Raw genomic sequence first — 57,671 nt, 5'->3', positions numbered from 1 at the left:
TTGTGTCATGGTGGTCTCCTTAGATTTCGCCTGCTGACGCGCTGTGCGCACCGGTTGCCAGCGTCATAATATTTTCCTGACTGATGTGGCTGCCCTCCAGCTCACCGACGATGGTGCCTTCGTGCATCACGTATACGCGGTCGCTCATCCCGACCACTTCCGGCAGTTCGCTGGAGATCATCAGAATCGCCACACCCTGCCGCGCCATCTCCTGCATCATCCGATAGATCTCACTTTTCGCCCCGACATCGACGCCGCGCGTCGGCTCATCGAGGATCAGGATGCGCGGGCCAATCGCCACCCAGCGTGAAATCAGCAGCTTCTGCTGGTTACCGCCCGACAGACCGCCCGCCCGGACCTGAGCGTGAGGAACGCGAATATTGAGTGAAGCGATCGCCTCACTGGCGATGGTCTGCCCTTTGCGGCGGTTCAGCATCCCGTAACTGGCGTCACGTTCCAGCGTCGCCATCACGATGTTCTCCTGCGCCGCCATCTCCAGAAACAGTCCCTGCTCTTTGCGGTTTTCGGTGAGGAAACCGATGCCGCGTGCAATCGCATCGCGCGGTGAATGGATGGTGACCTTCTCGCCATCGATCCAGATCTCGCCCTCTTTCGGCTTGTGCACGCCAAAAATCAGCTGTGCCAGTTCGCTGCGGCCTGCGCCCACCAGCCCGGCCAGGCCGACAATCTCTCCGGCCCGCACTTCAAGACTGCTGGGATGCACTTTGCCGCCGTCGGTAAGGTGATTGACCGCCAGCCGGATATCACCCAGCGGGATAGCACGGTCTTTGTTAAACAGGTCGCTGAGCGGCCGTCCGACCATCATCCGCACCAGTTCGCTGGCGTTAAGCTGGTCACGGGTCAGGCTGCCCACATACTCCCCGTCGCGCAGCACGCTGACGCGGTCGGACAGCTCATATACCTCCGCCATGCGGTGGCTGATATAGATGATCGCCATGCCTTCGCTGCGCAGCCGTTTGATCAGGGCGAACAGCTGTTCGGTTTCGCGGTTGGAGAGCGCGGCGGTCGGCTCATCCATCACCAGAATGCGGCTGTTGCGCTGCAGCGCGCGGGCGATCTCCACCTGCTGCTGCTCGGCGATGCTCAGACGGCTGACCAGATCCCAGGCGCTGAACTGCGCGCCGAGCCGGTCAATGACCCGCTGCGCCTCTTCGGCCATCTGCCGCCGCCTGACCAGCCCGCCGGGCGCGATTTCGCTGCCGAGAAAAATGTTCTCCGCCACCGTCAGGTTGGGTGCCAGGTTGATCTCCTGATAAATCAGGGTGATCCCGGCGGCCAGAGCCTCTTTCGGCCCTTTCAGCGCCCAGGGCTTGCCTTCAATTAAAATTTCCCCGCTGCTGGCGGTATAGGCACCGGCCAGAATCTTCATCAGTGTGCTTTTACCCGCGCCGTTCTCCCCCATCAGCGCGTGGACCTCACCGGGATAAACCGTGAGATCGACGCCCTTCAGGGCATAAAAGCTGCCGAAGCGCCGGGTAATTCCCCGCATTTCCAGTATCGGTGTGGCTGTCATCGCCTCGCTCCTGCGGACTGTGGATAGCCGTCAGTAAAGCAACGCCAGATAAACGGAAAATGTCAGCGCCCATTCATATTTGTCATAAACGCCCGCCTGCACGCTCCTATACTCGGCCCATCGTTGCAGTGAATAAGAGGTCGTGGGATGCAGCGCACTTATCCGTGGCAGGCCGGGGCACGTGGACGCCTGTTACTGTTCAATCTGCTGGTGGTGTCGGTCACGCTGATGGTCAGCGTGGTGGCGATCTTCGGCTTTCGTCATGCCGGGGCGATTCAGGAGCAGGCGCAGGCGCAGACCCTGGCCGACATGAACGGCAGCCTGGCGCTGGCGCGGGATACCGCCAACGTGGCGACAGCGGCAGTGCGGCTGTCACAGGTGGTGGGCGCGCTGGAGTACCAGAGCGAATCACAGCGGCTGCAGCAGAATCAGCAGGCGTTGCAGCAGTCGCTGAGCCTGCTGGCCAGTGCGCCGCTGGCGGCACGTCAGCCGGAGCGCATCGCCCGGATCCGTGCCCGCAGCCTGATGCTGGAACAGACGATTAACAGCCTGCTGCTGACCGGCCACCAGCGTCATCTGCAGCGCAACAACATGCTGAGCGACCTGTGGCAGACGCAGATTCTGCTCAGCCATATCGACCAGCTGGTGCAGCGGGAACAGCGGACGCTGCCGGATGCCGCACTGCGGGAGCAAACCGAACGGCTGATCACCATCGCGATCCGCACACCCTCGCCCATCGCCGTCATCGAACAGCTCCAGCAGGTGATGGTACAGTGGCGCAACGTGCCGCTGACCGGCGTGACCGGCGAAAACGTGCAGCGACTGCTGGCTACCCAGCAGCGCCTGCTGCCGCTGGCAGAGGCGCTGGAGCAGAGCGACCTGGCGATCGCCTATGCCACCTACCGGATTAAAGCGCTGGTGGCGATGCTGAATGAAGATATCAGCGCCTCGGTGCAGCAGGTGGCGTTACAGAGTGAGGCGCGCACCCTGGCGACCCACCGTGAGCTGGATTCCATCATCGGCTTTATCGCGCTGTTTGCGCTGCTGGCGCTGGCGATCACCGGCTATGCCGGTATCTACATCTACCGCAATCTCGGGTCGAGCCTGACGGCCATTGCCGGGGCCATGACGCGGCTGGCGCAGGGCGAGCAGAACGTCAGCGTGCCAGGGCTGCAACGCCGCGACGAGCTGGGCGAGCTGGCGCGGGCGTTTAACGTCTTTGCCCGTAACACCGCCTCACTGGCTCACACCTCACGGCTGCTGAAAGAGAAGAGTAATCAGCTGGAGTCCACCTTTCTGGCGATGCGCGACGGCTTTGCGCTGTTTGATAACAACGGTCAGCTGGTGGTGTGGAACGCCCAGTATGCGGAGCTGCTCGGCATCGCGCCGCATGAACTGCATCGCGGCGTCCCCTGGCAGCAACTGCTGGCGCCGCTGGCGGTGGATCTGCACGATCCCGGTGAACCGCAGGAGATCCGGCTGGCCGATGGTCGTACGCTGGAGCTGCGCTTCAGTCCAATCCCGCGGCGCGGCATGGTCAATACCGTGCTGGACCGGACCTCGCGTAAAACGCTGGAGGAGGCGCTGCAGCACAGCCAGAAGATGAAGGCGGTCGGCCAGCTGACCGGCGGACTGGCGCACGACTTCAACAATCTGCTGGCGGTGATTATCGGCAGTCTGGCGCTGACCGAAGGCCAGCTGACGCCCGGCCCGCTGGCCAGCCGGATTGAGCGGGCGCGGCAGGCGGCCGACCGCGCTGCACAGCTGACCCAGCGGCTGCTGGCGTTCTCACGCAAGCAGGCTCTCTATCCCCGTGCGGTGTCGGTGGTGACGCTGGTGGATAACCTGCAGGGGCTGCTGCAGCACTCGCTGCTGCCCGGCCAGCAGCTGATTATTGATGCGCAGCGTCCCGGCTGGCCCGCCTGGATTGATGCCAGCCAGCTGGAGAATGCGCTGATGAATCTGGTGGTAAATGCCCGCGATGCGATGCATCAGCAAAGCGGCGAAATCCGGCTGCGCATCTGGAATCAGCGTCGTCTGGAGGGCGATGAAAAACGTGACAGGGTCACAATCGAGGTGATAGACCACGGCTGCGGCATGTCGGCCGGGGTTCGTGAGCAGGTGTTTGAGCCTTTTTTCACCACCAAAGCTACCGGCAGCGGCAGCGGGCTGGGCCTGTCGATGGTCTATGGTTTTGTACGGCAGTCAGGCGGCCAGATCGAACTGGAAACCGCGCCAGGCCAGGGCACCACGGTGCGGCTGCTGTTGCCACGCGCGCCGGAAGCCGCCGCCGCCATAGTGATCGCCCCGCCATCACCTGTGCACATTGAGACGGAGATTGCGGCGGCCAGTAACCGGCTGGTGCTGGTGCTGGATGATGAACCAGCGGTGCGCCAGACACTCTGTGAGCATCTGCATCAACTGGGTTATCTGACGCTGGAGTGTGGTGACGGTGAAGAGGCGCTGGCGCTGCTGCGCCAGACACCCGATATCGACCTGCTGATCAGCGACCTGATGCTGCCCGGCGAGATTAACGGTGCGGAGGTGATCCGCCAGGCGCAGCAGAACTGGCCGCAGCTGGCGACGCTGCTCATCAGCGGTCAGGACCTGCGCCATCAGCCGGTGACGCTGCCGCTGTGCGAACGGCTGGCGAAGCCCTGGCAGCAGGCACAGCTGGTGCAGGCGTTACAGCGCGCCTGGCAGCGCAGCGAACGGCTTAATCGCGCGCAGCAGGCTGCCACAACGGTACCGGCTTCCCACTGATGTAGCGCTTGCGCAGGCGGCTGGAGATCACATCCATCACCATCACTACCACCACCAGAATCAGCGTCAGGAACATCACCACATCCCAGTTCCACAGGCGCATATTCTCAGCGTAAACCAGACCGACGCCCCCGGCGCCGACAAAGCCCAGCACCGCCGCTGAGCGGGTATTGGACTCTATCTGGTAAAGGCTCAGCGCCAGAAACTGCGGGAATGACTGGGTGAAGATGCCGAAGCGGTGTTTCTGCAGGCTGTTGGCGCCGACTGCGCCCAGTCCGCGACCCGGTGAACGCTCCACCGCTTCGTGCCCTTCGGCGTAGAGTTTGCCGAGCAGACCGACATCCTGCAGGATAATCGCCAGCACCCCGGCCAGCGGCCCCATGCCGACCGCCCGGACGAAGATCAGCCCCCAGATCGCCATGTCGATACCGCGCAACACGTCAAACAGACGTCGCATCAGAAACGCCAGCGGTTTCGCAGTTCGGCTGTGCATCACGTTGCGCGCCGCCAGAAACGACAGCGGCAGCGCCAGCAGCGAGGCAGTCAGCGTGCCGGCAAAGACAATCCCTAAGGTGATGCCGACCTGCGACAGATAGTAGCCAAACGGCCAGTTCAGGAAGTCGTGCCAGACAAACATCCGCAGGAAATAGCGCCCCAGCTGCTGACAGCCCATCAGCAGGCGCGACCACTCCAGACCAAACACCGAAAAGAAAAAGAGGTAATAGAGCAGCAACGCCAGTGTGATCAGCGCCAGGCGACGCAGATAGCGCGGCTGTGCGGCGAAGAGTTCACGATGCTGCTGCTTCATTAGCGCGATATCGGGAACGGTGCTTATCATGTCCTGTCTCCTGTCACACGGCGACGAAGCTGGCCGGAGAGCGTATCCAGCAGCGACACCACAATCAGGATCAGCAGCAGCGTAATACTGACCTGATCGTAGCGGTCCAGTTTGATGTTGGTCATCAGCTCCTGGCCGATGCCGCCCGCGCCGACCAGCCCAAGGATGGTTGAGGAGCGGAAGTTAATCTCCAGCCGCATAAAGCTGTAGGAGAGAAAGACCGGCTTAACCTGTGGCCAGAAAGCGAAACGCATCCGCTGCAGCTTGCTGGCTCCGCAGGCCGCCAGGCCGCGTACCGGCTTATCCGACGCCGACTCAATCGCCTCGTAAAACAGCTTGGTCAGGCTGCCCACGGTGTGCAGCGCCAGCGCCAGAAAACCGGGGATCGCCCCGATGCCAAAGGCCATCACAAACATCACCGCCCACGCCAGCTCCGGCATGGTGCGCAGGAAGGCGACAAAGGCGCGAATCGTCATCCGCACGCTGACCGGCGTCTGGGTATTGTCGGCGGCGAAAAAGGCCAGCACCGCGGCCAGTGCCACCGCCACCAGCGTCGAAGCCAGCGCCAGTTGTAGTGTTTCCCAGATCAGCGGCAGCTGGATCGGCAGACGGTAGCCCCAGTAAGCCAGCGAGCCTTCGGTCTTGCCGTCGGCAAACAGCAGCGGCAGATGCAGTACCGGCAGGATTTCGTGCAGGTAGTCAAAGAAGTGCGGCAGCGACTGCCAGACGGTAAGCAGATTAAATTCTGCCACCCTGCCCGCCGCCAGGTAGAGTGCCACCAGCAGCAGTGACCAGAGCAGCGTGTCTCGTTTCTGCTGGCGGCGGATGCGTTGGTAGTAGTGTTCGAATTCGGTCAAAGGGGATCTCCGGCGCTAAAGCAGCGGGACGCAGGCGAGTTTGCCGCGCCCCGCTTTCCCCGCCTGAGCGGAGAAGGTAAGGAGTGGCTGGATTTAGCCGCGGCTGCCTTTCATCAGGTCGCGCTTCATATCGATGATGTTCTGATAATCGGCGACCGTCGCCTGACCGATATGCTGCTCGCCGCCCACCGCTTTCACGAAGCAGGCGTGATCTTCCTTATCCAGCTTTTTAATTGCCGACACCACTTTCGCTTTAAAGTCAGCGGGCAGCTTGTTGCTGACCAGCACCGGACCGTTGGGGATCAGCGGTGACTGCCAGATAATGCGGATCTGCTTCATCAGATCAGGATGGTCCATGCGGATCAGACGGCCAAACGCGCCAGAGGTATAGCCGCTGTTGTAGTCACCGACCAGTGAGGTCCAGGTCACTGCGCCATCAAACTGGTTGTTCAGCACGCCCAGAATGTCCTGCTCATGGCCGCCGGAGAAGGTGACGCTGGAGAAGGTGTTGTTATATTTGTCATCCACTGAGCCGCCGAACATCTTCTTAAACGCCTGGTTCGGCATCAGGAAGCCGGACGTCGAGTCGGGATCGGCCATACCGAAAGATTTCCCTTTCAGGTCTTCCAGTTTTTTGTAGGGGCTGTCCGCTTTGACGATCACCACCGAGTGGTAGCCGCGTGACTGATCTTTGTCATCCACCACAATGCCAACCACATCCACCGCTTTCGGGTCCTGAATGTAGACCGACGCAAACGAGGCTGGCGACATGCTCAGCACCATATCAATCTTGCCACCCAGCAGACCCTGAATCACGCCAGAGTAGTCGGAGGCGTTGCGCATCTGGGTATCCACACCCAGCTCTTTATCAAAGAAGGTCTTCACACACTGATTATCGCCAATCTGCTGGGTGGCGTTCTGACCGCCCAGAATCCCCAGATTAAGCTGTTTCGGCGCATCCGCTGCGCTGACACCAAACGCCATTACACTGGTCAGGAGTGCTAAAGAAGTCAGTTTCATTCGGGGTTGTTCTCTTGCTGTGGAAGTTAATGGATTTGGTTAAGTTCATCGCCGTACAGCTGGTGCAGCAGGCTGTCGGTCAGTCCTGAAGGATGGCCGTCAAACAGCACCACGCCGCGCTGAATGCCAATCACCCTGGTGCAGTAGCTTTTCACCAGCTCAATCGAGTGCAGGTTGACCATCACGCTGATGCCCTGCTCGCTGACCTGACGCAGCACATCCATGATGCGCTTGGTATTTTTGGGATCGAGTGACGCCACCGGCTCATCGGCCAGCAGGATTTTGGGGTTCTGCATCAGGGCACGGCAGATCGCCACACGCTGCATCTGACCGCCAGAGAGGTTTTCCGCCCGCTGCAGCGCCTGCGGCAGCATGTTCATCCACTGCAGCAGTTCGATGGCGTGCGCCCGGTCATTGTCGGAGAAGATTTTAAAGAAGGATTTCAGCGTACCGGTCTGGCTCAGACGGCCCAGCAGCACGTTGGTCAGCACGTCGAGGCGTGGCACCAGACAGAAATCCTGAAAGATCATGCCGCACTGGCTGCGCCATTCGCGCAGCTGGCGGCTGTTGAGCGTAACCACGTTACGATCCGCTTCGCCATGATGCAGACTGATAATCGCGCCGGAAGTCGCTTCAATCGTGCCGTTGAGCATGTGCAGCAGGGTCGATTTACCCGCGCCAGAGCGGCCAATCACCGCCACCAGCTCACCGGCGTGCAGGTCGAAACTGACCTGATCCAGCACCTGAGTGTCGCCGTAGGCTTTGCTCAGTTTCTGCACCGACAACACTTTTTGTCCGCTAAGGCTGGCCGGTGGCAGGTCGTTGTCGACCACCGTTTTCAGAAGTGCCTGTGCCATGGTTTCTCCGTCATCGCTGATTGCGTTCTGCGGGTTATTAAGGCGTGACGCGATGAACACGAGATGACAGTCAGATGATCAAACCGTGACAGGCCAGTGCGCGCCGCACAGCAATGTCTGGCCGTCACGGGCAGCCAGCACGCCGTCCGGTAACGGGTTCTCAGCTAACCAGTTATCCATCTCATGACTGAGGTGGGTGAGCCAGGTCTGACGCGGCTGGAGCATCTCTGCTATCGCCAGCGCCTGGGTCACATCATTATGGTTACGCGGTTCTGCTTGCGGCGGATCGTTGCAGTCAATCACCAGCTGGTCCAGCGGCTGACCGCGCAGGAAGTCGGCGGTGTCGGGTGGCAATCCGCAGGTATCACACAGCCAGGCGAGCCGGGTGCCGTGCCAGTCGAACAGATAGCCATGCGTCAGCTTCGAGTGCTGCAACGGCAGCGGCGTAACCTGCAGTTCACCAAAGGCGTGTGCTACAAACGGCGTTAAGGCGGGACGGAAATCGAGCAGGCCAGGATGTTTATAGAGATCGTCACAGCCTCGCGGATCGGGTGGACCCCAGACCGGAATCGGCGCGCCCACTCCCCAGCGCAGTGCAAAAAGCCCCTGCACATGATCCATGTGGTAGTGAGTCAGTAGAATGCGCGTCAGCGTGCCGGGCGGGAAGCGCGACGCCAGCAGCGGCAGACCGGCATCCAGCAGGATGCGCTCGCGACCAAACTCAATCAGCGCGCTGCAGGGTGCACGCGCGTAGCCACTGTTGAGCTGCGCCCGCTGACAGGCGCGACAGGCGCAGCCCGACAGCGGTGCGGCAGTGACCCCGCCAGTACCCAGAAAAGTGAGTTTCATTGATGCACCTTTGGTAGCGGATGTCGATGCCGGACTGTCACCGCCGGTGCCAGGATAAGAGAGTTTCATTGATGCGCCTCCAGTATCTGACGCAGCAGGCACACGGTATCCGCCAGCGCGCCGTCGTTGTTGAGGATAAGGCAGCCATCGGGCTGCGGCTGTGCGGCGCGCGCCAGCCGCCGGGCGATCTCCGCCTCATCTTCCCGTCCGCGCTGGCGCAGCCGCGCTGCCAGCACGGCGGGTGTGACCTGCAGACAGACCGGCAGCAGCTGCGTGCCGAAACGGGCCTGCGCCTGCGCCAGATGCAGCCGCGAACCGTTCACCACCACATTCTGCCCGCGCAGCAGCCACTGCTCTGTCTCACAGCCAATGCCATAGCTGAAACCGTGCGCCTGCCAGCTCACCGCGAACAGACCGAGTGCTGCGCGACGGGCAAACTCCGCCTCGGTCAGCGCCACATGGTTTTCACCGCCCGCATCGGCGGCGCGGGTAATGTAGCGATGGGCGATCAGCAGCCGTGGCGGGGGTGCTGCCCGCAGCGCGTCCAGCAGGCTGTCTTTACCCGAACCCGAAGGACCGGTGAGCCAGATCAGGCGCGCCATCAGTACACCTGCCGGCCTTTGCTCCAGACGTGCCGCACGTGCGGGTAGCCGTGTGCGGTGTGCGCCAGCACCAGATCGGCGCGGCAGCCTTCGGCGATCACCCCGCGATCTTCGAGCCCTAAGGCGCGCGCCGGGTTACAGGTGACCAGTGCAATCGCCTGCGCCATGCCGAGGCTGTTGCGCTCATCATCTGCCAGCCGGAACGCCGCATCCAGCAGGCTCGCCGGGTAGTAATCGGAAGAAAGAATATTCAGCAGGCCGTGTGACGCCAGCTCCCAGGCGGCGACGTTGCCGGAGTGCGAGCCGCCACGCACGATGTTTGGCGCGCCCATCAGCACCTGCATATTGCGATAACGCGAGGCGCGTGCCGCCTCCAGCGTGGTAGGAAACTCCGCGATGCGGCTGCCTGCCGCATGGGACTCCTCCACGTGTGCCGCGGTGGCATCATCATGGCTGGCAATGGCGATGCCATGTTCCCGGCAGAGTCCGGCAATCGCCTGACGATTGGGCTGTGACCATTCTGCTGCCAGGGTGAGCTGGTCATGCTCGAACTGATCCATCTCCGCGTCGTTGAGCTGATATTTGCCCTGATAATATTCGCGATACTTCGTCAGGGATGCGTACTGACGCTGACCCGGCGAATGGTCCATCAGCGACACCAGCGCCAGCTCCGGCGTGCCCATCAGCGCTTCAAACAGCGGCGCAGTGGTGGGATGCGGCAGTTCACAGCGCAGATGCAGCAGATGCTCGGCCCGGTTCAGTCCTTTGCGGTTGCTGTCGCGGATGGCGTCGATCATCTTGCTGAGGTTATCCAGCCGGTGCCCGCCGTCGCGCACATCCCCGACGCCAATCGCATCCAGCACCGTGGTAATGCCGCTGGAGACCATCAGCGCATCGTGGCTGCTCATCGCCGAGTGTGCCGGCCAGTCCACTTTCGGACGCGGCGTGAAAAACTTATCGAGGTTATCGGTGTGCAGCTCCACCAGACCCGGCATCAGCCAGGCGCCTTCGCCATCCAGCGCGCCCGGCTGCTGGCTGGTGGTTTCGCTGAAGCTGCTGATGCGCTCGTCGCGAAACTCCAGCGATCCGGTTACCACTTCGTTTTCCAGCACCAGTCTGACGTTATTGATGATCATGCCTGCGCTCCTGTCTCGATTGGGTGCATCAGGTGCAGCCGGTCCGCTACCCGCTCGCGCACCGCCCGATCGTGAAAAATACCGACGATGGCGGCACCACGGGCGCGCGCCTGTTTAATTAGGCTCACCACCGCCTCGCTGTTGACACTGTCGAGCGAGGCGGTGGGTTCATCCAGCAGCAGCACCGGATAGTCGGCGATAAAGCCGCGAGCGATATTGACGCGCTGCTGCTCTCCGCCAGAGAAAGTGGACGGGGCCAGCGACCAGAGACGCTGCGGCACGTTGAGCCGGGTCAGCAGTTCGGCGGCACGTGCTTCACATAAGGCGCGCTCGACGCCGCGCTCCAGCAGCGGCTGCATCACAATCTCCAGCGTCGGCACGCGCGGGATCACCCGCAGAAACTGGCTGACCCAGCCAAGCGTGTCGCGGCGCAGGGCGATAATCTGGCGCGCCGATGCCTGCGCCATGTCGATCCACTCGCCCTGATGCGCGACCCGAATGTGGCCGCTGTCGGGCTGATAGTTGCCGTAAAGCGCGCGCAGCAGTGTGGATTTACCGCTGCCGGAGTGACCGTGCAACACCACGCATTCGCCCTCGCCTGCCGTCAGGCTGGCGTTGTGCAGCACCGGCAGCGCCGCGCCGTTCTGGTTATGCAGCACAAAGGTTTTACACAAATTCTCGACCCGCAGGCGCGGAGTGATAGTTGTCATTTAATTGAGCACCGAAGAGACCAGCAGTTGAGTGTAAGGATGATGAGGATCGTCCAGCACGCGGTCAGTCAGACCGCTCTCCACCACCCGCCCCTGCTTCATCACCAGCAGGCGATGCGCCAGCAGTCGCGCTACGCCGAGATCGTGGGTGACAATCACCACCGCCAGATTCAGTTCGCGCACCAGCGTCCGCAGCAGATCCAGCAGTCGCGCCTGCACCGACACATCCAGCCCGCCGGTCGGCTCATCCATAAACATCAACTGCGGCTGCGTCACCAGATTCCGGGCGATCTGCAGACGCTGCTGCATACCGCCGGAAAAGGTGGTGGGCAAATCGTCGATGCGACCGGCGTCAATCTCCACCGCCTGCAGCCAGCGGCTCGCCTCGGCGCGGATGTCGCCATAGTGGCGCTGTCCGGTCGCCATCAGCCGTTCGCCGATGTTGCCGCCCGCGCTGACCTGCGAACGCAGCCCGTCCATGGGATGCTGATGCACCACGCCCCATTCGGTGCGCAGCAGGCGACGGCGATCGCTTTCACTCATCTGATAGAGGTCGCGGTTCTGATAGAGGATGCTGCCCTGCTGCGGCGTCAGACGCGCTGACAGGCTCTGCAGCAGCGTGGTTTTACCGGAGCCGGACTCGCCGACAATGCCCAGCACTTCGCCGGGCCAGAGATCAAAACTGACCTGCTCAAACCCTTTGCCCGGCGCATAAAGATGGGTTAGCTGGTTCACCGCAAGCAGCGGCTGTTCACTGTGCATGTTGCTGTTCCTGCTGCTGATGGCAAAAGTCGGTGTCGGAGCAGACAAACATCCGCGTTCCCTGATCGTCCATTACCACCTCATCGAGATAGCTGTGGCGCGAGCCGCACAGCGCGCAGGGTTCATCCCACTGCTGCACGGTGAACGGATGATCGTCGAAGTCCAGGCTTTCCACGCGGGTGTAAGGCGGCAAGGCGTAGATGCGCTTTTCACGCCCGGCACCAAACAGCTGCAGCGCGGGCATCATGTGCATCTTCGGGTTGTCGAATTTGGGAATGGGCGATGGATCCATCACATAGCGATCGTTGACCCGGACCGGATAGGCGTAAGTCGTCGCGATGTGGCCGTAGCGGGCGATATCTTCATACAGCTTCACCTGCATGATGCCGTACTCCTCCAGCGCATGCATGGTGCGGGTTTCGGTTTCGCGCGGCTCGATAAAGCGCAGCGGCTCCGGAATCGGCACCTGGAAAATCAGGATCTGATCCTCTTCCAGCGGCGTTTCCGGGATGCGGTGCCGGGTCTGGATCAGGGTGGCATCGGCGGTGCGCTCGGTGGTGGCAGCATTGCTGACCCGCTTAAAGAACTGGCGGATCGACACCGCATTGGTAGTGTCATCTGCGCCCTGATCGATCACTTTCAGCACATCCTGATCGCCAATCACGCTGGCGGTGATCTGGATGCCGCCGGTGCCCCAGCCGTAGGGCATCGGCATCTCACGTCCGGCGAACGGCACCTGATAGCCAGGGATCGCCACCGCTTTCAGGATGGCGCGGCGGATGGTGCGCTTGGTCTGCTCGTCGAGATAGCCGTTGTTATAGCCGGTGAGTTCAGCCATGGTTGCGCTCCTGATAATCGTGCTGCAGCTGTTTCAGCAGTTCCAGTTCCGCCTGGAAATCGACGTAGTGCGGCAGCTTGAGATGCGAGACAAAGCCTGCGGCTTCAACGTTGTCGGCGTGCGACAGCACAAACTCTTCGTCCTGCGCCGGGCTGGTAACACGCTCATGCTGTTCGCGGCTTTGCAGCGCCCGGTCCACCAGCGCCATCGCCATCGCTTTACGTTCGGCGCGGCCAAACACCAGCCCATAGCCCCGGGTAAAGTGCGGCGCCGTGTCGTCGCTGTGGGCAACGCCGTTGACCATTTCACACTCCGTCAGCAGCAGCTCACCGATCTCCAGCTCAAAACCCAGCTCTTCGGGACAGATACTGACGCTGAGAGTGCCGGTGCGGATCTCGCCGGCAAACGGATGGGTGCGGCCATAGCCGCGCTGGGTCGAGTAGCCGAGCGCCAGCAGAAAGCCTTCGTCGCCACGCACCAGCTGTTGCAGGCGCGCGGCGCGTGAGGCGGGAAAGCTCATCGGCTCGCGGGTGATATCGACAGGCTCGCTGCCGTCATCCATCTCAGCGGCAGCCAGCCCTTCATCGCTCATCATGCTGAACATATGCGGGCACTGGTCAGGTACCGAACGATCGTCACGCGGCGCGGCGGGCGTTTCGCCATTGGCCAGCAGGGTGAAGTCGAGCAGACGGTGGCTGTAGTCGTAAGTTGGCCCCAATACCTGGCCGCCCGGCAGATCTTTATAGACCGCCGAGATGCGGCGTTCGATGCGCATCGCACCGGTCGCCAGCGGCGTGCTCTCCGCCAGGCGTGGCAGCGTGGTGCGATAGGCGCGAAGCAGAAAGATCGCCTCGACCAGATCGCCGCTGGCCTGTTTAATCGCCAGCGCCGCCAGTTCGGGATCGTAAATCCCGCCTTCGGTCATCACCCGATCCACCGCCAGTCCCAGCTGCTGCGCCACCTGATCGCAGCCGAGTTCGGCTACCGCCCGATCGCCGCGCCGCAGATCGGCCTGCAACTGATGGGCGTTCGCAATGGCTTTTTCGCCCCCTTTTACCGCGACATACATCAGCACACCTCCACAACGGTGGTGCGCGGCACGGCCATAATCGCTTCGCCACAGGTGAAGATCAGGTCCACGCCCTGTGGAAACGGATGTGGACGAGTGCGCAGATATTCCAGCACGCTTTCGGGCAGCTGTGGCGCGATGGCGCGGGTTTCGCGCAGGCCAGGGCCGGAGAGGCGCAGCGTCAGGCCGCCATTCAGCGACGGCACTTCGATAATCAGCGTGGTGCTTTTTTCCGGTGACATGTTGTCACCCGCTGCGAACTGCGTCGGGTCGGGCTGCGCCGCCGCATGGCTCAGGGCGAATGGTGCATCCTGCTGCGTGGTGATCGGCGCACCGGTATGGAAGCGCAGATTGTTGCGCAGCTGTTCGTTGTCGATTTCCGCATCCAGCCAGACCGGGCTTTCCTGATCGACCAGCGTCAGCAGCAGCGCCGTGGCCGCCGGTGACAGTGCGCCCCAGCCCTGTTGCAGCGGCAGCGAGACCATCACGCCCGGTTCGCTCATCGCTTTCAGAATGCGGCGAAACGCGCGCTGCGCATCCGCCACCGGATGGTTAAAACTTGCCAGTAAAGTCATCAGTTATCTCCGCGAACCAGCGTAAAGAAATCCACTTTGCTGCTGGCGATCTCGCGGGCGCGCAGCTGTCGCTGCTCATCGCGCCACGCCGCCAGCGGGGTAATAATCTTCTCTTCCAGCAGTTGCCGGGTTTCCGGCTGCTGTAAAAGCGCATCCAGCAGGGCACAGCGTTCGGCATGGGCTTTGTCGCGCCCTAACAGGTAGCTGTAACCCAGAGTGCCGTCGCTGAGCTGCACCACCGCGCGCGTCACCGTGGCATCGCCCATCACAAAGCGTTTGCCGGTGGCCCCCATCCGCGCCTGCAACCGTGTCAGCCCGATCTCTGCCGGACGGATCAGGGTATAGGCGGGCTGGAGGTTAAGCGCCTGCCAGTGCGTCTCAAGCAAGGCGGCGCTGCTGTGCGCCAGCACCGACAGCCAGCGCTGGCGATCCGTTTGCTGTTCCATTAGTGCTCCAGAGTCAGTTCAATCATGTCGCCGCGCGTCAGGCTGACGGAGTATTCCGCCACCGCGCCATCACTGGTTTTGTTCAGGGTCCGCACGCAGAGCAGCGGCGAATGCAGCGCGATGTCGAGCTGCCGACACTCTTTGGCCTGCGCCCGGCGGGTGCTGATGCGGGTCTGGGTGCGCACCAGCTGCTTGCCGGTGTGCTCCACTAAGAAGTCGTGCAGCGATCCACTGTTAAATTGCTGAAGCTGTGGCCACCAGCTGAGGTCGGCGAGGAAATGGTTGATCAGGCAGAGCGGCACGCCGTTGGCGCGACGCAGGGTGCGCAGATGAATGACGTTGTCGCCCTCTTTCACGCCCAGCGCATTGGCAACGTCGTTGCTGGCCGGACGCAGCACCGCCAGCAGCCGTTCGCTGGTGGGATGACTGCCCTGCTCAAGCAGGTTCTGGCTGAATCGCGCCTGGGCATGCAGCGGATAGTCATAAGGGCGCATCAAAACCAGGATGCCGACGCCGTGACGGCGCTGCAGCAGCCCTTTGTGCACCAGCTCATCCACCGCCCGACGCAGCGTGTGGCGATTCACCTCATAGTGATCGGCCAGCTGTTGCTCGGAAGGAAGATAGTCGCCGCAGCGGTAGCGCTCTTTCAGCGCCTGCTCCAGTTGTGCGGCAACAGCCTGATAGACAGTGGTCGGATGTCTGGATAACTCCATCACGATGAAATCCTCACGGGTTACAGAGTGGGAACGCAGTGAAAAGACGCTGCGGGATGGTGTTAGCTTGAGGGGATCAGATGACAGAACCGTGACGGGGGGGTGAAGGAGAGGTGAATGTGGTAGTCAGGGATTTACAGCAAGCAGGCATTGAGCCTGTTCGCATCGAACGACTGGCTGCCTGGTGTACACTGGAACGAACTAACGTTGCGCTTAGGAGAGAGTATGTACGGACCGGATCCCGCTAATCCCCATCCAATGGAAGGCTTCCCACAGGTTTGTTTTATCAAAAATACGGTGAAAAACCCCAACATCATAATCGGGGATTTTACTTATTATGATGATCCTGAAGACTCAGAAAACTTCGAGCGCAATGTCCTTTATCACTTCCCCTTTATTGGTGACAAACTGATCATTGGTAAATTCTGCGCGATAGCCAGGGGCGTTCAGTTCATCATGAACGGGGCAAACCATAACATGGCGGGTTTCTCCACTTTTCCGTTTTACATTTTCGGAAATGGATGGGAAACAGCCCAGCCTCAGTCCGGCGATCTGCCCTATAAAGGCGATACAGTGATTGGTAATGATGTATGGATGGGTTATCAGGCGCTGATTATGCCAGGCGTTAAAATCGGCAACGGCGCAATAATCTCGTCACGTTCTGTTGTGACGTCGGATGTCCCGGCCTATTCGATTGTGGGTGGCAACCCGGCCAGAGTGATCAGGCAGCGTTTTACTGATGAAACCATATCCCGACTAGAGAAGCTGGCCTGGTGGGACTGGCCGGTAGAAAAGATTACTCAAAACCTACCGGCAATTATCTCCGCAGACCTTGAAGCACTGCCAGATGAATAGCCGGGCAGAAGTGGAATAAACACTGCCCGCTGCTGGCAAAGGGTGGCGGTCATCCGAAACGAGTTCGCATAATTTCGCGCAGACTGATGTATCAATGTGTTTGATTTACCGCCGGAGTGTGGGTTTAAACAGGAGTCGTTATGCTCTACATCTTTAGTGGCCTTCCGGGTAGCGGAAAAAGCACTATCGCTAAAATGTTATCTGAAAAATTGAAAGCGGTGTATTTACGCGTCGACACAGTTGAACAGGCTCTACGTAATAGTTCAGCAACTTTCAGGGATATTGGCCCTGAAGGCTACTTCATCCTTTATGAGCTTGCGCGGGACAATCTGCAACTAGGGTCAACTGTTGTCACTGACTCGGTGAATGACCTTAACCTGGTGCGCGATAGTTTTCGTGATATCGCACTATCATCAGGTGTTCCCTTTCTGGAAATTGAAATCCTCTGTTCGGATCCAGAACAGCATCGTGCCCGTGTAGAGAACAGAATCTCAGATATTCCTGGTTTAAAAGTGCCTGACTGGCAGGCCGTTGTGGATCGTGTTTATGAACCGTGGAGCAGAGAGCATCTGCAATTAGATACCGCGGAATTATCGCCTGCTGAGTGCGTTGATATCATCCTCCAGACGAGCATTTAGCCCTGATCGCGTTTGGCCCGCACCCTTAACGGCAAAATGTTTTAACCTGAGGCTGCATGTTGCCCTACCCTCAGGGATTAAAACCGGTAAAACAGATGTAGCCACGCTATTCCCTCAGCTTAAGCGGCAATATCAGCAGGTTCTGAACAGGATTAATGATGCAACCAGGGTCAGGCATTTAATGAAAGAAAACGGACGTAATTCCTGAACAGTTGATCATGTCGCAAAGGCTTTTTCAAAAACTAAAAAGAGTGGAGGTCGCAGAGAATTGAATCAAAAAGCATCCCGGCTGGCAAAATTCTGATGCCCTTTTGATGGTATTCCATCACTCCCCCTCAAATTAACATTGTAATTTTCCACTATTTTTTAAGTTATTTTGAATATTCAAAACCTTAAAAAATAAATAAGTCATATGATTCAACATCATAATTTTAAAATGCCATTTTATTTTTACTGAAGTCTGCCTTCTTAAATTTGTGCACGATTTTTCCACTGCATTTGGTTAATAACGGTGAGTAATCTCTGGCTGCTCCAGGCCGATAATCGTAAGACATCTTACCTGGAGGCTTTACTGCCATGCTGAAAAATACACGTCTCACCACGATCCTGACGTTATCCGGACTGTTCCTGTTTTTTGTCTTTCTTGCTTCTTCATTGCTGAGTGTGATTTATCTGAATCGCAGCGCGGAGTCTCTCAAAAATCTCAACCATGAAGTCTCTGCCACCCTTGGCGTCGCTGACACGACTAACTGGATACGTGCCGCTCGCACCACACTGCTGGCCGCTGTCCCTTATGCTGACGGCAGCAATCCAGAAGCGTTTAATGCCGCGCTGGCCCAGGCCAGATTTTACTATGATGGCGGCTTGCGCTTTATGCAGGCCTATCAGGCTGCACCAAAAATGGCCGGCGAAGCGGAACTGTCACGGGAGCTGGCCGCACGCTACAACGATTACACTGAGCAAGGCGTTGGTGCCCTTTTCACCGCGCTGCAGAAAAGGGATGTACCCGCTTTTCTGATGCTTGCCGGCACAAAAGTCGTGGCACTTGATGAGGCTTACCGCGTTCCGCTGGACAAGGTTATTGCCATACATAAGCAGTCAGCCGTAAACATCACCCAACAGGCCGATACCGATACGCACATTGCTTATGTTGCTGCGGGTGTGTCGGTCATACTCTTTATCCTGGCTTCAGTCATTGTGGCGGTGGTACTGAAAAATGTGCTGATCAAGCCCCTGCGTCGTGCTGGCGAAGTAACGGCAGCCATTGGTGCCGGCGATCTGACATCGGAGTTCCACAATCTCCGCAACGATGAAATGGGCAGGCTTCTGCAGGGGCTTGAAAATATGCAGCTTGGCCTGAAAACGATGGTCAGTGAAATCGTCAATGGCGTAAGCGAAGTGGCCCGCGTTACCACGCAGATAAGCGACGGCAACCACAGTCTTTCCAGCCGCACGGAGCAACAGGCGGCAGCGCTCGAAGAGACCGCGGCGAGCATGGAGGAGCTCTCGTCTACTGTTTCACTCAATGCCGGAAATGCCTCAGTCGCCAGCGACGCGGCATCTGCGGCTTCCGGAACCGCTTCGGAATGCGGCGCGGCGATGCGGGAAGTAGTGCGCACGATGGCAGACATCAAAACCAGCGCAATGGCCATCAGTGAAATTACCTCCGTAATAAACAGCATTGCCTTTCAGACAAACATTCTGGCACTGAACGCAGCGGTAGAAGCAGCACGTGCAGGCGACCAGGGTCGCGGTTTTGCTGTGGTTGCTAACGAAGTTCGCACGCTTGCACAACGCAGCACACAGTCTGCGCGGGAAATTGAAAAGCTGATTGCTGAATCCAATCTGAACGTCGGTCTGGGTGAGCAGAAAGTGGCTCAGGTTTCGCTGACAACAGAAAAAATTATCAGCGATGTGACCGGCGTGACCTCGCTGCTGGGAGAGATTGCGGCGGCGTCTTCTGAACAGAGTAAGGGAATAAATCAGATCGGCACGGCTGTAACCGAAATGGACAGTGTGACTCAACAGAACGCCACGCTGGTTCAGGCTTCTGCTGCTGCTACGGGTGTACTGGAGGAACAGGTTAAATCGTTAAGTGCGATTACCAGCCGGTTCAGGTTGCAGACTGGTGCGGTCGTGACAGACTTACGCTCCCCGGCCATACCGTCTGTTCAGGTAAAAGAAAAAGTTTCAAGCGATCCGTGGGTGAGCTTTTAACTGAGTCAGGCTGATGTCTGCAGCTTCTTCTGCAGACATCGGGCCTACCAGAAGATGGCCAAAACAATTATGTCCGCTTCAGACACCAGGCGGACAAACACGCCATCGCCTGCCCTGAAAGAACAACGGAGCAACAGCCATCAGGATGTACACACCCACGCAGACTGCCGCTCCCAGCTTGCCCCTACTCAGCCGTCCCTTTCCCCACCTTCTCACCCCCACTATCCGTCAGTGACGCTCTCACCTGTGGCAGGCTTTCCGGGTAATTCTGCTGAATAAACTCAATCATCTTCTCACGCACGTAACAGCGTAAATCAAAGGCGATCGGGGAGTTCTGCGCGGTCATCAGCATCCTGATGGTCATCGTTTTCTCGGTGGTGTCGGTCACCTGTAGCACAGAGGTTTCCTGATCCCAAAGCTTGGTTTCGCTCAGCACCTTTTCAAAATGCTTGCGCAGCGGTTCCAGCGGCATGGAGTAATCCACGTAAAGGAACACCGAGCCTAAGATCTGGGCGTTGTTGCGCGTCCAGTTCTGAAACGGATTTTCGGTAAAGTAGGTGATCGGCAACACCAGCCGACGCAAATCCCAGATGCGCACCACCACATAGGTCAGGTTGATCTCCTCAATCCAGCCCCACTCTTTTTCTACCACTACCGCATCATCAATTTTAATAGGCTGGGTAAAGGCGATCTGAATACCGGCGAACAGATTGACCAGCGACTTCTGCAGCGCAAAACCAATAATGATACCGGCAACACCCGCACCGGCCAGAATGGTGGTGCCGAATTTCCGGACGCCAGGGAAGCTGAGCAGAATCAGCGAAACACAGAACAGAACCAGGATGACAATAACCACTTTTTTGACATAGATAATCTGCGTGCGGATTTTACGCGCACGAAGGTTATTGGAAATATTAATGTCATAGCGGATATAAAGCATATCCTGCGCCACATTGGTCAGCCGGATTAAGACCGAGCAAAATGACATAATAATAAAGACATTGATGATATTGGTAATTAAAGAGAGAGATTCCGGTTGGAAATCGATGTAATTAACGCCGACATTAATCATTAATAACGGAATAAAAAAGAACATCGAGCCGCTAAGATGCTTCTCAAGGGATTTAAACAGTTTTCTGTCACGAATCTGCCAGTAGCGGATGAATCTGAGCAGGATAAGGCGGGCCAGAAATCCCAGCACAAAAGAGAGCGAGACGAGTAATACAACAGGCACCCATGACGGGAAACCAGATAACTCACCGAATAACAATGGCATTATTTTCCCTTATAGTAAGCTGACAACCTCAGGCTGTCAGATAAGTGACAAACTCAGTAACCGTTGTCTTCACGGCTATCCGTTCGTAACACAATCAGCGCACATGAGTATGAACCATCGCGGCGAAGTTAACAGGAAATGCGCAGTGATGCGTCCAGAGAGGCTGTCGCGCGCCAGCCTTATGGCTACTGCTACAGAGGCCGAATGTTGGCCCTCATGTCACCGTCCAGCCAGCTAACCCCATTAAAATATCTGATACAACACGGCCACTTTTTCACTCCCCATTATTTAGGCTGCCCTGGCCATCCGGCAACAAAAACGTTGCCAGAATCACTAAGCGTAACGCTTTGCGTGGACGTTTTTGTGCAATCTGCTAATTTTTAAGCTGTTCCCCTGCTGCTGAGAAAAACAACAATATGATTAACACCCTTAAACTTTCCTCTGATTTTCGTCGCAGTTTCCTGCGTGAAGTCCTGGTGCCGCTGGTCGCTATCTTATTGCTGACGTTTGTAGGTGCAGGCGCTGCGCTCTTTGTTGGTACCTCACTCACCAATACGGAGGCCCGCCATCAGCAGCAACGGATGATTGAAGCCTCTTTTTCACAGAGTCTGAATGAGCATCTGCGCCAGCTGCATAGCCTGTCGCGCTGGGGACCCTTTGAGCAGCATCTGGCAGAGGGCAACAGCAGCAGGTGGCTGGATGAGAACATTGGGCTGTGGCTGTATGAGATGTTCGGCCATCAGCTGATTCTGGTGCTGGACCAGCAAAATCAGATCGTCAGAGTCTGGCGCGAAGGCCAGCCGGTCTACGCCCCTGAAAATGACCCACTGATTGGTGAGGTGCTGCAAAGCCCGCTGGTCAACGATCCGGCACGCCACGATAACGCCGATTATGCCCGTGTGACAAACCGGGCCGCCGCGCTGGCAGTAGGTAACATCCAGCGGGAGAGCAATGCCCTGCCGCGTTTCCGGCTGGTGAGCCTGAAATTTCTTGATGACGGCTATCTGGCGGGCCTGGCGGAACGCAATCAGCTGCAGGGGCTGCACTTCTCCGACGGCACGCCACAGCCGGGAACCGGTGCGCGCTATCTGCTGATCGCCCAGGCGGGTGAGGCGGTTGGCTATCTGAACTGGATCCCCTCCCGTCCCGGTGCGCAGATGCTGCGCACCATCGGGCCATCTACCGGGCTGGCGGTACTGGCGATATCCCTGCTGTGCCTTTATATGGTGCGGCGACTCTGGAACTCGTCGGTGAACCTCTCGCAATCCATGCTCAGGCTCGGCGCGTCAGAGGCCCAGGCACAGCATCTGGCGTTTCATGATGTGCTGACCGGCCTGCCGAACCGCGCACTGGTCGAAGACCGCTTAACCCAGGCGCTGGCTCTGGCGACGCGCCACGATCAGCGGGTGGCGCTGCTGCTCATCGACCTCGACCGCTTTAAAACCATCAACGATACCCACGGTCATCATGCCGGAGATGAACTGATCATCGCGGTCGCACAGCGTCTGAGCCGTATCGTGCGGGCCAGCGATACGGTAGGACGCATCGGCGGTGATGAATTTATCGTGGTGATGCCAGATGTCGATAATATCGGCCAGGTGCATAGCCTGGCACAGCGCATTATCGACGAACTGAGTGAGCCTTTTACGCTGTTTGGCAGCGATGTCTGGAGTGGTGCCAGTATCGGACTGGCGCTGGCACCCAAAGATGGGGTTGATCGGCTGGAACTGATGCGCAAAGCGGATATTGCGCTGTATGAGGCCAAAAGCGGCGGACGCGGCACGTATCGACAGTTTGAACGGGCGATGGATGAGTCGGTGCGGACCCGACAGACCATCGCTGCCGACCTGCGTACGGCGCTGCATACCCATCAGGGGCTGGAGGTGTGGTATCAGCCGCTGATGGATATTGGCGGCCAGCAGATGGTGGGCATCGAAGCGCTGCTGCGCTGGCACCATCCAGCCCGCGGCCTGATTGCGCCTGGCGAATTTATCGCGATTGCCGAAGAGACCGGCCTGATTATTCCGCTGGGCGAATGGGTGCTGGCTGAAGCCTGCGTCACTCAGCAGAGTTTTCCCGAGCTGCTGGTGGCGGTCAACGTCTCGCCGGTGCAGTTCCGCTCTACCGGCTTTGTTGAGCGGGTGATGGCGATTGTCAGCCAGAACGGCGGCGATCCGAAGCGCCTGGAACTGGAGATCACCGAAGGGGTGTTAATCGAAGATGAACGTGAAGCACGCGCCATTATTGTGGAGCTGCGTGACGCGGGCTTCCGGATTGCGCTGGATGACTTTGGCACCGGTTACTCCAGCCTGAACTATCTCAGCAACTTTCCGGTGGATAAAATCAAAATCGATCGCTCATTCACCCAGTCGCTGGGCGTGGCGGAAAATTCAGTGGCGATTGTTGAATCGGTGGTGAAACTGGGTCATGCCATGGGTCTGATGGTGACAGCCGAAGGCGTCGAGACGCCAGGGCAGATGTCTGCGCTGGCAGATGCGGGCTGTAATCAGCTGCAGGGCTATCTGTTCAGTCAGGCGGTGCCCGCCGATCAGCTCGCAGCACTGATGAAAACTATTGCGCCAGACAACGCGCAGCACGAGTGATCGCTGATGTGGAAAGCCTGAGCGCAACGTTGTGCTCAGGCTTTCCGGCTGCGTGATGTACCTGAGATCAGAAGATCAACATCGCCCTTTACCCGTCGTCGCGGGAAATTAAACCCCCAGGCTATCCAGCAGCGCGGCAGAATGGGCGACCGCGCCAAAGATGCCGCCCTGCATATGGATCATACTCAGCGCCGCCTCATGATGACGCAGCTCGGTCGCAGCACAGCAATCGGACAGCACCAGGCACTCAAAACCGCGATCGTTGGCTTCGCGCAGCGTGGTGTGGACGCAGACGTCGGTGGTAATACCGGTGAGGATCAGATTACGGATGCCGCGACTGCGCAATATCAGCTCCAGATCGGTGGCATAAAACGATCCCTTACCCGGCTTATCAATCACCACTTCACCCGGCAGCGGTGCCAGCTCCGGGATAATCTCCCAGCCCGGTTCACCGCGCACCAGAATACGGCCGCACGGTCCCTCATCCCCGATCCCGGCGTTCATCCGTCGCGAGCGCCAGCGTTTGTTGGCGGGCAAATCACTGAGATCGGGCCGGTGCCCTTCGCGGGTATGAATAATCGGAAACTGCCGGGCACGCATCGCCGCCAGCACCTGCTGCAACGGTGCGATGGGCGCGCGGGTCAGACTCACGTCATAGCCCATGCTGTCGACATAGCCGCCCACGCCGCAGAAGTCGGTCTGCATATCAATCACGATCAGCGCGGTGTCAGCCGGTGTAAAAGTGCCGTCAAACGGCCAGGCGTAGGGGGTTGAATTAACGCTATAGTCGGGCATTGCTGTTCTCCATTACCGGGCGCGGCATGCGCATTCTGCTGATCACGCTGTAGCTGATGGCGGCGGTTACCAGACCAATAACCGCTTCACCAAATTGAGGGAAAGCGACGTGGGCGATCACCGCACACAGGCTGCCAATCGCCCAGGCGGCAAACGCAGTACCACGAAAACGCTGCGCCGGACGCTGCTCGCTGATACGCGCCATAAAAATTAAATCCACGATCATCACGGCACCAAACGGCGGCACCACAATGCCGAGCAGGCTGAGCCACTCCAGGAAGTAAGACCAGACGCCCGCCAGCGCCAGCACGCCGCCAATGGCACCCAGGATCAGCGTCCAGAGCCGCATTTTGCTGCTGAACAGATGACTGAAGCCCACCGCCCCGTTATAGAGGCAGTGTGTGCAGACCGATCCGAGATTGATAAAGACAAACAGGCAGGCCACTACCGACAAAAAGGCGCTGTGCCCCATCAGCATCGGCAGGAAGTTACCGCCATTGGTCAGCGGATCAACCGCGGCGCCCACGGCCACAATCACTACACCAAACAGATAGGAGATGACGTTAGCCACCGGAAAGGCAGAGAACGCGGCGATCACTGCCGAACGGCCATTCTTTGACCAGCGGGTAAAGTCAGCGGTCATGGTGCCGGAGTCAGCAAAACCGGCCACCACCATGGTGACGGCGGTGCCCATACTCATTGCACCGGCTACGCTGGCGCTGCCCTTCCACTGCGTCACCACGGAGAAGTCGTGCTGCTTGCTAATCAGCCACAGCGCCACCATTCCCAGCACCACAAACAGCGGCGCGGCGATCATCCCCAGCACCGACAGCGCCCGCACGCCCAGGAACGTGATGCCGGTATAGAGGATCATGGCAAAGGCCGTCACCGCCAGCGCATTCCAGCCAAAGGTCTGATTAATGACCGTGCCGGTAAGGCCGGTCTGGAAGGCATACCAGCCGATCACCACCGTCGAGAGAAAACCCGAGACCAGGATGTAGCCTTTGCTGCCAAAGGTGCGTCTGGCCTGCAGGGCGAAATTCATTCCGCTGTTACCGGCGTACCAGCTCAGCGCGCCGACATAGGCGAACAGCACCAGGTTTCCCAGCAGAATAGCGATCAGCGCGGGCCAGAACCCCAGATGCCATGTGATGATGCCGCCAAACAGCGCATTGGTAAGGATCATCGGAAAGCCAAACCAGACGGCCGAGACAGAGCGGGTAGAATGACGATGAGACAGCGGCACCGGCTGATGTTCAAACTCCTGCTCCAGCGCAGGCGTGGTAGACGTTTTCATTGGGCGATTCCGGGTTGAAGGTGATTCCACGGCTGAATGCGCTCGAAAGCGGCACTGGCAGCCAGCACTAAGGCATCATCAAGATGACGTCCGACAATCTGCAGACCGACGGGCAAGCCGCTGGCGGTAAAACCGGCGGGCACGGACGCGGCGGGCTGACCGGTGAAGTTGAACGGGTAGCAGAACGAGAGCCAGTGATCGCTGCGGACCATGCGGCCATCAATGATCTCCGGTCCCTGCATCCCCAGCGGAAACGGCGGTACCGCCAGCGTCGGGGTAATCAGCAGGTCAAAGCGCTGCATAAAGCGCCACAGGCAGTTGCTGACCGCTTTTCGGGTGGTGATGGCATCGGTGAAGTTTTCCGCCCGCCAGTCGCGCTGCAGCATGGCGACCAGATGCGGCGACATCTCGCTGCCCTGCTCCGCCAGCATCCGGCGCATACCGGTGAGATCGCTCTCCATCGCCACCAGCGCGCCAAAGGCCGCCGACGGATCAGGGAAGCCCGGATCGGCCAGTTCCAGTTCAGCACCGATTTCAGCGGCAAAACGCTGCACCGCCGCGCTGACCACTGCCCGTACTTCCGGGTCAACGGCCACATAGCCAAAATCCGCGCTGAAGGCGATGCGCAGTTTGCCTGGCAGATGGTGTGGCGCACCCAGCCAGTCGACATCGCTGCAGGGAATCGAGTGGCGATCGCGCATATCCGGTCCCGCCATCAGCGACATCATCAGCGCGGCATCGCGCACGCTGCGCGTCATCGGACCGATATGCTCCAGTGACTCCCAGCTCGACACGCCGGGGTAGCGTTCATCACGACAGCCGGGCCACAGCGGCACCCGGCCCATCGACGCCTTGAAGCCGAAAATACCGCAGTGCGCCGCCGGAATGCGTACCGACCCGCCGCCGTCGCTGCCCAGTGCAATCGGGCAGAGCCGCGCCGCCACCGCCGCACCCGAACCAGCGCTGGACCCTCCTGGCGTCATGCTCAAATCCCAGGGATTGCGTGGCGACGGAAACAGCGGATTGTGCCCGACCCCGCTGTAGCCAAACTCCGGTGCGGTGGTTTTGCCAAGCAGAATGGCGTCGGCGGCCAGCAACCGTTCCACCGTGATGTCATCATCTTCCGGCACGAAATCTTTGTACGCCGCCGAACCGGAGGTGGTTCTGACGTTTGCGGTGCAGATTAAATCCTTCACCGCCAGCGGTACGCCCGCCAGCGCGCCCAGTGTTTCTCCGCGTGCCCGTCGGGCATCCACGGCTCTGGCCTGTGCCAGCGCCAGTTCAGGCGTCGGAGTACAAAAAGCCTGTATCGCCGGTTCCCGCTGTTCCATCCGTGCCAGCGCTGCCACGGTCAGCTCGCACGCCGACACGTCCCCGCTGCGAATCAGAGCGGCCATCGTGGTGGCATCTTCGTCTAATAAGGAGTCAAACATGGGTTACCTCGCCAAAAGTGTACCTGTCAGCTAGTGCATGAAGCGTGCCAGTTAGCGGTGAATCAACCGGTCTGAGGTGGGGATGCCAGATGGAATACGGGCTGGGATACAAGATCGAATTCTTATGATGCCAGGTGGAGGCGACTGTTTATTTTTCCAGCACGATGATGGCGCAGGGCTGCGCGATAAGGGGGCGTAATAGCTGAATGGTTAACGGGCTGGCTGAAGTCTGTTTTGACGTGTTCGATGGTCTGGAGTGCCTCGGCGATTTCCGCCATATCAGCTTTGCAGGATTAGGCAGTGCTGTCGTTTTCAAAAGCGTACTCCTGGCGTTAATGGCACACTATGAAAGCTTCTTTATAGGCGGTTTTGTTTTCCAGGCTGCATCAGGAGAGATCGTTGACCGCAATCGCCCGACACCCCTTGAGGAGATCTACGACGCTTTGCTTGGGTTAAAAAATGAACTACGCTACAATCGCCGGACAGGGTTGCCAAAGAAAGCGCCGCAACCTTTAATCCCGGACTGTTTCCGGGCTTATAAAGTAGTGACTACAGGGAGAGCTTGCTATGTCGTTTTACAATAAACACGATGAAACAACCCCTTTGGCTCCGGTCGAAACCAGGTATAAGGAGTTAAGGGCACTATTGATTGCTGAATGGCTGGCCAGACCCGATCTGCCCGCCATTAAAGCCCAGTTAGCTCAGAGAAAAAAACGCTCGTCGTCTGCCCTGTTACGCCGCAAGTTGAAAGAGCTGAATGCGCGCGAAATGCAGAAAGCTAAGATCAGCGCTTAACGCTTAAAGGCCCGATAAACGGGCCTTTCGTATTTTTATCAGCTTCTGGCTCACTCGCAGACGGCTTTCCGCCACCCGCAACTCACCTCTACTCCGGAAAATCCGTCTCCACCGACGTCTGTTTCCACGCTTCGATCTCAGCCAGCCGCTCTTTAAGCTTGCTGGTTACGGCATCATGGCCCCAGGCGCCCATTACCAGATGGCGTGGCGGGTTATCATGCTCAGTGATGGCAATCATCGCCGTGGCGGCCCGCGCCGGATCGCCCTTCTGAGTACCGCTGTATTCGGCGGTGGCTTTCATCCGTGCGGCTGCAGTCTCTGCATAGTCTGGCAGCGTGCTCGGTGTCTGATGCAGTGAGCGTCCGGCCCAGTCGGTGCGGAACGGACCTGGCTCGACACAGGTAACGCGAATGCCCAGCGGTCCCGCTTCCAGCGCCAGCGAATCTGACCAGCCTTCCACCGCATGTTTGCTGGCAGAGTAGTAGCCTGAGCTGGCAAAGCCAATTAAGCCTGCCACCGAGGTAATGTTGATGACGTGGCCGCTGCGCGCCTTTCTCATCGCGGGCAGCACGGCGCGGGTCAGGGCAAACAGGCCAAAGACGTTGGCATCAAACTGCGCGCGGATTTCGCTTTCTACACCCTCTTCCACCGAGCTCTGATAGCCGTAACCGGCGTTGTTTACCAGCACATCAATGGTGCCGAACCTGTCGAGTGCCGTTTTGACCGCCTGGTCGATGCTCGCCTGGTGGGTCACATCCAGCGCTACTGCCAGCGCGTTGTCGTGTCCCTCAACCAGATCGGCAATGGAAGAGGTATCACGTGCCGTCACGACGACCTTAAAACCACGCGCGATGGTCTGCTGCGCCAGTTCACGACCAAATCCGGTCGAACATCCCGATATTAACCAGACAGGGCTGGAGTGAGCAGTCATGGTAAGACTCCCGTTGATGATGAAGTGACTGGAGACCCGGACGCGAGTGCATCCGGGATTTAAGGTTAGCGAGGCGCGACCGCCCTACTTAGCCCTTAATGCTTTTTATTGAACAGCTGGCTGGCGGTGTCGCTGATGATCTGTGCCGCGCCGCGATCGCCTTTCACCATTGACGCCATAAAGGCTTTCGCCTGTTTAAAGGTGATGTGCGGCGGTAACGGGGCAACTTCCGGATCGGTTTTCACCTCCAGCAATACCGGGCGATCGGCGCTGAGCGCACGCTGCCAGGCCGCCGCCAGATCGTCAGGATTATCGACAAAAATACCGACCATCCCCAGCGACTGCGCAAACTCAGCATACTTCACGTCCGGCAGTTGCTGCGAGGCGTCAAAGCGGGGATTCCCCTCCATGACCCGCTGCTCCCAGGTGACCTGATTGAGATCCTGGTTGTTGAACACGCAGACGATCAGGCGTGGATCGGCCCACTGCTGCCAGTATTTCTGGATGGTGATCAGCTCTGCCATGTTGTTCATCTGCATAGCGCCGTCACCCACCAGCGCCACCACCGGTTTGTCGGAATGGGCAAATTTTGCGGCAATCGCATAAGGCACCGCCGCGCCCATACAGGCCAGACCGCCGGAGAGCGAGGCGCGCTGACCCTGTTTTACCCGATAGTCGCGGGCGAACCAGTTGGCACAGGAACCGGAGTCCGAGGTGACAATGGCGTTATCCGGCAGTTGTGGCGACATCTCCCACACCACCCGCTGCGGGTTGACCGGATTAGCCGGTGCCATGGCGCGCTCTTCCATCAGCGTCCACCAGTCGCGCACCTGAAGCGCGATATCTTCCTGCCAGCTGCGATCCTCTTTGTGCTCCAGCAGCGGCAGCAGGGCGCGCAGGGTTTCAGCCGCATCGCCATGCAGATTCACTTCGCTGGGATAGCGCAGGCCGAGCATGGCGGGATCGATGTCTATCTGCACCGCACGCGCCTTGCCCTCTTCCGGCAGGAACTCTGTCCACGGGAAGCCGCTGCCGATCATCAGCAGGGTGTCGCAGTTCTGCATTAAATCGGATGAGGGCTTCGTGCCCAGCAGGCCAATCGAACCGGTCACAAACGGCGCATCGTCCGGCAGCACATCTTTGCCCAGCAGCGCTTTTGCCACGCCCGCACCCAGCACATTGGCGACCTGTACCACCTCGACGGCGGCGTTACGTGCGCCTGCGCCAATCAGAATCGCCACTTTTTTACCGGCGTTAAGCACCTCAGCGGCGCGTTGCAGATCCGCTTCATAAGGGATCACTTTGGGACGCTGATAGCCGCTGCCGGAATGGGTAAAACCGTGCAGATGCTGCGGCGGCTGCCACTCTTCATCCTGAATATCTTTAGGGATGATGATCACCGCCACGCCGTTTTGCGCTTTGGCGATGCGCACGCCCCGGTCGAGCAGATGGCGCACCTGGGTCGAAGTCGAGGCTTCCTGAACGAAGTTGGCAACGTCCGAGAAGATGCGATCCAGGTTCATCTCCTGCTGATAACTGGAGCCGCGCGCGGTCGCTTCCGCCTGTCCCGCAATCGCCAGCACCGGAGCATGATCCATTTTGGCATCATAGAGTCCGGTCAGCAGATGGGTCGCGCCCGGCCCGCCGGTAGAGAGGCAGACGCCCAGCTCACCGGTGAATTTGGCGTGTCCTGCCGCCATAAAGGCCGCCATCTCTTCGTGGCGTACCTGAATAAATTCGATGCCGTCGCCTTTGGCGTTAGCACGCTGAATGGCGCCCAGCACCCCATTGATGCCATCTCCCGGATAGCCATAGATGCGTGTGACGCCCCACTCTTTCAGGCGCTGGACAAAAAAATCACTGGTTTTCATGCTCATCGTCGCGTTTCCCCTTGTAGTCTATGCAGACTTAAAGCGTAGTAGACGATGCGCAATCGCCGTTAATTGTTCGCCATTGCCGGGTATCGCTGACGCAAATCACTGAATATTTGTGCCATATCCGCCGTTTCGCCTATCTCTGCCACCGCCCGGAATACCTGGGTTTTCAGGAAGTGACGCCAGCTCACCGGCGCGCTTGCCAGAAAGGCGGTAAGTAACTGATAACGCTGTGGCGTCCAGAGCATTTCGAAGCGACTCCGTGCTTCGCCGTGCTCAAAATGGTGCGCAGCCTGCTGCGGCATCGTGGCGCGCAGGTGCTCCGTTGCTGCCCGATCCACGTGGTGATCAACCACTACCACGCCATACTGCGTCCTGGCTGCCGCGACGCTGAGATAACCGCAGCGCACATCCTGCATCACCGCATCGGCATCGCGCTGTGTCGGCAGGCCATAACCGCCCGCGCCGGGTCCGCGCACTTCGACCACGTCACCCGGCAGGCAGTGGATCACATCAGTGTTACCGTGATTGATGACCTCACCGTCGCGCCGGGTACGGAAGTAAGAGAGCGCCCCACTCTGGCCGCCGACGACACCCGCCGAGGCAAACACCGATCGGTTACGGTTGCGCGCGGTAATGGTGGTATTGGGCGAGAAAACCTCAAATGCCATTTCGGTGGCTAAACCGCCGCGATAGCGACCGGCTCCGGCGCTGTCCTGGGCCAGTCCGTAGCGATGAAAGCGGATTGGCACTTCCGCTTCGTTGATCTCAATCGGGGTGTTTTTCAGAAAGGCTGAAAGACCGCCGGAGCCGTCAGGCCCATCGTGACGCGGCGTGCCGCCCGCGCCGCCGCCCACCGGACCCAGCGAGGCGACCACACTGCGATTCTGCGTCTGGGTACGAATGTTCATGATTGAGTTGCCGCCCGGTGAATTCGCGGGCAAACGCTCCGGCATCGCCAGCGAGAAGACGCCGATAGTGGCAATCTGCGACAGTGCACAGGTCAGGGAGCGCATCCCTACCGCTGCGGGCGCTTCACAGTTCATGACCGTGCCAGGCGGCAGGATTGCCCTAGTGGGTCGCAGCGTACCGGCGTTAAGCAGCAGTGAACGGTCCAGCGTAGAGAGCGCATAGGTAACACCCACCAGCGCCAGCGGATGCCGCTCACGTCCGCCAGTCGGCATATTCAGCGACGAGGCCAGCTGCGGATCGCTGCCGGTGTAGTCCAGCTCCAGTTGATCGCCCTGCACCCGCAGAGTAATGGCGATACGGCAGGGATAACCGCCCTCGCCATCTTCATCGGCGTAGTCGGCATAGAAGTATTCCCCGTCGGGAATGGTTTTGATAATGCTGCGCGCCTGCGCTTCGGCGTAATCGAGAATGCCCTCAATGCCCTGCAAAAAATCGGCGATGCCAAAGCGGGCAATAATGTCGTGGATTTTACGCTCGCCGACGTTCACCGACGCCAGCTGGGCTTTGAAATCGCCCCAGTTCTGATCCGGCACCCGCACATTGAGCCGCATGATGCTGGCGACCTCTTCGTTGAGCTGACCCTGCCGCATGATCTTCAGCGGCGGGATGCGAATCCCCTCCTGCACGATATCGGTCAGCGAGCGCGACAGCGAGGCAGGCACCGCGCCGCCGACGTCGGTGTTATGAATGTGGCCCACCACGAAGCAGACAATTTCACCCTGGTGGAACACCGGTTTCCAGATGTGGATATCGGGCGAGTGGGTCGCCACGTTGCCGGCGTAAGCGTCGTTGGTAATGCAGATGTCGCCGTCAGCGTACTCTTCAATCAGTGCCAGCACCGGCGCATAGTCGATGCCGCTGTACCAGGGGGCGCCGAAGCTGCGCGGCGAGGCAAACGCCAGGCCGCTGCGGCTGACAATCTGGCAGGAGAAATCTTCCGTCTCTTTAACAAAGGTGGAGTGCGCCGTGCGCATCAGCGTAAAGGCCATCGCATCGGCAGCGGCGGCGCAGTAGTTCGCCAGGATCTGTAAGTTACGTCCATCAATCGCCATGTTATGCCTCGTTCGCCGTGATCAGCAGATTACCGAATGAATCGACCGTGACGCCCATGCCGGGCGGCACGCAGGTGGTGCAGTCATCCTGGGCGATGATGACCGGGCCACTGAGCTGATGTCCGGCACGCAGCACTGAACGCAGCACTAAATCAACCTGATGCCAGCCGCCGTCGATCCACGCCCAGGTCTGTTTCAGTACCGGCACCGGTTCCGTGGCCGGAGCCAGTGGGTTAATCACCGGTTTCGGCGTCGGTGAGGCAATCACGAGCCGCAGGTTGATCAACTGCACCGGCGCCTGAGGGTCACAGTGACCAAACAGCTGCTGGTGCTGGCGATCAAAGGCGTCATGCAGCGCAGTGAAATCCGCCTGCGCCAGCCAGTTCGTCTCCAGCGGTACATCGATCTCAAACGACTGACCGCGATAGCGCATATCCGCGCTGAACTGCAGGCTGTAAGGCATATCGCTGCCGTGCTCCTGGGCCAGCCAGCCACAGGCGCGCTGCTGTAATGCTTCGGCTTCACTGGCCAGGGTGTCGGCCAGGGCGGGTGTCAGATCGCCGTAGAGCGTGCGGATAAAATCGTTGCGGATATCTGCTACCAGCCCGCCCAGCGCGGACAGCACGCCCGGCGTCGGCGGCACAATCACCCCTTTCATATTCAGTTCGCGGGCCAGAAAGCAGCCCATCATCGGACCCGCTCCGCCAAAGGCGAGGAACCAGAATTCACGCGGATCGAGACCAAAGCGCGACAGCAGCCCGCTGGTGTCGCTGTACATGCTGGAGATCGCCAGCTGGATGGCGGTTTCTGCCGTTTCCTGCACCGTGACGCCAAGCGCATCCGCCAGCGGCTGCCAGGCCGCACAGGCGGCGTCCACATCAACAGTGACGGCGTTATAACCCAGCGCGCCATGGCCCATCATGCCGCAGGCGGCGAACGCATCGGTGGCAGTGGGTTGCGTGCCGCCGCGCTGGAAGCAGACCGGGCCAGGCAGCGATCCGGCACTGTCCGGGCCCATCTGCAGCACGCCCTGACCATCGATCCACGCCAGCGAGCCGCCGCCCTGACCCACCGAAGTGACGGCGACAGAAGGAATAAAGATCGGGAAATCCCCGATGATTTCGCCGTTGCCCTGCGCCACTTTGCCGTCGATGATCACCGCCACGTCGGCGCTGGTGCCACCGATATCCAGGCTGAGGATTTTGTCAAAACCACAGGCGCTGGCGAGATAGCTGGCACCAATCACCCCGGATGCGGTGCCGGAGAGCACCATCTGCACGCATTCGCGTTTCGCCTGATCGACGCCCATCACCCCGCCGTTGGATTTGGTGATGCGCGGCGGCGGCCTGACGCCGAGCCGTTGCAGCGCCTGCTCAAAGGATTCCAGGTAGTGGATCACCATCGGCTGCACGTAGGCATTAATGGTGGCGGTAATGGTGCGTTCATATTCACGGATGATCGGCCAGATGTCAGCGGAACAGGAGGTCAGCAGCTCGGGTGCCACCTCGTCAATAATCGCCTTCACCGCCGCTTCATTGTGCCGGTTGCGATAGCTGTGCAGCAGCGACACCACAATGCCCTGACAGCCTGCCGCGCGTGCCTGAGCGATTGCGTCGAGCACGCTCTGGCGATCAGGCGCGTGCAGCACGTTGCCGTGCGCGTCACTGCGTTCACGGATGGCAAACACCCGATCGCGGGTGATCAGCGGAGCAGGACGCCGGGAGAAAAGGTCGTGGATATGCGGGATTTTAAGCCGGGCCAGCTCCAGGACATCGCAGAAGCCCTCCGTGGCGAACAGTGCCAGCCGCACGCCACGCCGCTGGATCACCGCGTTAATGCCTACCGTGGTGCCGTGGGTGAAGTAGCCAATCTCAGCGGGGTCAATACCCTGATGCTGCTGAAACTGCGCCAGTCCGGTAACGATTTCGCTGCCTGGCTGATCCGGTCGCGACAGGACTTTCAGGGTGTGAATCTGGTTCGTTTGCTGATCGAGCACGGCGAAATCGGTAAAGGATCCACCAATATCCACGCCAACGCGGTATCGCATATCGGGGTAACTCCAGTGTCAGGAAGGGGGAAATTCCATCAGCGCCTCGGGATGCTGCACCACACGCCAGCCGAGCCGCTGATAGACCTGATGGGCATCCTGGGTTGAGAGCATCCAGCGATGCACCGTTTGCAGCTCCGGGTGTTCACGGACGCAGGTTGCCAGCCAACTGCCCAGCCCGTGACCGCGCCAGTTTTCATCAATCATTACGTCGCACAGCCAGCCAAACCGGGTGTAGTCAGTAATCAGTCGGGCAAAACCAATCTGTCTCTGCTGGTGATAGAGGCCAAACGGCAGTGAACCGGCAATCGCCCGCACGGTTTTGGCCAGCGGCTGGCCTTTGGCCCAGTAGGACTTCTCCGCCAGCTGGATGTGGATCCACGCCAGGTCGAGCTGCTGGCGGCTGGTGGAGACAGTGAACGCCTCGCGCTGCCACTGCTGGTCAGCAATCTGTAATGAGTCCATGACAACTCCTTGTATCGGTTGAAAACAGTGTAAAAGGGTTCGCCCAACGGTTGAGGCTGTAGCGCGCCACAGAACCGGCTGTTGCGACTGAATTTTGCGTCATGAAGAAATTTTATGCTGAGGGGGCGTCTGGCACATTAACGGGAGAAATGAAGCGGATGGGCGAACATAAGTGCGGCTGGTGTGAATCGCGAAAGAGCAGACAGATACAAGACAGGTGACGGCCCTCTCTCCACCGGTAAACATGGCGAGGGCGACGCCTGGCCGCCCGCTACACGCCGAACTCCACCGAATTGTGCTTGCCGATCAGCGATCGCAACGGCACGCTGCTTTTCATGATCGGGGATTTGATCACGATATAGCTGAAGTACTTATCGATGCCGATCTGAGCGTCGAGCATCTTCTCAATCACTTCCTGGTAATGTTCAATGCTGCGGGTAATAAAGCGCAGCAAATAGTCATAGCCGCCGGTAATCAGATGGCACTCCATCAGCTCATCGACGTCGCGCATCGCACTTTCAAATTTCATAAAGTCTTCGCGGCGATGGCCTGACAGAGTGACTTCGGTAAAGACCGTCACCGAATCGGTAATGCGGGTGAGATTAATGTGCGCTTCATAACCGGTGATAAAACCGGCCTGTTCCAGACGTTTGACCCGTTGCAGACAGGGACTGGGCGAAAGGCCTACGGCGTCGGCGAGGTTAACGTTGCTGATACGGCCATCTTTCTGGAGTTGCACCAGGATGTTGATGTCGATGCGGTCGAGTTTCATTAAGCCGTTCATAGCACCCCCCTCATTGTCAGAGCCTGTCCCGCCAGGCGTCATTGTTGCAGGCAGTCTGGAGACGGACAGCGCGGAACAACCGGTGCGTACATGGCGCACGTGAGGATTGTAAGCACTGACCAGGTTCAGACTGACAAATGAAATAGCCTGATGGGATAGAAGCTTAATTAAATGTGCAGAACCTCCCGAAGGTATATCACGCTTTACCGTAAACGCGCCAGCGCTTCGCAGTGGTTATACCAGCGGGAGATTTTCAAATTACTTTAACAATATCAATGAGGAATCGCACTTTATCCCAACCGGCCTGTGGCGCGGGCCAGCGCAATATCGAAGATATGCAGCGCCTCTTCCAGCTGTGAGTCGGTAGTGACCAGCGGCGCCAGGAAACGGATGGTGTTGCGATGCAGGCCGCATTTGATCAGCAGCAATCCCTCCTGGCAGGCGCTGTCGAGGATCTTCTGGGTTAAGGCCGCATCCGGGCGACCGGTTTCGAAATCGAGGATCTCCACCGCCTGCATAAAGCCTACGCCGCGGACGTCACCGATGCAGGCATATTTATCCGCCAGTTGCCGCAGTCGTGCATTGAGTTGCTCACCAAGCTGGCAGGAGCGCTGCAACAGGTTTTCCTGCTCAAACAGATCCAGTACCGCCAGCGCCGCCGCACAGGCCAGTGCGTTGCCGCCATAAGTACCGCCTAACCCGCCAGGCGTCGGTGCATCCATGATCTCCGCACGCCCCACCACACCGGAAATCGGCAGACCGCCGCCCAGGCTTTTCGCCAGCGTGACTAAATCGGGTTTGATACCCAGTTGCTGGAAGGCGAACATCGTGCCGGTACGCCCGAAGCCGGACTGGATTTCATCACAAATCAGCAGAATACCGTGCTGGCTGGTGATGCGGCGCAGCGCCTGCATAAATGCCGGGCCAGCGGGCAGGAAGCCGCCGTCACCCTGAACCGGCTCAATGATAATCGCCGCGACCCGCTCCGGCAGGATCTGCACCGCAAACAGTTGATCCAGCGCTTTCAGGCAGTCCGCTTCAGTAATACCGTGCAGCGGGTTCGGGAAGGGCAGACGGTAAATATCGCCGGGGAACGGGCCAAAATTCTGTTTGTAAGGCGCGGACATGCCGGTCAGGGTGATACCCAGCAGGGTGCGGCCATGAAACGCACCATCAAAAGCGATAATGCCAGAGCGCTGGGTGTGTGAGCGGGCAATCTTCACCGCATTTTCCACCGCTTCGGCGCCGCTGGTAAAGAAGACGCTTTTGTACGCCTCATCGCCGCCCACCAGTTTGTTCAGCCGCTGCGCCAGCTCGATGTAGCCCGGATAGGCCACCACCTGAAAACAGGCGTGAGACACCAGGCCGAGCTGGCGGGTCACCGCATTGACCACCGCCGGGTGATTGTGGCCGACATTCAGCACCCCGATGCCGCCGACAAAGTCGAGATAGCGATTGCCCTCCACGTCCCACACTTCACTGCCTCTGGCGCGTTCGATCACCAGCGGATGGGCGGTAACTACGCCGCGCGGCACATTCTGCTCGCGTGCATCCAGTAACAGGCTGTTATCGGAGTATGCTTGCTGCTCTGCCATGACATTCTGCATTTTAAACCCTCATCCACGTAACGTTCGGTTGGCTCAAGTATCGCAACCCGCTGGTTTGTCACGCTGCCGTAATTCCCCAGACAGCGGCATTTCCTGTCAAAATCCTGCGGCATTCAGCAGGGAAATTTCTCTGCCAGCGCCTGACGAATCAGCGTGACAAAAACGTTAACGCCATGCGGGATCAGCGCATCGTTGAAGTCGTATGCAGCATGATGCAGCGGCTTGCAGGGTGCCGATCCCAGCCACAGATAGGCACCGGGCCGCGCCTGCAGCATAAAAGCAAAATCTTCTGAGGTAAGTGCGGGCTGGGGCGCGGCCTCAGCCGTAATGCCCGCCTGCGTCAGCGCCTGCAGGCAAAACTGCGCTTCAGCATTACTGTTCAGGGTCGCCGGGTAGTAGCGCAGATAGCTGACCTCTGCGTGCAAACCGTGGGCGGCGGTGATGTGCTCCGCCATCTGACGCAGTCGTGCTTCAATCGTCGCCTGCGCTGCCGGGCTGAAAGTGCGCACCGTGCCGGTGATGTTCGCCTCCGCCGGGATCATGTTGTGCGAAAAGCCGCCCTGCATCCGGGTGACGGTGAGCAGCGCCGTTTCGCACGGATCCAGGGCGCGCGAGACCAGAGTATTCAGCTGCACCACCAGCTCGCTGGTCGCCAGCAGAGTATCGCGCGTCAGATGCGGCTGCGCGGCATGACCGCCTCCGCCCAGTACCCGGATATCAAAGCGATCAGCCGCTGCCATGATCGCGCCAGGGCGGGTCTGTACCTGGCCGAGCGGCAGTTCCGGCCAGTTGTGGATGGCGTAGACCGCCTCACAGGGAAAGCGGCTGAACAGGCCATCGTCAATCATTGCCTTTGCGCCCGCCAGCCCCTCTTCGGCGGGCTGGAAGATAAAGCAGACGCTGCCATCAAAGCTGACGTCGCGCGCCAGTTTTTCTGCGGCTCCCAGCAGCATCACGGTGTGACCGTCGTGGCCGCAGGCGTGGCTCACCTGCTCCAGGCGGCTTTGCCAGTCGGTGCCGCTCTGATCCTGCATCGGCAGCGCATCCATATCAGCCCGCAGGCCAATCATGCGTTCACTGCTGCCCTTTTTCAGTATCCCGACCACGCCGGTTTTACCGATGCCGCGATGCACCTCAATGCCCAGCTGTTGCAGAAAGTTCGCCACGATGTCGCTGGTGCGCTGCTCCTGAAAGCCCAGTTCCGGGTGCGCATGCAGGTCGCGGCGCAATGCCACCAGATGTTCCATCTTAATATCCTCGCGAACGATCAATCTCACCGTGCAGCGGCTCGCCACGCTGATGGCGCCGCAGGTTTTCCAGCAGTGCCGCAATGGCGCTCTCATTCTGCGTCTGGCTGGCGATGTGGGGTGTGAGCCAGATGGCGGGATGGCGCCAGAAGGGATGACCCGGCGGTAACGGCTCCGGGTCGGTCACATCGATCACGGCGGCACGGAGCTGCCCGCTCTCCAGCGCCTGCAGCAGATCGTCCTGATTCAGCTGGGGGCCGCGCCCGGCCTGCACCAGCGCCGCGCCCTGTGGTAGCTGATTAAACAGGGTGCGGTTAAGCAAACCCTGTGTGGTGTCAGTCAGCGGCAGCAGGCAGACCAGAATCTCGCTGTGCGCCAGAAACGCCCCGAGCTGATCGTCACCGTGCCAGCAGCGGACGCCGGGAATCTGGCGCGGTGTGCGGCTCCAGCCAGCGCAGTCAAAGCCCAGCGCCACCAGCTGTTGCAATGCGGCCTGGCCCAGTTCGCCCAGCCCCATGACGCCTACCCGACGCTGCGCGGCAGGTAATACCGCCTGTGCCAGCCACTGCTGCTGGCGTTGCTGATGAAAATAGCGCGGCATGTCGCGATGCAGGCCGAGTACCGCGAAGGTGACATACTCCACCATGCCCTGGGTCAGGCCTGGCTCTATCATCCTGATCACCGGCAGGTCGGGCGGCAGCGCGCCAAGATCAAACTGATCGGCCCCGGCACCCACGGAGAACAGCAGTTTCAGCCGGGGGAAAAGCGCGGTGATGTCAGCCGGTGGCTGCCAGGCGACCAGCGCCTCAACCTGCTCTGGATCGCCGGTCTCAGGCCAGATATGCAGCTGAATGTCAGGCGCATGCGCTGCCAGCCAGCGCTGCCAGATGCGGCCACGTTCCGGCTCCGATTTATAGACGATATGCATCAGGCCATCGCCTGCGTCATCAGTCCAAACGCCTGCATACCCTGCGGTGTCCAGGGCGTGCCGCGCACCATAGTCGCAGGCGCATCGACCTGAGGGATGCCGAGGCTCTGTAGCCAGGCGGCCATCGGCAGCGCGGCATCGGTGTCGATGCGCAGGAATTCCCCCTGCAGCGACTGCATCAGCGAGGCGACCAGCGCTTGCGCGACTGAAAAATCTGCCGCGATCACCGGGCCAATCGCCCAGCCGTGACCAAAGCGGCGCAGGCTGGCGAAGCCCTGAATTTGCTGTTGGTCATCCTGCAACAGCACCGTCTGGCAGTCGCGCAGCAGGTGGTCGAACAGTGCCGGACGATGCATACCGTGCGCCTGCTGATCCAGCGTCACCAGTGTGGCGTGATCGGCCAGTGTTGCCGGACGCAGCTGCAGTCCCGCCGGGATCACGACGTCTGGAAGGGTGGTCACTGCGCGGGTCTGGTGCTGGCGAATCTCACCGCAACTGACAAACCCGAGTTTTTCATACAAACCTTTGCCCATTTCGGTGGCGTGCAGACGCACATTACAGTCGGGTAATTTTTCCAGTTGCGCCAGCATCAGCTGTTTGCCAAGGCCACGCCCCTGCTGCTGGTTATCGACGATCACCAGCCCCAGCGTGGCGGCGCGCTCGCCCCAGCGCCAGAGCACCGCGCTCGCAATCAGCTTGCCCTGCTCTTCAATCACCGTGCCCTCGCCCAGCTGCAGCGCCAGCGCCCAGTCTTCACGTCGGTGGGGCCATTTCAGTGCCTGCGTTAAGGTGAAACAGGGGTCGAGATCGTCCGGCGTCATTGCGCGTATTTTCAGGCTCATTGCAGGTCTCCTTACATCATTCCTGGCGTTTCAAGTCCGCTGCCGTCAACCAGACGGCTGTAGCGATAAGGGGTGGGATCAACGACTGGCGTGGCTTCGGTCGCCAGATCGGCTGCCAGTCGTCCGGCACCTGGTCCGATACCGAAGCCGTGGGCGCTGTAGCCCGCCGATAGCACCAGCCCCGGCAGTTTCGCCACGGTGGAGATCACCGGAATCGCGTCCGGGGTGCTGTCAATCATGCCGCCCCACGACTGTGCCAGTCGCAGGTTCGCCAGCGCCGGATATTCACGCCGCATCGCCGCCAGCCCCTCTTCCACGATCGTTGCATCGGCTGCCGGATCGAGAATGCGCATGCGCTCAAACGGCGACTCGCGGTCAAATGCCCAGCCACCCATCGCTTCCGGGCCATTAAAGAACGGCGACAGGCCAAGATTCAGGGTGAGATTCTTGCGGCGACTTTTAAAGGTCGGATAGAACTGGCGGGCATAGCGCAGCCCCTGCGCGCCAGGTTCCAGACGCCCGCGACCCGAGACGGAGACGGTGTAACTGCCGTCCATTTGTGGCCGACAGGCAAATCCCGGCGTGTAAAGCGGCATGGCGATCGCCTGCTCAATGGGCTGCGTGCGGAAGGCGGTGCCAATCACGTTGCCCAGCGGCAGATCGATACCGTGACGACGGCAGAACATGGAGGTCCAGGCCCCGGCGGCACAGATCACCCGGCTGGTTTTGATCAGGCCGCGCTCGGTCCAGACGCCGCTGACCCGTCCGGCGGCGATATCCAGCCCGCGCACCGCGCACTGCTGAAACAGCAGCGCCCCTTTTTTCAGCGCGCCCGCCACCAGCCCGGGCGCGGCCAGCCGTGGTTCGGCGTGACCGTCGGTAGGCGCTGAGAGACCGCCCCGCCAGCTTGTGGTGCTGCCGGGCGTCATCGCTTTGGCCTGCTCCGCTGTGAGAATCGAACTGCGCACGCCATAGCCTTTTGCCATCTGGATCCACTTATCCCAGGCCGCGATGTCCGACTCTTCCTGCGTGGCATAAACCAGGCCGCTGCGGCGGAAACCCAGCTCTTCGCCGGTTTCATCGTTAAGCTCACCCCAGCGTTGCAGCGCATAAATAATCAGCGGCAATTCACGTTCATCACGGTTCTGCTGGCGACACCAGCCCCAGTTACGGCTCGACTGCTCCGCTCCTACCAGGCCTTTTTCGATTAGCACGACCTTCAGTCCCTGCTTCGCCAGCTCCCAGGTGGCGGCAGCTCCGGCGATACCGGCGCCAATCACCACTACATCGGCGGAATCGGGAAAATTCGCACTGTCCTGTACATAACGAATCGGTGCAGGCATAACAAGACTACCTCTGTTGTCAGTATCTGATCAGCGCAGAGCGATATCACCGCTGTGTGCTGACCCGCGCCGCCCGCGCATTACATCAGTGCTGTGCAGGCGGATTAATCAGGGTGCCAGTTGCTTCAGGCAACTCACTCTGCTTTTAAAATCTCTTCATGCTCATCCAGCCAGCCCTGACGCAGCTCCGGCACCGCGCGTTTCAGCCGCTCGAAATACAACTCGCTGGTCGGCTTGTCGTAGTCGCTGCGCACCAGCTGGGTGACAATGCGACCGCTTTTCATCACCACGATTTCATCACACACCGCGCGTACCGCATGCATGTCGTGGCTGATGAAGATCACCGAGAGTCCCAGTTCGCGGCGCAGTTCGCTGATTAAGTCGAGGACGGCGGCGGCAACCACCGTATCCAGCGCCGAGGTCACTTCATCACACAGAATCAGATCTGGCTCAGCCGCCAGCGCGCGCGCCAGATTAACGCGCTGCTTCTGCCCGCCGGAGAGCGCCCAGGGACGCCGCCACAGCACGCTGCGCGGGAGCTGCACCAGATCCAGCAGCTGATAAAGCCGCTGCTGTCGGGCCGCACCGCTCAGACCGTGAAACAGCGTCAACGGACGCGACAGGATGCGTTCAACGCTGTGGGCCGGGTTCAGCGCGGTGTCTGCCATCTGGAATACATATTGAATGCGGCGCAGCTCGTTGTCAGGCCGTTTTTGCATATCGCCCGAGATGTAGTGGCCGTTGAACAGAATATGGCCGTGGCTTGGAGCGTTGAGTCCGGCAATAGCGTGCGCCAGGGTGGTTTTGCCTGAGCCTGACTCGCCAATGATGCCAATCGCCTGCCCTTTCCACAGCCTGAGGTTGATATCTTCCAGAATGCGTATTTTCGGGTAGCCATCGCTGCCACGCGGACCATAACCTGCGCTGAGGTCGCGCACCTCAAGCAGCGGCTGAATATCGGCGGCAACCGGGCACCAGTTGCTGGGCCGCTCTTTCTGCCGCGCCGCCTCCATCAGTAAGCGGGTGTACTCCGCCTGCGGTGCGCCGATCAGATGCGCGGTGCTGCCATACTCCGCCATTTTGCCGCGCAGTAGCACCAGTATCCGGTCTGCCATCTGCGCCACCACGGCTAAATCGTGACTGACGTAAATCGCCGTGACGCCGCGCTGCACCACCACGCGGCGAAACGCCTTCAGCACTTCCACCTGCGTGGTCACATCCAGCGCGGTAGTAGGTTCATCAAGGATTACCACGTCAGGATCGCCAATCAGCGCCATCGCCGTCATCAGACGCTGCAACTGACCGCCCGACACCTGGTGCGGGAAGCGGTCGCCAATGGTCTCGGGGTTGGGCAGCGCCAGTTCGCGGAACAGCTCAATCGCTTTGGCTTTTGCCGCTTTGCGGGTCAGGGTGCCGTGGATAACCACCGGCTCAATCACCTGATCGAGGATCTTCATGCCCGGATTAAACGACGCTGCCGCGCTCTGGGCGATATAGGCGACTTTGTTGCCACGGAAAGCGCGCAACTGCCCCGGCGTCAGGCTGTTAACGTCGGTGCCGGCAACGTGAATGTTGCCTTCGGCGATGCGGCAGCCGCTGCGGGCGTAACCCATCAGCGCCATGGCGATAGTGGTTTTACCTGAGCCGGATTCACCAATCAGCGCCAGCACTTCGCCCTTCTGCACGGTAAAGTGAATGTCGGAAACCAGGTCGATCTCTTCGCCGCGATCGGTCTGCGCAGTGACGCGCAGTTTATCCACCGAAATCACCGGCATGGCGGTATGTGGTGTCACGTTCATGCTCCCTCCTTCGCCAGCGTCATCGGACGCATCGCCTGCAGGCTGTCAATAAACAGGTTGGCGCCAATGGTCAGGCTGGCAATCGCCAGCGCGGGCATCAGCACCGCAGGCGAGCCGTCAAACAGCCCCTGCATATTTTCACGCACCAGCGTGCCCCAGTCGGCGTAGGGCGGCTGAACACCCAGGCCGAGGAAGCTCAGACCGCTCAGCAGCAGCACGATGTAGACAAAGCGCAGACCAAAGTCAGTCAGCATCGGGTGCACCATGTTGGGCAGGATATCGTGAATGGCGATATACCAGCGGCTTTCGCCCCGCAGCCGTGACGCCCGGACGTAGTCCATGCTGCGCAGCGAGCTGGCCATGGCAAACGCGATACGAAATGCGCCCGGCCAGTAGGTGAAGACCGCCGTGAGGATCAGCATCGGCAGCGAGGAGCCAAATACCGCGACTATCATCAGCGACAGCACTTTGCCCGGCAGTACCAGCAGCGCGTCGTTGACGCGGCCCAGTACTTCCTCCAGCCAGCGCCCCGCCACCGCTGCCAGCAACGCCAGCAGCGTGCCGATCAGGCTGGCCAGCAGCGCCGCACTCAGCGCCAGACCGATAGAGAACTTCGCGCCATAGAGAATGCGGCTCAGCATGTCGCGCCCAAGGTAGTCGGTGCCCAGCAGGTTATCGGACGTCAGGCCGCCCATCAGCGGGCCGCCGCCGATGTCATCAATGCTGTGCGGGGCCAGCGGGGTGCCGAATACCGCCATCAGCAGCCAGAACAACGACATTATCAGACCCAGCCGTCCCGACCAGGAGAGCGACTGTAAGAAACGCCAGGGCAACGAGAGAATATTCATGCGCTTCTCCATTTCGGGTTAAAGGCGATAGTCAGAATGTCTGCCGCCAGCAGCAGGACCAGATAGCAGGCGGCGAACAGCATCACGCAGAGCTGCACCACCGGCAGGTCGCGGTTACTGACCGCATCCACCAGCTGGCTGGCGAGACCGGGATAGCTGAAGATAGTTTCGATGATGATCACCCCGCCAAACAGATAGGAGAGGCTGAGTGAAATGGCATTGGCGATGGGGCCGACCGCGTTAGGCAGTGCGTGACGCAGCACCGCTCTCAGCGGTGAAACCCCTTTCAGCAGCGCCATCTCCAGATAAGGACTGTCGAGCTGGTTGATAATGGCTGCCCGCGTCATACGTGCCATCTGCGCCACCAGCACGCAGCAGAGGGTCAGCACCGGCAGCGCATAGGCTTTGAGGTAACTCAGCAGGTCGCTATCCGGGCTGCCGAACGACATCGCCGAGACCCAGTGCAGCTTGACGGCGAAAATCAGTACCGCCACCGTCGCCACCAGAAACTCCGGCACGGCAACCGTCGCCATGGTGCCGATGACCAGCGCCCGATCGAGTCGGGAACCGCGATTCATCGCCGCAATAATGCCGATAATCAGCGCCAGCGGCACGCAGATCAGCGTGGTGATACCCGCCAGTTCAAAGGTGGCGGGAATGCGCTGCGCCACCAGCTGCGAGACCGGCAAATGGCTGGCAAACGAGGTGCCAAAGTCGCCCTGCACCATGCCTGTCAGCCAGTGGAAGTAGCGCATCAGCAAAGGCTGATCGAGACCCAGCTGCTGCCGTAACGCCGCCACCGTTTCCGGCGTGGCGTTCTGGCCGAGGATCATCTGCGCTGCGTCGCCCGGCAGCAGGCTGGTGATGAAAAACACCACCGCCGAGACGATAAGCAAAGTCAGGATGCCGGCACCAATTCGCCGGGCAATCAGGAACAGCATGTATCGGTTCATCGGCGTACTCCTTCCTCAAATAACGTATCAGGCGCTCAGCCACGCAAATTCATGGAAGCGATAGCCCATCATCATGCCTGACGGCCAGGCCTCCACCCCTTTGACCTTTTTGTTATAACCATCCGTGGAGCTGATAAAGGTCGGGATAAGGGTGCCGCAGTGGTCATAAATCAGCGTCTGCATATCGCCATACATCTGCTTGCGTTTCGCCTGATCGCGCTCACCGCGTGCCGCGACCACCAGTTGATCAAACTGAGGATTTTTCCAGCCCGATTCGTTATTCGGTGCGGTAGAGAGATAGAACTGTGAGAAGAGCATGTCGAGCGTCGGACGCGGATTTATCGAGCCATATCCCACCGGATCTTTCATCCAGTGCGAAGACCAGTAACCGTCATACGGCACACGTCGCACTTTGATGTTCAGCCCTGCCCCGCGCGCCATCTGCTGGATCATCTGACCGCCTTCATTTGCCCCTTCGATATTCGGCGTGGTGATAATCTCCACCGTGGAGCCGGCCATGCCCGCTTTTTTGATGTGGAACTTCGCTTTTTCAATGTCCAGCGCACGCGGTTTGAGATCGGCGTTATAGAGCGGATGCCACGGCGGCACCGGGGTGTCATTACTGACGTCGCCGTAACCCTGCAGCACCGTTTTCACCAGCATTTCACGTGGCTGCAGATATTTCATCGCCAGCACGAAATCTTCGTTGTTACCCGGCTTCACATCGGTGCGGATAATCAGGTTGGTGTACATGCCCGATTTACTCTCCAGCACGCCAAATTCGCTGCTGGCTTTGATGCGCTTGCAGTCGGCAGCGGTCAGCGTGGAAACCATCTGCAGATCGCCCGACATCAGGGCATTAACGCGCGCGGCGCCGTCGGTGACGCCGATGAGTTCTACCTCATCCAGATGCGGCAGACCAGGTTTGTAGTAGTTGGGGTTTTTGGTGCCGATGGTGCGCGTACCCGGCATAAATGTTTTGCAGACAAACGGACCGGTGCCGATGCCTTTGCTGAAATCTTTGGTGCCGTCCGGCACGATCAGAAATGGCGGCGTCGCCAGCATATAAGGGACGTCGAAGTTAGCGCTGCTCAGCTCCAGCTGCACCTCGTTATCATTGACCGCGCTGAAGGTTTTGAACTGATCGGCGAGCTTAAAGGCGATAGAGGCGATGGCCGGATCTTTGTGACGGCTGAGCGAGTAAATGACATCTTTGGCGGTCAGCGGTTTGCCATCATGGAAAGTGACCCCCTTACGCAGTTTGATATGCCAGGTAATGCCGTCGCTGGATTCCAGCGATTCGGCCAGCGCCGGTTGCGCCATCAGGTTTTTATCCAGTTCGGTCAGGCCGCTGTAGAACATGAACTGGCGGGTGTAATCCGCACTGTTGTTACTTTTGGCCGGATCAAGTGTATCGGTGGCCGAGGCATTCGACATCGCCGCCCGCAGTTTACCGCCCCTGACCGGCTTGTCATCCGCCAGTGCGGCCCCTGAAAAAGTGATCAGGCCGCTGCTCATCACCGCACCGGCTGAGAGCATTTTCATCAGGCTGCGACGTGACAATGAACCTTCGGTGATCATGCGCGTCAGTGCCGGATTTACCGCATCAGCGTCGTTATTATCAAATTTACTCATCTCTGTACCCTCAATAGTCAGGCGAACCGGGGATCATGTTCTGGCGGTGCTGATGACCTGGCGGTCAGCACCCGACGGGACGTTATGAAAGGCGATCCTTTGCTTTGTAATAGAGTCCTGCGAGCGGTAAAAACCATGGCTTGCCGTGATAACCGGGCAGCGCAGGCCATGTATCGCGCTGCCAGGGATTTTCAGTGCGCTTTTCAGCCAGCAGACTGGCCATGACGCGTCCCATCCACACCGACATCTGGGTGCCGTGACCGCTGTAGCCCAGCGAATAGAAGAGGCCATCCTGTTCACCCGCGTGCGGCAGACGGTCGGCGGTCATGTCAACCATACCGCCCCAGCAGTAATCCACCTGCGACTGGCCAAGCTGTGGCAGCATCTGCGTCATCGCCCGGCGCAGGATCTCACCGCTACGCGAGTCCGACGTCGGGTTGCTGACGGCAAACCGCGCCCGCCCGCCAAACACCAAACGGCGATCGGCCGTGGTACGGAAGTAGTTGCCGATATTCAGTGAGGTGACGTAGGTGCGATCCTTTGGCAGCACCTGGCGCAGCAGCGCCGGGTCGAGCGCCTCCGTCACCACGATAAAGCTGCCGACCGGCACAATGCGGCGCTGAAACCAGGGAAAAGGGCCGACGTTGGAGCAGCCGGTCGCCATCAGCACTTTGTCCGCCAGAATGGTGCCCTGCGCGGTCTCTACCCGATGCTGATAACCCTTCAGGCGTTCTAGCTTCGTCACGGCGTGGTGCGGAAAAATCTTCGCGCCGCTGCGGGCGGCGGCCTCAGCCAGCCCGACGCCGAACTTGCCCATGTGCATCTGACCGCCACGCTTCTGCAGCAGGCCGCCATGAAAGTCATCGCTGGCGATCTCGTCACGCACTGCGGTTTTGTCGAGCAGTTCGATCTCCGGGTCAACGGTGCGCCGCATCAGCTCATACGCTTCCTGCAGCCCGGCCACATGCGACGCTTTGCTGGCGAGCTTGAGTTTGCCGCACAGCCGGAAATCGCAGTCGATCGCTTCATCCTGGATCAGTTGCTGGACATAGCTCACCGCCTCATCAAATGCCCGATAGAAGCGGCTGGCCTGCTCCAGACCCTGGCTCGCCACCAGCGAGGCGAAGTTCTGCGCCACACCGGTGTTGCAGTGGCCGCCGTTGCGCGCCGAGGCCTGACTCATCACGTCGCCACTCTCCAGCAGCACAACGCTGATGCCGCTGCGCGCCAGGTTCAGGGCCGCCGAGATGCCGGTGAAGCCACCGCCAATCACCACCACGTCCGCCTGTGCGGGCAGCGGTTCGCGTGCGGCACCGGTAAAGGCCGGAGCGGTGGCCTGCCAGAACGATTCCAGTTTCATGGGGTGTTCCTCAGAGTCCGACGACGCCAGGCAGGCCGCCGATATCGTTGATTTCGGTGTACTGGTAATAAGGATTCGCCGGTTCATGACCGCGATTAACCCAGACTTTGTTTTTGATGCCGAGATCGTGGGCAGTCATCAGGTCATAGCGAAAGCTGGAGGAGACGTGCAGGATCTCCTCCGAGCCGCAGCCGAGCTTATCCAGCATGTACTCGAAGCCCTTCATCTGTGGTTTGTAGGCCCCCGTCTCTTCTGCCGTGATAGCCATATAGATAGGTGCGCCCAGACGCGGTTCGTGATGCGGGATCAGGTCTTTCATCGAGTTGGTCAGCAGCACCAGCGGAAACTCCTTAGCCACCTTTGCCAGCCCGGCGGGCACGTCGGGATGCGGACCCCAGCTGGCGCAGTCGGTGTAGATAAAGTCGCTGTCGGCTTTGTCCCAGCGGACGCCCCACTTTTTGCAGGTGCGCTGCAGGGCATTACTCACCACGTCGTAGTAGGGTTTCCACGCGCCGAGCACCTCATCCAGCCGGTAGCTGGAAAAGTCGGTGGTAAAAGCGTGCATTGCGTCCGGGTCGACGCGGTCGCTGAAACAGCGCTGCGCGGCACCCGCCATATCGAAGCGAATCAGCGTGCCGTAACAGTCAAACGTGATGAATTTCGGTTTAAACAGTGCCATGTAACACCCTCGTCATTGTCAGTTGCGCTTAGAAATCGATGAGTACACTCTTCTGGCGCTGGCAGGCCTGAAACGCCTGGCGGCCTAAATCTTTACCAATGCCGGAGCCGAGAAAGCCGCCGGTCGGAATGATGAAGTCGCCGGAGCGGCCATAGCGGTTGATCCAGACGGTGCCCGCGTCAATGGCGCGCATTGCCCGCAGCGCGCGCGGCAGACTCAGGGTGTGAACACCGGCGCAGAGGCCATAGGTGTCATGGGCGGCCATCGCCAGTCCCTGCTCTTCATCATCAAACGTCTGCACCGTCAGCACCGGACCAAAAATCTCCTGCTGGACCGCCGGGTTATCCTGCGCCACGTGACTCAGCAGCGTGGGCTGCCAGAACCAGCCGTCGTCGGTGTCGGCAAAACGCTCACCGCCCACCAGTACTTCTGCGCCCTGCGCTTTTGCCGCCTCAATAACCGAGCAGACTTTGTTGCCCTGTCGTTCGTCGATCAGCGGTGCGTAGCGGCTGCCCTCCTGCCAGGTGACGCCCGGTTTAACCTCCCGGCAGAGCTGAGCCAGCCGCTCAACCAGCGGATCGGCAATGTTGCGCTGCACAATAAGACGGGTGCCCGCCACGCAGGCCTGACCGCCGTTGGCGGTGAAGCCGCGCAGAATCCGCTGGGCCAGCACCTCAAGGTCACCCGCGTCATCAAACACCAGTTGCGGACTTTTGCCGCCCAGCTCCAGCGTCACCGGCTTCATGCCGTTTTGCGCGGCATCGCTCATGATGCGCGCGCCAGTCAGGGTCGAGCCGGTAAACGAGACTTTGCGCACCAGCGGATGTTTTACCAGCGCGCTGCCGGTCACCGCGCCACTGCCCTGTACAATGTTCAGCACGCCGGCCGGCAAGCCCGCCTGAATGGCCAGTTCGGCCATGCGCACGGTAGAAAACGGGGTCAGTTCAGAGGGTTTAAGCACCACCGCATTGCCCGCCGCCAGCGCCGGTCCGCATTTCCACGACGCCATCGACAGCGGGAAATTCCACGGGGTAATCGCGGCGATAACGCCATAAGGTTCGGCAATTAGCATGCCCAGGCTGCTGTCGCGGGTGGGAAAGAGATCCCCGCTGTATTTGTCAGCGCATTCGGCATAGAAGCGAATCGCTTCGGCGGTAAAAGGAATTTCGTGCAGCACCACGTCATTGATCGGCCGGGTGGAGCCCAGCGCCTCCAGCTGTGCCAGCAGCGCGTCCTGCTCAATCAGATCGGCCCAGCGGCGCAGTACCCGTCCGCGTTCGCGCGGCGGACAACCGGACCAGCCGCTGCTTTTCAGCGCCTGATGCGCCACAGTCACGGCACGATCGACATCCTGCAGCGTGGCGTCCTGCAGCGTGGCATAGACCCTGCCATCCGATGGACGTTTAACCTCAAAGGATGCGCCCTGGCTCTGGCAGTGCTGGCCGCCAATATAATGGCCAGCTGGAAGAGAAACTTTTTCCGGGTCGAAACTTAACATGGAAGAATTCCTTATTTGTTACACCCATCAGTTGCTGGTTTATTAGCGTTTAAAACTGCCGGTTTCTGCGCTGTTAATAAGCTAATGCAGAAAGTATGCCAGCCGGGCAAAAAATAAAAATGCGTTTAAAACAGTGCAAAAAAATTTTCTGCCGTATTGGCGGTAGATTTTTTGTGGAATTGCCGAACAATTAAACAGATGATTTACTTCACAAAATTTATGCGCCCTGCTGGTGCAACCTGCACGGAAATTGCACCAAAGCGGATATTTCGGGTCAGGCGGCTCATTCCGGTTCACATGACCCGCCGATTTAACGACCCGCTTCACATCCCTGATAAATTCTTTAATTTTTCAGAACAATTATTTGACGCCCGTAAGTTTTTACGGAGCCTCAGGCAAAAAAAAGCCAGCCGGATTATCCGGCTGGCTTTTTTCATTTTTAGTTACAGACTGCCAATGTGAAATGTTTTCTGTTCCAGATATTCTTCAATTCCGTAGCGGGAACCTTCCCGGCCAATACCGGAGAGTTTCACGCCGCCAAACGGCGCGACCTCCAGGGAAATAGCGCCGGTATTAAAGCCGACCATGCCAAACTCCAGCGCCTCCGCTACCCGCCATGCGCGCCGGATGTTCTCGGTAAAGAAATAGGCACCCAGGCCGTAGGGCGTGTCATTTGCCATCGCGATTGCCTCCTCTTCATCATCGAAGATAAACAGCGGCGCGACCGGACCAAACGTCTCTTCATGGGCGATGCGCATGGTGGCGGTGACCTCACCGAGCACCGTGGGCTGCACAAAGGTCCCGTTGCCCTGGCTGATGCCGCCGGTCAGCAGCTTTGCACCCTGACTGAGCGCATCATCGATATGACCGTTCACTTTCTCCACCGCGCGGCTGTTGATCAAAGGACCAATAGTGCTGTCGGGCGCAAAACCATCCCCCACTTTCAGGGTGGCGACCGCCTCCAGCAACCGGGCGGTGAAACGCGGATAGATACTTCGCTGCACCAGGATGCGGTTAGCGCAGACGCAGGTTTGTCCTGCGTTGCGGAACTTGCTGAGCATGCCCCCCGCGACGGCAATCTCAATATCGGCATCATCAAACACGATCAGCGGCGCGTTGCCACCCAGCTCCAGACTCAGGCGCTTGATGCTGTCGGCGCTCTGTTGCATCAGTAACTGTCCGATGCGGGTTGAACCGGTAAAGGAGATTTTACGTACCGTGCGGCTTTCAGTCAGCGTCGCGCCAATCTCCGTGGGCAGGCCGGTCAGCACCTGCAGCACGCCGGACGGGAAGCCGGCGCGCTCTGCCAGCACCGCCAGTGCCAGCGCCGACAGCGGCGTCAACTCAGAAGGTTTAACAATAATCGGGCATCCGGCGGCCAGCGCGGGCGCCACCTTGCGGGTGATCATCGCAATCGGGAAGTTCCACGGCGTGATTGCGGCGGCAACGCCTACCGGCTGTTTCAGCACCAGGATGCGCCGGTCCTCGCTGGGCGCGGGAATGGTGTCGCCATAGATGCGGCGTGCCTCTTCCGCGAACCATTTCACGAAGCTGGCTCCATAGAGCACTTCGCCTCTGGCTTCCGCCAGCGGTTTGCCCTGCTCGGCGGTCATGATAATCGCCAGGTCGTCAGCGTGTTCAATAATCAGTTGATGCCACTTTTCCAGCAGCGCGGCACGGCTGGCATTGGTAGTTTTGCCCCAGCTGATGCGCACCGTTTCCGCATAAGCTATCGCCTGCCCGGTTTCTGCCCGACCCAGTGCCGGAATCGTCGCCAGGGTTTCGCCCGTGGCGGGATCGGTAACCGGCAGCGTGGCGCCCTGATGCGCATCCTGCCAGCGTCCATTAAACAGCGCCTGCTGGCGCAGCAGATCGCTATCGTTAAGTTGTAGTCGCGACATATCATCCCCTTGTGGTCAGCTGATTCCACTTTATCGCGCCGGGTCAGCGCAGGATGTTGTTGTGCGGGGTGAGAAAGGTCGATAGGGGAGATTTTCGCGGTGATTTGAAATTTTATGCCGTGCGGAAACAGACGCGCATCCGGATGGATGCGCCGTGTACTTAAATCTGGAAGTCGATTACCGGTTCGTCGTCATTGCTGTAAGAAAGCGCCTGACGCTTGATCTCTTCCAGCGACAGGTTGGCGTTGCAGAGTTCCAGGAACTGCCAGACGTAGTTGCGTTGCAGCTGGCCGCGCTTGAGGCCGAGCCATACGGTGCTGGCATCGAACAGATGCGTGGCATCGAGGCGCACCAGCTCTTCACTCTCTTCAGTTTCACATGCCTGATCGGCCAGTATCCCCACGCCTAAACCGAGTTTGACGTAGGTTTTCACCACATCGGAGTCCTGAGCGCTGAGCACGATATCTGGTTTTAAACCGGCCGTCTGGAACGCACGGTCCACCCGCGAACGTCCGGTGATACCCTGGCGGTAGGTGATCAGCGGATAGCGGCTGAGCGTGCTCAGTGAAACTGGCTGGTTCTGCACCAGTTCATGCCCTTTCGGCACCAGTAAGGCGTGATGCCAGCTGAACCAGGGGAACGCCGCCAGGCTGCTGTTGTTGACCAGTAATTCACTGGCGATGCCAATGTCCGCCTCACCCGCCAGCAGCATGGTGACAATTTCCTGCGGCGACCCCTGATTAAGTTCAAGCCGGACGTTAGGATAGAGCTGACGAAACGCTTTGATCACTTTCGGCAGGCTGTAGCGCGCCTGAGTATGGGTAGTGGCTATGGTCAGGATGCCGCTGGTTTCATTGGTAAAGACATCGGCCAGACGTCGCACTTTGCCCGCTTCATCCAGGATACGCTCAGCGATGGTCAGCAGCGCTTTGCCCGGCTCGGTCATCCCCAGCAGGCGCTTGCCGCGACGGATAAAGATCTCAACCCCGAGTTCATCTTCCAGGTCACGAATGTGCCGACTTACTCCCGACTGGGAGGTAAACAGCGTGTTAGCGACTTCCGTTAAGTTAAACTCACAGCGGGCCGCCTCGCGGATGATTTTAAGCTGCTGGAAATTCACGGTATTTACCTCCCTTTACATAATCTGATTATCTGATGGTAAGAACTATTATTGATAACCGGAAATACTAAAAAATTCGGATTTATGACTTTAGGGAATAACGGGGTGGGTTTTGGGGTGCAGAGAGGTTTGAGATGGGCGGCCGGACTTCAGAGTTTGACTGAAACCCGGCCTGGGGGAGAGGCTATTTTACAGAAGGCGATAGATTACGCATTCTGGCGCTCTCTGCTTTCATCTCTTCATAGCTTGCTTCCAGGATCCACAGACAGGTCGCACCCTGGTCAGTTGCCAGTAGCGCCAGACGGGTTTGTTGATAAAAATCCTCTATAAAGGCTGTAGGTTGCTCAGCCGGAACGCTGCAGACAATGTCTGTACCTGTCATATGGGGCCAGGATCTGGCGTCAATAACCCGGAGCGTCTCCAGCACGCCCGGGGTATTCTTCGCTAACGCCGCGGCAAGGGCATCCTCCATCCGTGTTGCCTGCTGAACATCAGCCGTAGCTGCCAGTTGGGGCACTTTTGCAAGCCAGGCTTGCTCTCCTGACGCGATGCCCTTCAGCGAATTTTCCCAGTCGGATGTATTCGCTCCAGCCCAGACCGCGAAGGGCAGAAGGCCAATCAATATCAGATATTTCATCGGACCACCTCCAGCGTCCCGCCTTCACGCAGCACGCGTCGCCGGGTTGCAAGTGACATAATGATGCAGCCTTCTGAGGCGAAGCCCGCTGGCTTATTGACTCTTTCGCCATGAATGCGAAATGCCGAACGGCCAAAAGACTCTCCGGAAGTCTGCACCAGAATAATGGTCAGGGGTCCTTTTGATGTGGAGTGCTCTGCAATTCTGTACGTTCCCTGAAGAAGGGGCCCCATCCCTCTTACATGCTGGCGATCGGGATTATTTTTGTTAGTCAGACTACCTGAGTAGCCGGCCTCAATAAATTCACTGTTGTGGTATAAGTGACCCGTGCTTTGCTCATATGTCCATGTCATCGTTATATTCCTTTATGCTGTCACTCGATCATTCCAGCTGTCCGAGTGGACGATATTTCCGTCTGCATATCGCCAGGTAATTTTTTCGTAAATCAGCTCTACAGCTTCCAGATGATCCCGCGCCTCACCATAGCGGGATTTAACGTCATACATCATCGGGCCCACACAGATAACGGTTACGCCTTCCATCAAAGTATTGAAATATTCCACCTCCTGCCCCGCGTCATTTATCCGGTAAAATCTTATTTCCGCTGAGCAAAGCTTTTGACCTGAGGTCACAGCCCTGTAAAGGCAGGGACTGGACTTATCGATCTCTTTATCAAAACTGTAAGAAGCGTGTTCGCGGACAGCGGTTGTTTTACCCGTCACGTTGTCTGTGGAGAGCATGACGCCGTGATTCAGGCCGAGGACTTCAATAGCGCCTTCACGACCTGCCACGTCGACTGATCCGACAATAATGTTGTTACCGTCATCTTTAAGCCAGAGATAAGCTGGAATAGCCATCGTTTTAAACTCCATTTTAAAAAGAGAAAGCCAGCCTGTTTTCTGCTGACAGGCCCACTGCTTTCACAGCCTGATTAAACTATCTTCCGGCAAACATCAGATCAATTTTCATACAGCGTGAAATCAACCTGATTGAAGTTTTATTGTTTCAGATATAGAGATCGCGGAATAACCCGGTATCAGAGAAAAAAAACGTGCCCAAAAGCTATTCAGAATAATTTAAAAGTCGCATCAGCAATTCTTCACGCCAACATGGATTTATCATTCGTGCTATGAAGTTCACATTGTGTCGAAATGGAAAGATAGAACCTCTTCCTGTCCAGCCAGTAAACAGCTCTGTGCAGCAAATAAATACAGAAATTACAGACGAAGGTTTACCAGAGGCGTCCGGAACGCTGAGGAACAACCGCAGGCAAGGATGAGCCGACAGGACGTCGGCGAAAGGGCGGTACGAGCCAGGGATGGCGAGTCCGGACGGTCCGTCGGCCGCAGGGCGTGACGAAGGCACCCCGCACAGCGGGGCGCGCAGGCAGCCGGACGCCGGGATTGTTAAGGGGCGGGCGTCCGCCCCTTGACGCGTCCGCCTGCTCGGGCAACCTGAAACTCCCGAACGCCTGGCGGGCGAAACTTCCTCAGTGCATACCCGCTGCTAAAGGCTCACAGCCTCCATCGCCTGGCGGGCGTAAACCGCTCAGTGCTAACGCGCGGCTAAGTGACCTGAAACTCCCATACGCCTGGCGGGCGTAACCCGCTCAGTGCAGCCCGCTGCAAAGCGAAACCCGCTCAGTGCCAGCCCGCTACAAGCGCCCTCTTAACTCACTAACATCAACTCACGCTCCTCACTCAGCGGCTTATTCAGCAGCGACAGCAGAATGTTCTTCACTGCCTGTGCTGAAGGTGACAGCGGCAACCGGGCGGAGACGTTCAGTGACAGCGGCAGACTCAATGACGGGCTGTTAATGCGTGACATCCAGGCATCGGTAGATCCCACCAGCGAACGGGCGGCGGACTCAGGTAATACGGTCACGCCCATGCCGCTGGAAATGGCTGCGGTCAGGGTTGAAATCGATTCGATCTCACCGATGATCCGAGCACTCAGACGACGCAGCGAAAAGGCCTCATCGACCCGCTTGCGCACTGCGCTGTAATCACGCGGTAAGAACAGACTCATCTGCGCCACATCGGCCAGATCGACGCTGGCACCCGGGTAATCGGTGGCGCCTACCAGAAAGAGATCCTCTTTCATCAGCGGCATGCTGGTGATCCCGGCAGTGGGCGCGCGATCGTACAATACCGCCATATCCAGCTGACCGTTCATCACTTTCTCATTCAGCACGCTGCCGCTATTTTCGTGCAGGTAAACCAGCACTTCCGGAAATTGATCGCGCACGGTCTGCAACAGCGGCATGGTCAGCGATGAAGCCGCCGTGCCTGGGGCAAGCCCAATCGATACCTGTCCACTCAGCACCTGACCGGCGTTAATTACCGCAGTCTGGGCCTGCTCACACTGGCGCAGAATGGTGCGCGCATGACCATAGAGAATCTTACCCGCCTCAGTTGGCGTAACGCCGCGCTTGGTACGAATCAGCAACTGCTGATCCAGTTCATTTTCCAGCGTCGCGACCTGCTGACTGAGTGCAGGCTGGGCGATGTGCAACACTTCTGCTGCCTGCGTCAGACTGCCGATATCGACGATTTTCACAAAGTACTTCAGTCGTCTTAAATTCATCTTGCCTCCGTCACTCACCCCGAATAGCGAAATGGGTCTGATCCCATCGCCCTGATAACAGAGATTTTGCAAGATGCAGGCCAGGTTTAAAAAACTCAGGCCATCAGGCAGCCAGATTTTTCCTAACGGCCCGGAAAATAAGCGTTTCTGATTACCTCTTATGGGTTAATAAGCATCAGGAATGGCTGAGAAGAGAGAGTAAAACCGTCAGGCGCACTGTGACAGTGCAGACGCTGCGAGTCAGACGTGCAGAAAAGTGATGACAGGCTGTACAGTTTGAGTGCAGTGGAAACGCATTGCACCTGATGAAGGCTTGCAGGGCCTGAACAGAGGAGTAAAAAACAGGGAGTAAATGTAACCGCTATCAGCGGGATTTCTTATCGCTGGCGAATGCCGGATGATAAAAAGCAGCCGTTGCCCTCTCCCGCATCCGGAAGAAGGCAACGCCTGCTAATTAACGTTTTTTGCGGTTACGGTGCATGTCGATAGAGACCGCAGCCACAATAATCATCCCTTTGATGATGTCCTGAATGTACGCATCGACACCAACGAAGGTGAATCCGCTTTTAATCAGGCCAAGGATCACTGCGCCAATCAATGTACCGGTGATACGGCCCACGCCACCCATCAGGCTGCTGCCACCGATAACGGCTGCGGCAATGGCATCCAGCTCGTACGACATCCCCATGCTCGACTGACCGCTGCTGACGCGCGCCGCCAGTACTACACCCGCCAGGCCAGAGAGCGCGCCTGCAATGGTGTAGACGATAATCAGATACTTATTAACGTTGATACCGGAGACTTTCGCCGAGGTCATGTTGCCGCCGATGGCGTAAACATATTTACCGTAGCGGGTATGCTTCAGGGCGATATGGAACAGCAGCGCCACCACCAGGAAAATGACTACCGGCATGGCACCCTGTCCGATTGAGGTAAAGCCATCGGAAAGGAAGCTGATCGGATTGCCCTGGGTGTAATACTGCGCCAGACCACGTGCCGACACCATCATGCCCAGCGTGGCAATAAAGGGCGGAATACCGGTGCGGGTAATCAGTACACCATTGACCACGCCCGCCAGCAAACCG

52 protein-coding genes (2 of these 52 only partly in view) are annotated in these 57,671 nt (G+C 59.0%); 7 read left to right on the top strand and 45 right to left on the bottom strand.

Going from position 1 to position 57,671, the window contains the following annotated elements; translation table 11 throughout:
* Together NR201_RS09630 and NR201_RS09625 are read right to left on the bottom strand one after the other, a co-directional pair.
* Positions 1-9, bottom strand: partial view of a ribose ABC transporter permease gene (locus NR201_RS09630; protein ID WP_010670880.1) — the beginning only. It extends 972 nt beyond the left edge of the window; the window shows 9 of its 981 coding nt (coding positions 1-9); it begins with the start codon at positions 7-9; its stop codon lies beyond the left edge, outside the window.
* 10 nt (positions 10-19) lie between these two features.
* On the bottom strand, positions 20-1,534 hold the full coding sequence (locus NR201_RS09625; protein ID WP_033758244.1) for a sugar ABC transporter ATP-binding protein: 1,515 nt from the start codon (positions 1,532-1,534) through the stop codon (positions 20-22).
* A gap of 147 nt (positions 1,535-1,681) precedes the next feature.
* Between NR201_RS09625 and NR201_RS09620 the strand changes: the two genes are divergently transcribed.
* Positions 1,682-4,297, top strand: coding sequence for an ATP-binding protein (locus NR201_RS09620; protein ID WP_256849708.1), 2,616 nt, complete (start codon positions 1,682-1,684; stop codon positions 4,295-4,297).
* Here NR201_RS09620 and phnE (NR201_RS09615) read toward each other — a convergent pair.
* From phnE (NR201_RS09615) to phnF, 14 genes are all read right to left on the bottom strand, one after another.
* Positions 4,251-5,135, bottom strand: a complete 885-nt coding sequence (gene phnE / locus NR201_RS09615; protein ID WP_223565353.1) for a phosphonate ABC transporter, permease protein PhnE — start codon at positions 5,133-5,135, stop codon at positions 4,251-4,253. The two genes, NR201_RS09620 and phnE (NR201_RS09615), sit on opposite strands and share 47 nt — an antisense overlap.
* Positions 5,132-5,992 (bottom strand): phosphonate ABC transporter, permease protein PhnE, encoded by an 861-nt coding sequence (phnE, locus tag NR201_RS09610; protein ID WP_010670882.1) that lies wholly within the window; start codon positions 5,990-5,992, stop codon positions 5,132-5,134. The genes phnE (NR201_RS09615) and phnE (NR201_RS09610) overlap by 4 nt, the downstream gene beginning before the upstream one ends.
* Positions 5,993-6,085: 93 nt before the next feature.
* The gene (gene phnD / locus NR201_RS09605) at positions 6,086-7,012 is read right to left on the bottom strand and encodes a phosphonate ABC transporter substrate-binding protein (RefSeq protein WP_010247773.1); all 927 of its coding nucleotides are present in this window, start codon (positions 7,010-7,012) and stop codon (positions 6,086-6,088) included.
* A gap of 26 nt (positions 7,013-7,038) precedes the next feature.
* The gene (gene phnC / locus NR201_RS09600; RefSeq protein WP_010247776.1) at positions 7,039-7,869 is read right to left on the bottom strand and encodes a phosphonate ABC transporter ATP-binding protein; all 831 of its coding nucleotides are present in this window, start codon (positions 7,867-7,869) and stop codon (positions 7,039-7,041) included.
* Between the two features lie 78 nt (positions 7,870-7,947).
* On the bottom strand, positions 7,948-8,718 hold the full coding sequence (gene phnP, locus NR201_RS09595; RefSeq protein ID WP_052270693.1) for a phosphonate metabolism protein PhnP: 771 nt from the start codon (positions 8,716-8,718) through the stop codon (positions 7,948-7,950).
* A gap of 65 nt (positions 8,719-8,783) precedes the next feature.
* Entirely contained in the window at positions 8,784-9,320 is a 537-nt protein-coding gene (gene phnN / locus NR201_RS09590; protein ID WP_010247782.1) for a ribose 1,5-bisphosphokinase, read from the bottom strand.
* On the bottom strand, positions 9,320-10,456 hold the full coding sequence (gene phnM / locus NR201_RS09585) for an alpha-D-ribose 1-methylphosphonate 5-triphosphate diphosphatase (protein WP_010247783.1): 1,137 nt from the start codon (positions 10,454-10,456) through the stop codon (positions 9,320-9,322). Before phnM ends, phnN begins: the two co-directional genes overlap by 1 nt.
* Positions 10,453-11,166: a phosphonate C-P lyase system protein PhnL gene (gene phnL / locus NR201_RS09580; RefSeq protein WP_256849707.1), complete on the bottom strand. Its 714-nt coding sequence runs from the start codon at positions 11,164-11,166 to the stop codon at positions 10,453-10,455. The genes phnM and phnL overlap by 4 nt, the downstream gene beginning before the upstream one ends.
* The gene (phnK, locus tag NR201_RS09575) at positions 11,167-11,928 is read right to left on the bottom strand and encodes a phosphonate C-P lyase system protein PhnK (RefSeq protein WP_013358336.1); all 762 of its coding nucleotides are present in this window, start codon (positions 11,926-11,928) and stop codon (positions 11,167-11,169) included. It lies immediately after the preceding gene.
* Entirely contained in the window at positions 11,918-12,766 is an 849-nt protein-coding gene (locus NR201_RS09570) for an alpha-D-ribose 1-methylphosphonate 5-phosphate C-P-lyase PhnJ (protein WP_010247794.1), read from the bottom strand. Before NR201_RS09570 ends, phnK begins: the two co-directional genes overlap by 11 nt.
* Positions 12,759-13,835, bottom strand: coding sequence for a carbon-phosphorus lyase complex subunit PhnI (locus NR201_RS09565; protein ID WP_039388839.1), 1,077 nt, complete (start codon positions 13,833-13,835; stop codon positions 12,759-12,761). Before NR201_RS09565 ends, NR201_RS09570 begins: the two co-directional genes overlap by 8 nt.
* Entirely contained in the window at positions 13,835-14,410 is a 576-nt protein-coding gene (phnH, locus tag NR201_RS09560; protein WP_010247799.1) for a phosphonate C-P lyase system protein PhnH, read from the bottom strand. Before phnH ends, NR201_RS09565 begins: the two co-directional genes overlap by 1 nt.
* Positions 14,410-14,856: a phosphonate C-P lyase system protein PhnG gene (phnG, locus tag NR201_RS09555; protein ID WP_033758256.1), complete on the bottom strand. Its 447-nt coding sequence runs from the start codon at positions 14,854-14,856 to the stop codon at positions 14,410-14,412. Before phnG ends, phnH begins: the two co-directional genes overlap by 1 nt.
* Positions 14,856-15,569, bottom strand: coding sequence for a phosphonate metabolism transcriptional regulator PhnF (gene phnF / locus NR201_RS09550; protein ID WP_010247805.1), 714 nt, complete (start codon positions 15,567-15,569; stop codon positions 14,856-14,858). The genes phnG and phnF overlap by 1 nt, the downstream gene beginning before the upstream one ends.
* 225 nt (positions 15,570-15,794) lie before the next feature.
* Here phnF and NR201_RS09545 point away from each other — a divergent pair, with 225 nt between their 5' ends.
* From NR201_RS09545 to NR201_RS09535, 3 genes are all read left to right on the top strand, one after another.
* Entirely contained in the window at positions 15,795-16,424 is a 630-nt protein-coding gene (locus NR201_RS09545) for a Vat family streptogramin A O-acetyltransferase (protein ID WP_187491506.1), read from the top strand.
* 140 nt (positions 16,425-16,564) lie between these two features.
* Entirely contained in the window at positions 16,565-17,062 is a 498-nt protein-coding gene (locus NR201_RS09540) for an AAA family ATPase (protein WP_256849706.1), read from the top strand.
* A 576-nt stretch (positions 17,063-17,638) separates the two neighbouring features.
* Complete coding sequence (locus NR201_RS09535) at positions 17,639-19,279, top strand: methyl-accepting chemotaxis protein (protein ID WP_143789096.1); 1,641 nt, start codon at positions 17,639-17,641, stop codon at positions 19,277-19,279.
* A 184-nt stretch (positions 19,280-19,463) separates the two neighbouring features.
* Here the strand turns inward: NR201_RS09535 and NR201_RS09530 are convergent, their stop codons facing one another.
* The gene (locus NR201_RS09530) at positions 19,464-20,555 is read right to left on the bottom strand and encodes a mechanosensitive ion channel family protein (RefSeq protein ID WP_033772102.1); all 1,092 of its coding nucleotides are present in this window, start codon (positions 20,553-20,555) and stop codon (positions 19,464-19,466) included.
* A gap of 416 nt (positions 20,556-20,971) precedes the next feature.
* On the opposite strand from NR201_RS09530, the gene NR201_RS09525 reads away from it, so the two are divergent.
* Complete coding sequence (locus NR201_RS09525) at positions 20,972-23,158, top strand: bifunctional diguanylate cyclase/phosphodiesterase (RefSeq protein WP_256849705.1); 2,187 nt, start codon at positions 20,972-20,974, stop codon at positions 23,156-23,158.
* A 108-nt stretch (positions 23,159-23,266) separates the two neighbouring features.
* On the opposite strand, the gene NR201_RS09520 is transcribed toward NR201_RS09525, so the two are convergent.
* From NR201_RS09520 to NR201_RS09510, 3 genes are read right to left on the bottom strand one after another with little or no spacing between them, the layout of a single operon-like run.
* The gene (locus NR201_RS09520; protein WP_022624949.1) at positions 23,267-23,953 is read right to left on the bottom strand and encodes a cysteine hydrolase family protein; all 687 of its coding nucleotides are present in this window, start codon (positions 23,951-23,953) and stop codon (positions 23,267-23,269) included.
* Positions 23,940-25,250, bottom strand: a complete 1,311-nt coding sequence (locus NR201_RS09515; RefSeq protein ID WP_256849704.1) for a cytosine permease — start codon at positions 25,248-25,250, stop codon at positions 23,940-23,942. The genes NR201_RS09520 and NR201_RS09515 overlap by 14 nt, the downstream gene beginning before the upstream one ends.
* Entirely contained in the window at positions 25,247-26,683 is a 1,437-nt protein-coding gene (locus NR201_RS09510; RefSeq protein ID WP_256849703.1) for an amidase, read from the bottom strand. Before NR201_RS09510 ends, NR201_RS09515 begins: the two co-directional genes overlap by 4 nt.
* Before the next feature lie 206 nt (positions 26,684-26,889).
* On the opposite strand from NR201_RS09510, the gene NR201_RS09505 reads away from it, so the two are divergent.
* A complete protein-coding gene (locus tag NR201_RS09505; RefSeq protein ID WP_256849702.1) occupies positions 26,890-27,267 on the top strand; it encodes a hypothetical protein in 378 nt (125 codons plus the stop codon).
* A complete protein-coding gene (locus NR201_RS09500; protein WP_029519618.1) occupies positions 27,251-27,478 on the top strand; it encodes a hypothetical protein in 228 nt (75 codons plus the stop codon). The genes NR201_RS09505 and NR201_RS09500 overlap by 17 nt, the downstream gene beginning before the upstream one ends.
* A gap of 88 nt (positions 27,479-27,566) precedes the next feature.
* Here NR201_RS09500 and NR201_RS09495 read toward each other — a convergent pair whose 3' ends face one another.
* The 25 genes from NR201_RS09495 to NR201_RS09375 all read right to left on the bottom strand — a co-directional run.
* Positions 27,567-28,409, bottom strand: a complete 843-nt coding sequence (locus tag NR201_RS09495; protein ID WP_060680509.1) for an oxidoreductase — start codon at positions 28,407-28,409, stop codon at positions 27,567-27,569.
* 95 nt (positions 28,410-28,504) lie between these two features.
* Positions 28,505-30,286 carry a thiamine pyrophosphate-requiring protein gene (locus NR201_RS09490; protein ID WP_124890078.1) on the bottom strand — a complete coding sequence of 594 codons (1,782 nt, stop codon included), beginning with the start codon at positions 30,284-30,286 and terminating at the stop codon, positions 28,505-28,507.
* A 62-nt stretch (positions 30,287-30,348) separates the two neighbouring features.
* Positions 30,349-32,307 carry a hydantoinase B/oxoprolinase family protein gene (locus tag NR201_RS09485; protein WP_158131589.1) on the bottom strand — a complete coding sequence of 653 codons (1,959 nt, stop codon included), beginning with the start codon at positions 32,305-32,307 and terminating at the stop codon, positions 30,349-30,351.
* A gap of 1 nt (position 32,308) precedes the next feature.
* Positions 32,309-34,354 carry a hydantoinase/oxoprolinase family protein gene (locus NR201_RS09480; protein ID WP_256849701.1) on the bottom strand — a complete coding sequence of 682 codons (2,046 nt, stop codon included), beginning with the start codon at positions 34,352-34,354 and terminating at the stop codon, positions 32,309-32,311.
* 18 nt (positions 34,355-34,372) lie between these two features.
* On the bottom strand, positions 34,373-34,819 hold the full coding sequence (locus NR201_RS09475; protein WP_010247848.1) for a GNAT family N-acetyltransferase: 447 nt from the start codon (positions 34,817-34,819) through the stop codon (positions 34,373-34,375).
* A 271-nt stretch (positions 34,820-35,090) separates the two neighbouring features.
* Complete coding sequence (locus NR201_RS09470; RefSeq protein WP_010247853.1) at positions 35,091-35,603, bottom strand: Lrp/AsnC family transcriptional regulator; 513 nt, start codon at positions 35,601-35,603, stop codon at positions 35,091-35,093.
* Positions 35,604-35,893: 290 nt separating this feature from the next.
* Positions 35,894-37,210: a 4-aminobutyrate--2-oxoglutarate transaminase gene (gene gabT, locus NR201_RS09465; RefSeq protein ID WP_010670905.1), complete on the bottom strand. Its 1,317-nt coding sequence runs from the start codon at positions 37,208-37,210 to the stop codon at positions 35,894-35,896.
* 113 nt (positions 37,211-37,323) lie between these two features.
* Positions 37,324-38,457 carry a M20 aminoacylase family protein gene (locus tag NR201_RS09460; RefSeq protein ID WP_172608030.1) on the bottom strand — a complete coding sequence of 378 codons (1,134 nt, stop codon included), beginning with the start codon at positions 38,455-38,457 and terminating at the stop codon, positions 37,324-37,326.
* 1 nt (position 38,458) lies between these two features.
* Positions 38,459-39,385, bottom strand: a complete 927-nt coding sequence (locus NR201_RS09455; protein WP_256849700.1) for a glyoxylate/hydroxypyruvate reductase A — start codon at positions 39,383-39,385, stop codon at positions 38,459-38,461.
* Positions 39,385-40,227 (bottom strand): GNAT family N-acetyltransferase, encoded by an 843-nt coding sequence (locus NR201_RS09450; RefSeq protein WP_256849699.1) that lies wholly within the window; start codon positions 40,225-40,227, stop codon positions 39,385-39,387. Before NR201_RS09450 ends, NR201_RS09455 begins: the two co-directional genes overlap by 1 nt.
* A gap of 11 nt (positions 40,228-40,238) precedes the next feature.
* On the bottom strand, positions 40,239-41,570 hold the full coding sequence (locus NR201_RS09445) for an FAD-binding oxidoreductase (RefSeq protein WP_010247869.1): 1,332 nt from the start codon (positions 41,568-41,570) through the stop codon (positions 40,239-40,241).
* A gap of 134 nt (positions 41,571-41,704) precedes the next feature.
* Positions 41,705-43,369 (bottom strand): ABC transporter ATP-binding protein, encoded by a 1,665-nt coding sequence (locus NR201_RS09440; RefSeq protein ID WP_256849698.1) that lies wholly within the window; start codon positions 43,367-43,369, stop codon positions 41,705-41,707.
* Positions 43,366-44,217: an ABC transporter permease gene (locus NR201_RS09435; protein WP_010247873.1), complete on the bottom strand. Its 852-nt coding sequence runs from the start codon at positions 44,215-44,217 to the stop codon at positions 43,366-43,368. The genes NR201_RS09440 and NR201_RS09435 overlap by 4 nt, the downstream gene beginning before the upstream one ends.
* Entirely contained in the window at positions 44,214-45,170 is a 957-nt protein-coding gene (locus NR201_RS09430; RefSeq protein ID WP_010247875.1) for an ABC transporter permease, read from the bottom strand. The genes NR201_RS09435 and NR201_RS09430 overlap by 4 nt, the downstream gene beginning before the upstream one ends.
* A 27-nt stretch (positions 45,171-45,197) precedes the next feature.
* On the bottom strand, positions 45,198-46,805 hold the full coding sequence (locus NR201_RS09425; protein WP_033758289.1) for an ABC transporter substrate-binding protein: 1,608 nt from the start codon (positions 46,803-46,805) through the stop codon (positions 45,198-45,200).
* Positions 46,806-46,887: 82 nt separating this feature from the next.
* Positions 46,888-48,165: an FAD-binding oxidoreductase gene (locus tag NR201_RS09420; protein WP_010247879.1), complete on the bottom strand. Its 1,278-nt coding sequence runs from the start codon at positions 48,163-48,165 to the stop codon at positions 46,888-46,890.
* Between the two features lie 10 nt (positions 48,166-48,175).
* Positions 48,176-48,844 carry a haloacid dehalogenase type II gene (locus NR201_RS09415; RefSeq protein ID WP_256849697.1) on the bottom strand — a complete coding sequence of 223 codons (669 nt, stop codon included), beginning with the start codon at positions 48,842-48,844 and terminating at the stop codon, positions 48,176-48,178.
* A 28-nt stretch (positions 48,845-48,872) separates the two neighbouring features.
* A complete protein-coding gene (locus NR201_RS09410) occupies positions 48,873-50,342 on the bottom strand; it encodes an aldehyde dehydrogenase (RefSeq protein ID WP_163850249.1) in 1,470 nt (489 codons plus the stop codon).
* A gap of 443 nt (positions 50,343-50,785) precedes the next feature.
* A complete protein-coding gene (locus NR201_RS09405) occupies positions 50,786-52,243 on the bottom strand; it encodes an NAD-dependent succinate-semialdehyde dehydrogenase (RefSeq protein ID WP_256849696.1) in 1,458 nt (485 codons plus the stop codon).
* 160 nt (positions 52,244-52,403) lie between these two features.
* Positions 52,404-53,363 (bottom strand): HTH-type transcriptional regulator Cbl, encoded by a 960-nt coding sequence (gene cbl / locus NR201_RS09400; RefSeq protein WP_010247887.1) that lies wholly within the window; start codon positions 53,361-53,363, stop codon positions 52,404-52,406.
* A 184-nt stretch (positions 53,364-53,547) separates the two neighbouring features.
* Positions 53,548-54,000, bottom strand: a complete 453-nt coding sequence (locus NR201_RS09395) for a hypothetical protein (protein WP_192034068.1) — start codon at positions 53,998-54,000, stop codon at positions 53,548-53,550.
* On the bottom strand, positions 53,997-54,353 hold the full coding sequence (locus NR201_RS09390) for a tlde1 domain-containing protein (protein ID WP_187510676.1): 357 nt from the start codon (positions 54,351-54,353) through the stop codon (positions 53,997-53,999). Before NR201_RS09390 ends, NR201_RS09395 begins: the two co-directional genes overlap by 4 nt.
* A gap of 12 nt (positions 54,354-54,365) precedes the next feature.
* Positions 54,366-54,857 carry a type VI secretion system tube protein TssD gene (gene tssD / locus NR201_RS09385; RefSeq protein WP_256849695.1) on the bottom strand — a complete coding sequence of 164 codons (492 nt, stop codon included), beginning with the start codon at positions 54,855-54,857 and terminating at the stop codon, positions 54,366-54,368.
* A gap of 811 nt (positions 54,858-55,668) precedes the next feature.
* Positions 55,669-56,586: a nitrogen assimilation transcriptional regulator NAC gene (gene nac, locus NR201_RS09380; protein WP_010247899.1), complete on the bottom strand. Its 918-nt coding sequence runs from the start codon at positions 56,584-56,586 to the stop codon at positions 55,669-55,671.
* A gap of 454 nt (positions 56,587-57,040) precedes the next feature.
* On the bottom strand, positions 57,041-57,671 hold the 3' portion of the coding sequence (locus NR201_RS09375; RefSeq protein WP_174819610.1) for an ABC transporter permease. The gene runs 395 nt beyond the window's last position; the window shows 631 of its 1,026 coding nt (coding positions 396-1,026); its start codon lies beyond the right edge, outside the window; the stop codon is at positions 57,041-57,043.

The organism is Pantoea sp. Fr-CA_6 (assembly GCF_024520895.1).
Taxonomy (GTDB): domain Bacteria; phylum Pseudomonadota; class Gammaproteobacteria; order Enterobacterales; family Enterobacteriaceae; genus Pantoea; species Pantoea agglomerans.
Note: the sequence above shows the minus strand (reverse complement) of the source record. Positions and strands in the feature narration are given on the sequence as shown.

Coding starts and splice junctions, on each gene's coding strand:
- NR201_RS09625 (WP_033758244.1), bottom strand. CDS start 1,534: ATGACAGCCACACCGATACTGGAAATGCGGGGAATTACCCGGCGCTTC.
- NR201_RS09620 (WP_256849708.1), top strand. CDS start 1,682: ATGCAGCGCACTTATCCGTGGCAGGCCGGGGCACGTGGACGCCTGTTA.
- phnE (WP_223565353.1), bottom strand. CDS start 5,135: ATGATAAGCACCGTTCCCGATATCGCGCTAATGAAGCAGCAGCATCGT.
- phnD (WP_010247773.1), bottom strand. CDS start 7,012: ATGAAACTGACTTCTTTAGCACTCCTGACCAGTGTAATGGCGTTTGGT.
- phnC (WP_010247776.1), bottom strand. CDS start 7,869: ATGGCACAGGCACTTCTGAAAACGGTGGTCGACAACGACCTGCCACCG.
- phnP (WP_052270693.1), bottom strand. CDS start 8,718: ATGAAACTCACTTTTCTGGGTACTGGCGGGGTCACTGCCGCACCGCTG.
- phnN (WP_010247782.1), bottom strand. CDS start 9,320: ATGGCGCGCCTGATCTGGCTCACCGGTCCTTCGGGTTCGGGTAAAGAC.
- phnM (WP_010247783.1), bottom strand. CDS start 10,456: ATGATCATCAATAACGTCAGACTGGTGCTGGAAAACGAAGTGGTAACC.
- phnL (WP_256849707.1), bottom strand. CDS start 11,166: ATGACAACTATCACTCCGCGCCTGCGGGTCGAGAATTTGTGTAAAACC.
- phnK (WP_013358336.1), bottom strand. CDS start 11,928: ATGCACAGTGAACAGCCGCTGCTTGCGGTGAACCAGCTAACCCATCTT.
- NR201_RS09570 (WP_010247794.1), bottom strand. CDS start 12,766: ATGGCTGAACTCACCGGCTATAACAACGGCTATCTCGACGAGCAGACC.
- NR201_RS09565 (WP_039388839.1), bottom strand. CDS start 13,835: ATGTATGTCGCGGTAAAAGGGGGCGAAAAAGCCATTGCGAACGCCCAT.
- phnH (WP_010247799.1), bottom strand. CDS start 14,410: ATGACTTTACTGGCAAGTTTTAACCATCCGGTGGCGGATGCGCAGCGC.
- phnG (WP_033758256.1), bottom strand. CDS start 14,856: ATGGAACAGCAAACGGATCGCCAGCGCTGGCTGTCGGTGCTGGCGCAC.
- phnF (WP_010247805.1), bottom strand. CDS start 15,569: ATGGAGTTATCCAGACATCCGACCACTGTCTATCAGGCTGTTGCCGCA.
- NR201_RS09545 (WP_187491506.1), top strand. CDS start 15,795: ATGTACGGACCGGATCCCGCTAATCCCCATCCAATGGAAGGCTTCCCA.
- NR201_RS09540 (WP_256849706.1), top strand. CDS start 16,565: ATGCTCTACATCTTTAGTGGCCTTCCGGGTAGCGGAAAAAGCACTATC.
- NR201_RS09535 (WP_143789096.1), top strand. CDS start 17,639: ATGCTGAAAAATACACGTCTCACCACGATCCTGACGTTATCCGGACTG.
- NR201_RS09530 (WP_033772102.1), bottom strand. CDS start 20,555: ATGCCATTGTTATTCGGTGAGTTATCTGGTTTCCCGTCATGGGTGCCT.
- NR201_RS09525 (WP_256849705.1), top strand. CDS start 20,972: ATGATTAACACCCTTAAACTTTCCTCTGATTTTCGTCGCAGTTTCCTG.
- NR201_RS09520 (WP_022624949.1), bottom strand. CDS start 23,953: ATGCCCGACTATAGCGTTAATTCAACCCCCTACGCCTGGCCGTTTGAC.
- NR201_RS09515 (WP_256849704.1), bottom strand. CDS start 25,250: ATGAAAACGTCTACCACGCCTGCGCTGGAGCAGGAGTTTGAACATCAG.
- NR201_RS09510 (WP_256849703.1), bottom strand. CDS start 26,683: ATGTTTGACTCCTTATTAGACGAAGATGCCACCACGATGGCCGCTCTG.
- NR201_RS09505 (WP_256849702.1), top strand. CDS start 26,890: ATGGTTAACGGGCTGGCTGAAGTCTGTTTTGACGTGTTCGATGGTCTG.
- NR201_RS09500 (WP_029519618.1), top strand. CDS start 27,251: ATGTCGTTTTACAATAAACACGATGAAACAACCCCTTTGGCTCCGGTC.
- NR201_RS09495 (WP_060680509.1), bottom strand. CDS start 28,409: ATGACTGCTCACTCCAGCCCTGTCTGGTTAATATCGGGATGTTCGACC.
- NR201_RS09490 (WP_124890078.1), bottom strand. CDS start 30,286: ATGAGCATGAAAACCAGTGATTTTTTTGTCCAGCGCCTGAAAGAGTGG.
- NR201_RS09485 (WP_158131589.1), bottom strand. CDS start 32,307: ATGGCGATTGATGGACGTAACTTACAGATCCTGGCGAACTACTGCGCC.
- NR201_RS09480 (WP_256849701.1), bottom strand. CDS start 34,354: ATGCGATACCGCGTTGGCGTGGATATTGGTGGATCCTTTACCGATTTC.
- NR201_RS09475 (WP_010247848.1), bottom strand. CDS start 34,819: ATGGACTCATTACAGATTGCTGACCAGCAGTGGCAGCGCGAGGCGTTC.
- NR201_RS09470 (WP_010247853.1), bottom strand. CDS start 35,603: ATGAACGGCTTAATGAAACTCGACCGCATCGACATCAACATCCTGGTG.
- gabT (WP_010670905.1), bottom strand. CDS start 37,210: ATGCAGAATGTCATGGCAGAGCAGCAAGCATACTCCGATAACAGCCTG.
- NR201_RS09460 (WP_172608030.1), bottom strand. CDS start 38,457: ATGGAACATCTGGTGGCATTGCGCCGCGACCTGCATGCGCACCCGGAA.
- NR201_RS09455 (WP_256849700.1), bottom strand. CDS start 39,385: ATGCATATCGTCTATAAATCGGAGCCGGAACGTGGCCGCATCTGGCAG.
- NR201_RS09450 (WP_256849699.1), bottom strand. CDS start 40,227: ATGAGCCTGAAAATACGCGCAATGACGCCGGACGATCTCGACCCCTGT.
- NR201_RS09445 (WP_010247869.1), bottom strand. CDS start 41,570: ATGCCTGCACCGATTCGTTATGTACAGGACAGTGCGAATTTTCCCGAT.
- NR201_RS09440 (WP_256849698.1), bottom strand. CDS start 43,369: ATGAACGTGACACCACATACCGCCATGCCGGTGATTTCGGTGGATAAA.
- NR201_RS09435 (WP_010247873.1), bottom strand. CDS start 44,217: ATGAATATTCTCTCGTTGCCCTGGCGTTTCTTACAGTCGCTCTCCTGG.
- NR201_RS09430 (WP_010247875.1), bottom strand. CDS start 45,170: ATGAACCGATACATGCTGTTCCTGATTGCCCGGCGAATTGGTGCCGGC.
- NR201_RS09425 (WP_033758289.1), bottom strand. CDS start 46,805: ATGAGTAAATTTGATAATAACGACGCTGATGCGGTAAATCCGGCACTG.
- NR201_RS09420 (WP_010247879.1), bottom strand. CDS start 48,165: ATGAAACTGGAATCGTTCTGGCAGGCCACCGCTCCGGCCTTTACCGGT.
- NR201_RS09415 (WP_256849697.1), bottom strand. CDS start 48,844: ATGGCACTGTTTAAACCGAAATTCATCACGTTTGACTGTTACGGCACG.
- NR201_RS09410 (WP_163850249.1), bottom strand. CDS start 50,342: ATGTTAAGTTTCGACCCGGAAAAAGTTTCTCTTCCAGCTGGCCATTAT.
- NR201_RS09405 (WP_256849696.1), bottom strand. CDS start 52,243: ATGTCGCGACTACAACTTAACGATAGCGATCTGCTGCGCCAGCAGGCG.
- NR201_RS09395 (WP_192034068.1), bottom strand. CDS start 54,000: ATGAAATATCTGATATTGATTGGCCTTCTGCCCTTCGCGGTCTGGGCT.
- NR201_RS09390 (WP_187510676.1), bottom strand. CDS start 54,353: ATGACATGGACATATGAGCAAAGCACGGGTCACTTATACCACAACAGT.
- tssD (WP_256849695.1), bottom strand. CDS start 54,857: ATGGCTATTCCAGCTTATCTCTGGCTTAAAGATGACGGTAACAACATT.
- nac (WP_010247899.1), bottom strand. CDS start 56,586: ATGAATTTAAGACGACTGAAGTACTTTGTGAAAATCGTCGATATCGGC.